Origin of the sequence: Acinetobacter sp. F-1, from assembly GCF_022869025.1 — a bacterium.
Lineage (GTDB): Bacteria > Pseudomonadota > Gammaproteobacteria > Pseudomonadales > Moraxellaceae > Acinetobacter > Acinetobacter pseudolwoffii.
In genome coordinates this window covers 1-57,671 of record NZ_JAJKFX010000017.1, presented here as the reverse complement: position 1 = coordinate 57,671, position 57,671 = coordinate 1, and the positions used below count along the sequence as shown (strand labels likewise).

At 41.5% G+C, this 57,671-nt stretch carries 50 protein-coding genes, 2 tRNA genes and 3 pseudogenes (1 of these 55 running past the window's edge); 25 read left to right on the top strand and 30 right to left on the bottom strand.

What is annotated here, in order from left to right:
* Together LOZ91_RS13295 and LOZ91_RS13290 are read left to right on the top strand one after the other, a co-directional pair.
* Positions 1-530 carry the 3' portion of a methionine aminotransferase gene (locus LOZ91_RS13295; protein WP_244783380.1) on the top strand. Its footprint begins 625 nt before the window's first position, so the window shows 530 of its 1,155 coding nt (coding positions 626-1,155); the start codon falls outside the window, past its left edge; the stop codon is at positions 528-530.
* Positions 531-658: 128 nt separating this feature from the next.
* Positions 659-2,023: an MATE family efflux transporter gene (locus LOZ91_RS13290; RefSeq protein ID WP_244783379.1), complete on the top strand. Its 1,365-nt coding sequence runs from the start codon at positions 659-661 to the stop codon at positions 2,021-2,023.
* 97 nt (positions 2,024-2,120) lie between these two features.
* On the opposite strand, the gene LOZ91_RS13285 is transcribed toward LOZ91_RS13290, so the two are convergent.
* Positions 2,121-2,969, bottom strand: a complete 849-nt coding sequence (locus LOZ91_RS13285) for an SDR family oxidoreductase (protein WP_074383703.1) — start codon at positions 2,967-2,969, stop codon at positions 2,121-2,123.
* A 223-nt stretch (positions 2,970-3,192) separates the two neighbouring features.
* Between LOZ91_RS13285 and LOZ91_RS13280 the strand changes: the two genes are divergently transcribed.
* The 3 genes from LOZ91_RS13280 to phoR all read left to right on the top strand — a co-directional run bounded on the left by LOZ91_RS13280 (position 3,193) and on the right by phoR (position 6,214).
* Entirely contained in the window at positions 3,193-3,870 is a 678-nt protein-coding gene (locus tag LOZ91_RS13280) for a TetR family transcriptional regulator (protein WP_005173788.1), read from the top strand.
* 249 nt (positions 3,871-4,119) lie between these two features.
* Entirely contained in the window at positions 4,120-4,830 is a 711-nt protein-coding gene (phoB, locus tag LOZ91_RS13275; protein ID WP_005094589.1) for a phosphate regulon transcriptional regulator PhoB, read from the top strand.
* A gap of 25 nt (positions 4,831-4,855) precedes the next feature.
* Positions 4,856-6,214, top strand: coding sequence for a phosphate regulon sensor histidine kinase PhoR (gene phoR, locus LOZ91_RS13270; protein WP_244783378.1), 1,359 nt, complete (start codon positions 4,856-4,858; stop codon positions 6,212-6,214).
* Between the two features lie 39 nt (positions 6,215-6,253).
* Here the strand turns inward: phoR and LOZ91_RS13265 are convergent, their stop codons facing one another.
* The gene (locus LOZ91_RS13265) at positions 6,254-6,904 is read right to left on the bottom strand and encodes a glutathione S-transferase (protein ID WP_005094592.1); all 651 of its coding nucleotides are present in this window, start codon (positions 6,902-6,904) and stop codon (positions 6,254-6,256) included.
* Between the two features lie 163 nt (positions 6,905-7,067).
* The gene (locus tag LOZ91_RS13260) at positions 7,068-8,015 is read right to left on the bottom strand and encodes a pirin family protein (protein ID WP_159138890.1); all 948 of its coding nucleotides are present in this window, start codon (positions 8,013-8,015) and stop codon (positions 7,068-7,070) included.
* Positions 8,016-8,525: 510 nt separating this feature from the next.
* On the opposite strand from LOZ91_RS13260, the gene LOZ91_RS13255 reads away from it, so the two are divergent.
* Positions 8,526-9,875, top strand: coding sequence for a GGDEF domain-containing protein (locus tag LOZ91_RS13255; protein WP_244783377.1), 1,350 nt, complete (start codon positions 8,526-8,528; stop codon positions 9,873-9,875).
* Positions 9,876-10,271: 396 nt separating this feature from the next.
* Here the strand turns inward: LOZ91_RS13255 and guaA are convergent, their stop codons facing one another.
* Complete coding sequence (guaA, locus tag LOZ91_RS13250) at positions 10,272-11,840, bottom strand: glutamine-hydrolyzing GMP synthase (protein WP_005094597.1); 1,569 nt, start codon at positions 11,838-11,840, stop codon at positions 10,272-10,274.
* Positions 11,841-12,031: 191 nt separating this feature from the next.
* Complete coding sequence (locus LOZ91_RS13245; protein WP_005173783.1) at positions 12,032-12,394, bottom strand: NirD/YgiW/YdeI family stress tolerance protein; 363 nt, start codon at positions 12,392-12,394, stop codon at positions 12,032-12,034.
* A 271-nt stretch (positions 12,395-12,665) separates the two neighbouring features.
* On the opposite strand from LOZ91_RS13245, the gene LOZ91_RS13240 reads away from it, so the two are divergent.
* On the top strand, positions 12,666-13,304 hold the full coding sequence (locus LOZ91_RS13240) for a DedA family protein (protein ID WP_074383709.1): 639 nt from the start codon (positions 12,666-12,668) through the stop codon (positions 13,302-13,304).
* Positions 13,305-13,325: 21 nt separating this feature from the next.
* On the opposite strand, the gene LOZ91_RS13235 is transcribed toward LOZ91_RS13240, so the two are convergent.
* The 5 genes from LOZ91_RS13235 to LOZ91_RS13215 all read right to left on the bottom strand — a co-directional run bounded on the left by LOZ91_RS13235 (position 13,326) and on the right by LOZ91_RS13215 (position 16,162).
* Positions 13,326-13,919, bottom strand: a complete 594-nt coding sequence (locus tag LOZ91_RS13235) for a hypothetical protein (protein ID WP_005094603.1) — start codon at positions 13,917-13,919, stop codon at positions 13,326-13,328.
* A gap of 194 nt (positions 13,920-14,113) precedes the next feature.
* A complete protein-coding gene (locus LOZ91_RS13230; RefSeq protein ID WP_100535336.1) occupies positions 14,114-14,506 on the bottom strand; it encodes a hypothetical protein in 393 nt (130 codons plus the stop codon).
* A gap of 13 nt (positions 14,507-14,519) precedes the next feature.
* Entirely contained in the window at positions 14,520-15,356 is an 837-nt protein-coding gene (locus tag LOZ91_RS13225; protein WP_100535337.1) for a ParA family protein, read from the bottom strand.
* 95 nt (positions 15,357-15,451) lie between these two features.
* Positions 15,452-15,844 carry a SirB2 family protein gene (locus tag LOZ91_RS13220; RefSeq protein ID WP_100535338.1) on the bottom strand — a complete coding sequence of 131 codons (393 nt, stop codon included), beginning with the start codon at positions 15,842-15,844 and terminating at the stop codon, positions 15,452-15,454.
* Positions 15,845-15,853: 9 nt separating this feature from the next.
* Positions 15,854-16,162, bottom strand: coding sequence for a BolA family protein (locus LOZ91_RS13215; protein WP_005094610.1), 309 nt, complete (start codon positions 16,160-16,162; stop codon positions 15,854-15,856).
* Positions 16,163-16,395: 233 nt separating this feature from the next.
* Here LOZ91_RS13215 and LOZ91_RS13210 point away from each other — a divergent pair.
* From LOZ91_RS13210 to LOZ91_RS13190, 5 genes and pseudogenes are all read left to right on the top strand, one after another.
* A tRNA-Gly gene (locus LOZ91_RS13210) sits at positions 16,396-16,468 on the top strand.
* 48 nt (positions 16,469-16,516) lie between these two features.
* Positions 16,517-16,592: transfer RNA gene (locus LOZ91_RS13205), tRNA-Gly, on the top strand.
* A 158-nt stretch (positions 16,593-16,750) separates the two neighbouring features.
* Positions 16,751-17,905, top strand: a pseudogene (locus tag LOZ91_RS13200) (site-specific integrase); the annotation flags it as partial.
* Between the two features lie 128 nt (positions 17,906-18,033).
* On the top strand, positions 18,034-18,396 hold the full coding sequence (locus LOZ91_RS13195; RefSeq protein WP_244783376.1) for an antitoxin Xre/MbcA/ParS toxin-binding domain-containing protein: 363 nt from the start codon (positions 18,034-18,036) through the stop codon (positions 18,394-18,396).
* Positions 18,356-18,618: pseudogene (locus LOZ91_RS13190) on the top strand (helix-turn-helix transcriptional regulator). Before LOZ91_RS13195 ends, LOZ91_RS13190 begins: the two are co-directional and overlap by 41 nt.
* Before the next feature lie 267 nt (positions 18,619-18,885).
* Here LOZ91_RS13190 and acnA read toward each other — a convergent pair.
* A complete protein-coding gene (acnA, locus tag LOZ91_RS13185) occupies positions 18,886-21,642 on the bottom strand; it encodes an aconitate hydratase AcnA (RefSeq protein ID WP_244783375.1) in 2,757 nt (918 codons plus the stop codon).
* Positions 21,643-21,996: 354 nt separating this feature from the next.
* On the opposite strand from acnA, the gene LOZ91_RS13180 reads away from it, so the two are divergent.
* Complete coding sequence (locus tag LOZ91_RS13180) at positions 21,997-22,305, top strand: helix-turn-helix transcriptional regulator (RefSeq protein ID WP_005173768.1); 309 nt, start codon at positions 21,997-21,999, stop codon at positions 22,303-22,305.
* A 48-nt stretch (positions 22,306-22,353) separates the two neighbouring features.
* Here the strand turns inward: LOZ91_RS13180 and LOZ91_RS13175 are convergent, their stop codons facing one another.
* Positions 22,354-23,445, bottom strand: a complete 1,092-nt coding sequence (locus tag LOZ91_RS13175; RefSeq protein WP_074383713.1) for an ATP-binding protein — start codon at positions 23,443-23,445, stop codon at positions 22,354-22,356.
* Positions 23,446-23,791: 346 nt separating this feature from the next.
* Here LOZ91_RS13175 and LOZ91_RS13170 point away from each other — a divergent pair.
* Both LOZ91_RS13170 and LOZ91_RS13165 read left to right on the top strand, forming a co-directional pair.
* Positions 23,792-23,981, top strand: a pseudogene (locus LOZ91_RS13170) (type II toxin-antitoxin system HipA family toxin); the annotation flags it as partial.
* A 115-nt stretch (positions 23,982-24,096) separates the two neighbouring features.
* Positions 24,097-24,333, top strand: coding sequence for a VF530 family protein (locus LOZ91_RS13165; RefSeq protein WP_005173763.1), 237 nt, complete (start codon positions 24,097-24,099; stop codon positions 24,331-24,333).
* A gap of 269 nt (positions 24,334-24,602) precedes the next feature.
* Here LOZ91_RS13165 and LOZ91_RS13160 read toward each other — a convergent pair whose 3' ends face one another.
* Positions 24,603-26,303 carry an NAD-dependent malic enzyme gene (locus LOZ91_RS13160; RefSeq protein ID WP_074383716.1) on the bottom strand — a complete coding sequence of 567 codons (1,701 nt, stop codon included), beginning with the start codon at positions 26,301-26,303 and terminating at the stop codon, positions 24,603-24,605.
* A 366-nt stretch (positions 26,304-26,669) separates the two neighbouring features.
* Between LOZ91_RS13160 and LOZ91_RS13155 the strand changes: the two genes are divergently transcribed.
* The 10 genes from LOZ91_RS13155 (at position 26,670) to LOZ91_RS13110 (ending at position 38,055) form a co-directional block, all read left to right on the top strand.
* Complete coding sequence (locus LOZ91_RS13155) at positions 26,670-27,632, top strand: alpha/beta hydrolase (RefSeq protein WP_159138732.1); 963 nt, start codon at positions 26,670-26,672, stop codon at positions 27,630-27,632.
* 347 nt (positions 27,633-27,979) lie between these two features.
* Positions 27,980-29,491, top strand: a complete 1,512-nt coding sequence (locus LOZ91_RS13150; protein WP_005094691.1) for an aldehyde dehydrogenase family protein — start codon at positions 27,980-27,982, stop codon at positions 29,489-29,491.
* A gap of 404 nt (positions 29,492-29,895) precedes the next feature.
* Positions 29,896-31,011: a bifunctional 3,4-dihydroxy-2-butanone-4-phosphate synthase/GTP cyclohydrolase II gene (ribBA, locus tag LOZ91_RS13145; RefSeq protein WP_004728811.1), complete on the top strand. Its 1,116-nt coding sequence runs from the start codon at positions 29,896-29,898 to the stop codon at positions 31,009-31,011.
* 18 nt (positions 31,012-31,029) lie between these two features.
* Positions 31,030-31,500, top strand: coding sequence for a 6,7-dimethyl-8-ribityllumazine synthase (gene ribE / locus LOZ91_RS13140; RefSeq protein ID WP_004280926.1), 471 nt, complete (start codon positions 31,030-31,032; stop codon positions 31,498-31,500).
* 4 nt (positions 31,501-31,504) lie between these two features.
* The gene (gene nusB / locus LOZ91_RS13135; protein ID WP_004728813.1) at positions 31,505-31,954 is read left to right on the top strand and encodes a transcription antitermination factor NusB; all 450 of its coding nucleotides are present in this window, start codon (positions 31,505-31,507) and stop codon (positions 31,952-31,954) included.
* An 18-nt stretch (positions 31,955-31,972) separates the two neighbouring features.
* On the top strand, positions 31,973-32,890 hold the full coding sequence (gene thiL, locus LOZ91_RS13130; protein WP_074383718.1) for a thiamine-phosphate kinase: 918 nt from the start codon (positions 31,973-31,975) through the stop codon (positions 32,888-32,890).
* Entirely contained in the window at positions 32,868-33,389 is a 522-nt protein-coding gene (locus tag LOZ91_RS13125; RefSeq protein WP_004728817.1) for a phosphatidylglycerophosphatase A, read from the top strand. The genes thiL and LOZ91_RS13125 overlap by 23 nt, the downstream gene beginning before the upstream one ends.
* A gap of 20 nt (positions 33,390-33,409) precedes the next feature.
* The gene (gene glmU, locus LOZ91_RS13120; protein WP_244783374.1) at positions 33,410-34,774 is read left to right on the top strand and encodes a bifunctional UDP-N-acetylglucosamine diphosphorylase/glucosamine-1-phosphate N-acetyltransferase GlmU; all 1,365 of its coding nucleotides are present in this window, start codon (positions 33,410-33,412) and stop codon (positions 34,772-34,774) included.
* A gap of 12 nt (positions 34,775-34,786) precedes the next feature.
* The gene (gene glmS / locus LOZ91_RS13115; protein WP_244783373.1) at positions 34,787-36,625 is read left to right on the top strand and encodes a glutamine--fructose-6-phosphate transaminase (isomerizing); all 1,839 of its coding nucleotides are present in this window, start codon (positions 34,787-34,789) and stop codon (positions 36,623-36,625) included.
* Positions 36,626-36,684: 59 nt separating this feature from the next.
* Complete coding sequence (locus LOZ91_RS13110) at positions 36,685-38,055, top strand: phosphomannomutase CpsG (protein WP_244783372.1); 1,371 nt, start codon at positions 36,685-36,687, stop codon at positions 38,053-38,055.
* Positions 38,056-38,127: 72 nt separating this feature from the next.
* Here the strand turns inward: LOZ91_RS13110 and galE are convergent, their stop codons facing one another.
* From galE to LOZ91_RS13025, 17 genes are all read right to left on the bottom strand, one after another.
* Positions 38,128-39,144 carry a UDP-glucose 4-epimerase GalE gene (gene galE / locus LOZ91_RS13105; RefSeq protein WP_244783371.1) on the bottom strand — a complete coding sequence of 339 codons (1,017 nt, stop codon included), beginning with the start codon at positions 39,142-39,144 and terminating at the stop codon, positions 38,128-38,130.
* Complete coding sequence (gene pgi, locus LOZ91_RS13100) at positions 39,137-40,804, bottom strand: glucose-6-phosphate isomerase (RefSeq protein ID WP_244783370.1); 1,668 nt, start codon at positions 40,802-40,804, stop codon at positions 39,137-39,139. Before pgi ends, galE begins: the two co-directional genes overlap by 8 nt.
* Complete coding sequence (locus LOZ91_RS13095) at positions 40,804-42,060, bottom strand: nucleotide sugar dehydrogenase (protein WP_244783369.1); 1,257 nt, start codon at positions 42,058-42,060, stop codon at positions 40,804-40,806. Before LOZ91_RS13095 ends, pgi begins: the two co-directional genes overlap by 1 nt.
* 25 nt (positions 42,061-42,085) lie before the next feature.
* Complete coding sequence (galU, locus tag LOZ91_RS13090) at positions 42,086-42,961, bottom strand: UTP--glucose-1-phosphate uridylyltransferase GalU (RefSeq protein WP_244783367.1); 876 nt, start codon at positions 42,959-42,961, stop codon at positions 42,086-42,088.
* Positions 42,962-42,974: 13 nt separating this feature from the next.
* Complete coding sequence (locus LOZ91_RS13085) at positions 42,975-44,849, bottom strand: nucleoside-diphosphate sugar epimerase/dehydratase (RefSeq protein WP_244783366.1); 1,875 nt, start codon at positions 44,847-44,849, stop codon at positions 42,975-42,977.
* A 130-nt stretch (positions 44,850-44,979) separates the two neighbouring features.
* The gene (locus tag LOZ91_RS13080; protein ID WP_244783364.1) at positions 44,980-46,149 is read right to left on the bottom strand and encodes a DegT/DnrJ/EryC1/StrS aminotransferase family protein; all 1,170 of its coding nucleotides are present in this window, start codon (positions 46,147-46,149) and stop codon (positions 44,980-44,982) included.
* A 17-nt stretch (positions 46,150-46,166) separates the two neighbouring features.
* Entirely contained in the window at positions 46,167-47,174 is a 1,008-nt protein-coding gene (locus tag LOZ91_RS13075) for an ATP-grasp domain-containing protein (RefSeq protein ID WP_244783363.1), read from the bottom strand.
* 8 nt (positions 47,175-47,182) lie between these two features.
* Positions 47,183-48,070, bottom strand: coding sequence for a pyridoxal-phosphate dependent enzyme (locus LOZ91_RS13070; protein WP_244783362.1), 888 nt, complete (start codon positions 48,068-48,070; stop codon positions 47,183-47,185).
* Complete coding sequence (locus tag LOZ91_RS13065; RefSeq protein WP_244783360.1) at positions 48,067-48,618, bottom strand: GNAT family protein; 552 nt, start codon at positions 48,616-48,618, stop codon at positions 48,067-48,069. Before LOZ91_RS13065 ends, LOZ91_RS13070 begins: the two co-directional genes overlap by 4 nt.
* On the bottom strand, positions 48,596-49,228 hold the full coding sequence (locus tag LOZ91_RS13060; protein ID WP_244783358.1) for a sugar transferase: 633 nt from the start codon (positions 49,226-49,228) through the stop codon (positions 48,596-48,598). Before LOZ91_RS13060 ends, LOZ91_RS13065 begins: the two co-directional genes overlap by 23 nt.
* A gap of 182 nt (positions 49,229-49,410) precedes the next feature.
* Entirely contained in the window at positions 49,411-50,661 is a 1,251-nt protein-coding gene (locus tag LOZ91_RS13055; RefSeq protein ID WP_244783357.1) for a glycosyltransferase family 4 protein, read from the bottom strand.
* A gap of 9 nt (positions 50,662-50,670) precedes the next feature.
* Complete coding sequence (locus LOZ91_RS13050) at positions 50,671-51,468, bottom strand: glycosyltransferase family 2 protein (RefSeq protein WP_244783356.1); 798 nt, start codon at positions 51,466-51,468, stop codon at positions 50,671-50,673.
* Positions 51,469-51,477: 9 nt separating this feature from the next.
* Positions 51,478-52,398 carry a glycosyltransferase family 2 protein gene (locus tag LOZ91_RS13045; protein WP_244783382.1) on the bottom strand — a complete coding sequence of 307 codons (921 nt, stop codon included), beginning with the start codon at positions 52,396-52,398 and terminating at the stop codon, positions 51,478-51,480.
* 5 nt (positions 52,399-52,403) lie between these two features.
* Positions 52,404-53,576: a hypothetical protein gene (locus LOZ91_RS13040; RefSeq protein ID WP_244783355.1), complete on the bottom strand. Its 1,173-nt coding sequence runs from the start codon at positions 53,574-53,576 to the stop codon at positions 52,404-52,406.
* Positions 53,577-54,063: 487 nt separating this feature from the next.
* Positions 54,064-55,248, bottom strand: coding sequence for a nucleotide sugar dehydrogenase (locus LOZ91_RS13035; RefSeq protein ID WP_244783354.1), 1,185 nt, complete (start codon positions 55,246-55,248; stop codon positions 54,064-54,066).
* The gene (locus LOZ91_RS13030) at positions 55,245-56,105 is read right to left on the bottom strand and encodes an ATP-grasp fold amidoligase family protein (RefSeq protein WP_244783352.1); all 861 of its coding nucleotides are present in this window, start codon (positions 56,103-56,105) and stop codon (positions 55,245-55,247) included. Before LOZ91_RS13030 ends, LOZ91_RS13035 begins: the two co-directional genes overlap by 4 nt.
* Positions 56,106-56,117: 12 nt before the next feature.
* Positions 56,118-57,401, bottom strand: a complete 1,284-nt coding sequence (locus LOZ91_RS13025) for an oligosaccharide flippase family protein (RefSeq protein ID WP_244783351.1) — start codon at positions 57,399-57,401, stop codon at positions 56,118-56,120.
* Between the last annotated feature and the right edge of the window lie 270 nt (positions 57,402-57,671).

The following is a 57,671-nucleotide window of genomic DNA, read 5'->3' as shown; positions in this document are numbered from 1 at the left end:
TTCAGCACCATTCAGCCTGGTCATTTCCTGAACTGCGCGAGCGTAGCTTCGTGATTGGTTCTTTTGGTAAAACCTTTCATGTCACCGGCTGGAAAACCGGTTTTTGTATTGCGGCACCGCCACTCATGAAAATGTTCAGACAGATTTATCAGTTTGCCAGCTTCTGTGGCGTGACTCCGATTCAGGTGGCTTTGGCGGAATACATGCAACAGCATCCTGAACATATACGCGAACTTTCACGGTTCTATCAAAACAAACGTGATCTATTTAATTCATCAATTGAAACATCACGTTTTAAATGGACGCCCTCTCAAGGAACTTATTTCCAGAATCTCGATTATTCGGCTATCCGGCCTGATTTAAATGATGTAGAGATGTGTCATTTTCTGGCAGAGCAACACGGGATCGTGGCAATTCCAGTCTCTGTGTTCTACCAGCAACCGCCTACCAATTTACGTCTGCTCAGGTTCTGTTTTGCAAAAAAAGAACAGACCCTGATTCAGGCAGGTCAAATTCTTTCAAAGGTTTAATTCAAATTTTAACTAAAATTCTTATAAAATAAATGCCTTAGTTACTTAAAAGCTAAGGCCTTTATTCCTGCTTTATTCAATAATAGCAACATAATTAAATAGATGAAAAATCAATAACAGGATAGGGCATGGCACAGCAATCACTGATCCAACAACAGAATTTATGGAAGGCCTTTCTGGTATTTCTGTTGCCATTAATTGCAACCAACATCCTGCAAAGCCTTTCAGGTACGATTAATACGGTTTTTGTCGGGCAAATGCTGGGAGTCAATGCTATTGCTGCGGTTGCGGTATTTTTCCCGATCCTGTTTTGTTTGATGGCTTTTGTCATTGGCTTATCTGCCGGTTCTACTGTACTTATTGGACAGGCCTGGGGCGCAAAAAATATCGAAAAAGTGCGCTGTGTGGTCGGTTCAACTTTATTTATGACCTTGATTAGCGGAAGCTTGATCGCGCTGTTTGGTGTGATTTTTGCCGAAAATATCCTCTTGGCGCTCGGTACAGATCCGGAGGTGATGCATTTATCCTTGCCCTATGTGCAATGGATGCTGGCAGGTAGTCCCCTAATTTTTATTTATATTATTTATACCTCTATCTTGCGCGGTGTAGGCGACAGCACCACACCGCTGTTTGCTTCCGCACTCACCATTGGCGTGGGCTTGGTAGTCACCCCGATATTAATTGCCGGATATTTTGGCTTTCCCCAAATGGGCATTATCTCGCCGGCAATTGCCACCATTTTGGGTAATCTGGCCGTATTGTTGTTTCTAGTCCTGTATTTAAATTATAAACAACATCCGCTCAGGCTCGACTGGGCATTATTAAAACATATCCGCCATCAGCCTAAATTAAGCAAAATTATTTTAAGTCTGGGCGTTCCGACTGGAATACAGATGATCACGACTTCTGTCGCAGGTCTGGTGATTGTCGGCTTGGTCAACCGCTATGGCGCAGAAGCAACGGCTGCCTATGGTGCGGTCAACCAGGTGTTAAATTATATCCAGTTTCCTGCTCTGTCGATTGCGATTGCAGCTTCTGTGTTTGGTGCACAAGCGATTGGTGCAGGAAAATCCGATTTGCTGAATAAAGTCACACGGACTGCACTCAGTATGAATATTCTGTTTACTGGCGGTTTGGTGGTTTTGGCCTATCTGTTCTCAAAATATTTAATGGCACTGTTTATTACTGATCCTCAGGTCGTGGTGCTGGGTCAGCAACTTTTATTCATTGTGCTTTGGTCTATTTTATTCTTTGGTGCCAGCGCCATTTTTGCGTCAATTATGCGTTCAAGTGGTACGGTAACTGCACCGATGCTGATCAATATTTTTGCAATTCTCTGTATTGAAGTTCCTGCCGCTTATCTGTTTAGCCGGTGGTGGGGGCTGGAAGGGATCTGGTATGCCTATGCATTGGCCTTTGTCAGCATGTGTATTTTGCAGGGACTGTATTATCAGTTGGTCTGGAAGAAAAAAACCATTAAAATATTGGTTTAGCTTCATTATTTTACATGCCTACAGCCTTACAGCAACTCACTCCTGATCTACAATAAAAGATTAAAAACCCGCTTTTGCGGGTTTAATATCCAATGATTTAAGCAGATTTTTTCTTCTTTTTGCCGAATTGGCTTGCCAGTGCAGTGACATGCTGATAGCCGCTTGGTAAGATCCGTTGAATCAAATCAACAGCTTTGGCATCGTTACCAATTAATAAACGGCGTTTGTCTTTCTGTACCGCCTCCAGAATCTGACGAGCGGCTTCTACTGGCGGGCAACGCAGCAGTTTATTAAAATTACGGGCGGCTTTTTCCGGATTCATGCCCAAGGTCAGCATACTGTCATTCATTTTCGCAGCATTGGCAATATTGGTACGGATTCCCCCCGGATGTACACAAAGTGCACTCACACCGCAATTTTGCAGATCCAGTTCCTGACGCAAGGATTCGGTAAAACCACGCACTGCAAACTTGGTCGCGTTATATGCCGACTGGGTCGGCTGCGCGGTTAAACCAAACAGACTGGAAATATTAATCACATGACCATCGCCGGTTTTCTTGATTAAAGGCAAAAATTCTTTGGTGCCATACACCACGCCCCAGAAATTAATGTCGACGATCCATTCCAGATCTTCATAGCTCGCACCTTCTACGGTGCAGCCAAGTGCCACGCCGGCATTGTTAAAGATCATGTTGACACTGCCATGATCCTGCTCCACCTGTGCTGCCCAGCTGCGTACCTCTTGTAGCTTGGCCACGTTGACTTTTTGAATCGTCACCCGAACATCACTGCCCTGCAACAATTCAACCGTTTGTGCAAGTCCCTGTTCATTAATATCACTTAGTGCCAGATGACAGCCTTGCTGTGCCAGCAAAACTGCCAGCTGCTGACCGATCCCTGAACCGGCACCGGTAATGGCAGCGACTTTATTCTTAAAATTTTTCATTGAATTTCCTTATGTAAATAACTGCTCTTCCATGACAGCAGGATCTTGTTCTGTTGTTTCAGGAGTTAGCACAGATCCTCAATATAATTTTGACAATATAGATTGTCAATAATTATCCGATATCCTTAGCGGCCAAATTTCTCTGCTGAATTTCGACATAGGTCAAAGCGTGATTTATTGCTAAGATATTCAAAATCTTCATGCAGATGAGTAGCCAGGCCTTATGACCGATTCAATCAATGCAGCAGCACCATCACGACCACCCAAAAGCAAGGAACGTCAGTTTAAAGGCCTGTCGATGGCTGAGCGACAGCAGGTACGTCGTGAAAAGCTGATTGAAGCCGGCATTGAAGCTTATGGCAGCCATGGCTTTTTTTCAGTAACCGTAAAAGATATCTGCAATGAAGCCAAACTGACCGAACGTTATTTTTATGAATCTTTTAAAAAAAGTGAGCACCTGTTTCAGACCATCTTTTTAAAACTGATTGATGAACTGCAACAGAATGTCATGCAGGCCATGATGCAGGCATCCACTGATCCGAAAAAAATGATTGAAGCGGGGCTAACCGCCTTGCTTAGCACCTTGCGTGACAATCCGCGTATGGCACGGATCATTTATATTGATGCCATGCTGGTGCAGGAGTTGCATAATCAGGCCACCATTCATGAAACCATGTCGCGCTTCGACCGCATGATTCATGCCTTTGTCATGTTAATGATGCCGCAGTTAAATCGTAGTGAGCAGGAAATTTCACTGGTGTCGACCGGGTTAAATGGCTATGTCACCCAAATTGCCATTCGCTGGGTCATGAGTGGATTCAAGCAGTCACTTGAGGAAGTTTTATCATCATGCAGTGTGGTATTTTTGGCATTATTGGAGTCATTTTCCGACAAAAAATAGCTGTTAAATCGAAGGTTTAATCAGATTTTCTGCATTCTAAAACAGGTTGCTAATTTCTGCTGAAGCACCGATAAAAGTAAAATTAATTTATGATTTTTTAACAAGTTTCTTTACTAAAATTGTCACAAATCTTTGCGAATTTCAACAGTTTTTCCCTTTCTGCAATGATACTGTCATAATTAGTCTTTGTAATAAGCCTGTCATAAATATAAAACGGTTCACCGTTTACATGAAATAGGGTATTGCGTTGTGAAAGATGACTACATATTAATCGTCGATGACGAACTCCCGATTCGGGAAATGATCCATACCTCTCTGGATATGGCCGGTTTTCAATGCTTACAGGCCGAAGATGCCAAGCAGGCGCATCAGATGATTGTGGATCAACGTCCGGCACTGATTTTGCTGGACTGGATGATGCCGGGCGGGATCAGCGGTGTAGATCTATGTCGTCGTCTGAAACGTGATGAAAGCCTGTCAGAAATTCCGGTGATCATGCTGACCGCACGCGGTGAAGAAGACCACAAAGTACAAGGTCTGGATGCCGGTGCCGATGATTACATGACCAAGCCGTTCTCGACCCGGGAACTGGTGTCACGCATTAAAGCTGTCCTGCGCCGTGCCAATGCACTCAGCGGTGAAAAAACCATTGATGCCAATGGCCTGATTCTGGATCCGGTCAGTCAGCGGGTTAATTTTGGCGATAAAATTCTGGAAATGGGGCCCACTGAATACCGTCTATTGGCGTTTTTTATGACCCATCCGGAACGTGCCTATACCCGTGCGCAATTACTGGATCAGGTTTGGGGCGGCAACGTCTATATTGAAGACCGTACTATTGACGTCCATATACGCCGTTTGCGCAAAGTGCTGGAACCTTATGGCGCAAACCGCTATGTACAAACCGTACGTGGAACCGGTTACCGTTTTTCAACCCGTGCAGATGTGGCTTTAGGTTAACGTCTTTTAAGGTAAATCTTGTTTTATGTATGAACCCTACCCTGTCCCCGAACTGGCACGTGAGCACAAAAGAATCCGTTACAGCAGTTTATGGGATTTTGCCAAACAGGATTTACGCTTACTGGCTTTTTTCCTGATCATCGCCAGCCTTATCGGTTTTGGGATTGGGTATTTCTGGATTTGTATCGTCATTGCCTTTGTGGCGTTCTTTAGTACCCAGATGCGCTCTTTATATCTGGTCAATGAATGGATTTCTAATCGCCCTTATGATGTTCCGCCGAATATCGGCGGGATTTGGGGCGCACTGTTATTTAATGTTTATCGCGCTCAGCGGCAGGAACGGATTGTGCAGGCAGAAATGGTGGAACTGATCGATCGAGCACAGTCTTCACTGGTGGCCTTGCAAGAAGCGGTGGTTTTAATTGATGAAAGCCAGCAGATTGAATGGTGGAATCCAGCCGCCGAACGTCTGCTCGGGATTTCCAGTGATGACCGTCGCCGTAATATTTTAACTTTGCTGCGCCAACCGAGTTTTATTGAATATTATCATCATATTGATGAGTCACCAGATGGCCTGAAAATGCGATCTTCGCTATTCGAAGATCATTATGTCCAGGTCAAAATGACCCGCTTTGGTGGAGAAAGCCGGGTACTGGTCGCCTATGATGTGACCCGGATGCACAATCTGGAACAGATGCGTAAAGATTTTGTCGATAATATTTCGCATGAGCTGCGCACGCCTTTGACCGTACTCAGTGGCTATATTGAAACCTTTACCGACCAGGAAGATATCAATCCGCGCTGGAAACGCGCCTTTGATCAGATGCAGTCGCAGACCCGACGCATGAACGCGCTGGTGAATGACCTGCTACTGCTGTCACGTCTGGAAAATGACAAAAATATTGCCAAAAACCAGATCATCGAAATGCCAAGCCTGATGAATCAGCTATTTGATGATGCACAGGCCTATAATATCGACTATGGGCATACCCTGAATCTGGACATTGACAGCCATTGCGATCTGATCGGTTCAGATATGGAACTGGCCAGCGCCTTTAGCAACCTGATCACCAATGCGATTAAATATACGCCTAAAGGTGGAATCATTACCATGGGTTGGCATGATGATGGTGAATCTGCCTATTTTGTAGTGGAAGATAACGGCATCGGAATTGATCCCAAACACTTGCCCCGTCTGACTGAACGTTTTTACCGGATCGATTCAGATCGTAGCCGGCGCACCGGTGGCACCGGTTTAGGATTGGCAATTGTTAAGCATGTCCTGATGCAACATCAGGCACATCTCGAAATTGAGTCCAAGGAAAACCAGGGTTCCACTTTTAAGGTAATTTTCCCTAAAGAGCGCCTCAGCTTTCCAGACTGATATCCCCCATTAAAAAAGCTGCCATCGGCAGCTTTTTTTTCAGGATGCTATCTGTTTTTCTTTGGCCAGTGCACGCGCATAGGCTGCACGTTGCGATACCCGTTTCAGATAAGCCTGAATCGCTGGATAACTTTGGCCAGTCCGGCTTTGCATGGCCTCCAAAGGAAAACTCATCTGAATATCGGCAAAACTGAAATGTCCGGCAAAATAATCATGTTCGCTCAAATAGCGTTCCAGAAACTGGATATGATCTTTTAAGCGGCTTTGTACAAACTGTTTCTTCACCCCCTCACAAATTTTCTTGGCTACTGGTCGAATCAGCAAAGGGGTATGTTTCGGTACAGTGGTCATCACCAGTTGCATCACCAGCAGTGGCATTAATGAACCTTCTGCATAATGCATCCAGTAACGGTACTGGGCCTTATCGGCAGGATCTTCTGGGCGAAACTGCTGCTGTTCATCATAGCTTTCCTGTAAATACTCCAGGATCGCCGCAGATTCCGCCAGTACCTGCTCCTGATCGGTCAGAATTGGCGCCTTACCCAAAGGATGAATCTGTTTTAAGGCCGGCGGCGCGGAAAGATTAGGCTGGCGCTGATAATATTGCACTTCATAATCCAGTCCTAACTCTTCCATGGCCCAGAGAATACGAAACGATCGTGATTGTTCGAGATGATGTAAAACACGCATATTAGACTCATGATTTTATTGTTCTTGCTTGCTGAGCATAGCAAAAAGCAGCGGAATGTAGCGCAATTTTTGATGACTGTAATGCTCTGTTCCCTAGGTTGCAGATTTGCCATTTTCAGTTCAAATCCGACAGGGTTCCATCCACCCCTGCAATTCTGATCGTTTATCTGGAAGCACGCATCCGGTCTGGAAATGCGGGAGCTTCTAAACGTGGTCCATCATAGGCCGGAATCGAACCGAAGCGTTCATGGCCTTCAATCCATTGTTGCCGCGCAATTTTAAGTTCCTCGGTGGTACGTCCGACCAAATTCCACCACAGTAAAATCGGGCTTTCAAATGGTTCACCACCAATGAGTAATACACGGCTCCCGGCATGAATATCAGCATTAACCTGCTCTAATCCCGGTTCAAGGATCAGCATGTTATCTTCCGTCAGTTCATGCCCATTAATGCTGGCCGTGCCCTCAAGTACCATAAAACCATATTCAAATTTTGGATTCAGGGCTAAGCTCGCACTGGTACTTTCTGCTGCATACAGGTCTACCCCGAGCAGTTCACTATGCACTTTTACCGGTGAAACGGTTTTTAAATATTCACCGACTAAGACGGTAAATTCGATGCCCTGATCATGCACTACCGGCAATTCAGGATAATGCTCAAAAGCCGGTGCCATATTGATCTTGTCATCCGGTAAGGCAATCCATAACTGCGCTGCATGCATATGCGTTTCGCTTTCTGGAGAAACTTCCGTATGTGAAATGCCATAGCCCGAGGTCATCAGATTGACCTGTTTGGGACGAATCAGCTGCTGAGTACCTAAACTGTCATTGTGCATCATGGTGCCTTGCAGCATCCAGGTAAAGGTCTGCAGACCAATATGGGGATGTGGCCCAACATCTAGGCCATCGCCTTGTGGAAAGCTGGCCGGACCGGCATGATCCAGAAAACACCAGGCACCAATCATGCGTTTATGTCGGCTGGGCAAGGCACGTTTGATTACGGTACCCTGTCCGATTTCGGCACGGCGTAAAGGGAATTCCTGAATAAACTGATTGACATATTTTTCACAATCATCCGAATTGGACAGTTCAATATCACTATTATTCGACATGGCTGAGCTCACCTCGGCATTTTCATTCTAAATCTTAAATTATATGAAACATTCTTCCCTTGGACTGCTGCAAGATGTCTCCCTATTCAGGACAATGTACAGGGTCTATTTGCAAAATCTATCTTTGGAAATATTTAGATACGTATAAAACCCTTAACATCGCTTGATCGATCTAACTCCTGTTCAAGCGATCAAACCTGAATTTCGCAGTGTAACAGCCTGAGTGGAAGTGGCTCAATGCTGATTAGGGTGCTCTCAAGCCTGCGCTAGAAGCCATTTCGACATTGCTGGCCCAATTACCCAATGTTTCACGTGAAACGAATGATTTTAATTTAAAAATTAAAGCAATTAAAAATTATTTTTATGGATTTCAATCACTTTTGTAGCTAAAAAATATAATTTTTGTTACGTTTAAAGTCAAATTTAAGTCAGATACCCAATTTTAGGGAGGTTATTTTTCATCCAATCACGGCATAATAGGCACCTATAAAAATAATACTGGACCAGGACATGTCTGCTCAGCATGAGAATATATATTCAACGGCGAATATATCTTTTCAAAACTCGATGACCGATAAATCACTGAAATTATCTGAATGTGATCTGCAAAACCGTCAGCTGATCGAACAGGCGCTGACAGATCCTCATGCCCGTATTCCTGCCGCGTTTCAGCAATATTTTCACGATTATGTCTATACGCATAGTCATACTAATTTACGTCAAATTAACTATCTGGCACAAATTGCCTTTTTGCTGTATTTCTTTGCCGATATTCTGGTTATTCCAGACATGTTTTTTATTTCTGGTCTGATACGCGTCATCTTGGTTCTAGGCGCTATGCTTTGCTGTTATTACTTGTTTAACACATATAAAAACATTCAGATTCTAGATAGAATCCTGCCGATCGCCACCACTGTGGCTGCAGCTGCATGGATTGGCCTGCTGGTGCTTTCAAGCAGCCCCCATGTTGCTACCTATATTTACGCCTCTGCGATCTTTATTCTCATCGCCAATCTGTGTATACAGACCCAATTTAAAGTTGCGGTCTATTGTTCCATCTTGATTGCCCTGTTTATCATGATTGGAGTGACCCAGTTAATGAGTGCATCTCAAGCCTTTATTTTTACTGTCGTGTTTAGTCCACTCTGGTTTTTTAGCATTTATATTAACTGGAATAACATTCTGAATGTACGGCGTTCCTTCCTGCGCTCTTTGCTGGACGAATGGAACTATCAAACCTTAAAAAATCTGGCACATACGGATGATTTGACCCAGTTATACAACCGCCGCCATTTTGTCGATATGGCTGAACGTTCTATTCATCAATGGCCCAAACATGCCAGCACCTGCCTGCTGATGTTTGATGTCGATCATTTTAAAAATATCAATGACAACTATGGGCATGACATCGGCGATCGCGTACTACAACTGATTGCTGAAGTCACCCGTAAAGAAATGCGCCATAGCGATGTACTTGCACGTTTTGGTGGTGAAGAGTTTATTGCTCTCTTGGAAGATACCCAGCTGCCAGACAGTCTGGTGATTGCAGAGCGAATTCGTTGTGCAATTCAGAAACAATTTGTTTATGCCAAACCGAACCAGCCCATTCGTTTTACCATTTCGATTGGTATAGCAGAACTGGAGTCGCCTACGCAAAAGCTGGAGGAGCTGATCAAGCAAGCCGATATCGCTTTATATCAGGCGAAAAAATCAGGCCGAAATCGGATTGAAGTTTATCATTCCAAAATGCTGGAAAAGCCCAAACCTGCTCCAGCCAATCCCTGGAATGCCTTTAAGCCCGTGACCCAGCAAGGTCATTCAAAGGCCAATCAAACCAAGCAGTTCTGGTCCGCCCTTTAAATAATGAAATCAGGAATATTAGTGAAAGCTTAAATTTTTATAAACTTTACATGGAAAAGTTGCATATTCTATCACGAAGAAAAAATCCTCATAAAAAAGAGCACCGAAGCGCTCTTTTTTATCGGGATATCTCCGATCAACCAGATATTTACCACGTGCATAGCGCTTGGCATCATTCAGGCAAGAAACCGTGCTTCGTGAAATCCCTCACTGCCGCGAGCATAGCCTTTGCCGTAATTTAGGCAAAAGCCGTACTCCTTGAAATCCTGATTGGCGCAACCATAGCCTTTGCCGTAATTTAGGCAAGAAGCCGTGCTTCGTGAAATCCCTCACTGCCGCGAGCATAGCTCTTGGCGTAAAATCGGCTAAAAGCTATCGCTTTTAGAAATCCCGATTTTACTCCCATTCAATAGTTGCAGGTGGCTTAGACGATACGTCATACACAACACGAGAAACATCTTTAATTTCATTCATGATACGAGTCGAGATTTTATCGACTAGATCATAAGGAAGATGCGCGAAACGAGCAGTCATAAAGTCCACAGTTTCTACTGCACGCAGTGCAATCACCCATGCATAACGGCGACCATCACCGACAACACCGACAGATTTCACCGGCTGGAATACCGCAAATGCTTGAGCAGTCTTGTCATACCAACCGCTGGCACGAAGTTCCTGCATGAAAATGTCATCAGCAAGACGTAAAATGTCTGCATATTCTTTTTTCACTTCACCCAAGATACGCACACCTAGACCTGGGCCTGGGAATGGATGACGGTAAATCATGCTGTGTGGCAAGCCCAAAGTGGTACCCAATTTACGTACTTCATCTTTAAACAAGTCACGTAATGGTTCAACCAGTTCAAAAGCCAAGTCTGCTGGTAAACCACCCACGTTGTGGTGCGATTTAATCACATGTGCCTTGCCCTGTTTGCTTGCAGCAGATTCAATCACGTCTGGATAAATCGTACCTTGAGCCAGGAATTTTACCCCATCTAATTTACGTGCTTCTTCAGCAAAGACTGCAATAAACTCACGGCCAATAATTTTACGTTTTGCTTCAGGATCAACTTCGCCTGCAAGTGCAGTCAAGAAACGCTCTTCTGCAGCAGCACGGATAACACGAATCCCCATATTGTCAGCAAACATTTGCATCACTTGATCACCTTCGTTCAAACGAAGCAGACCATTGTCGACAAACACACATGTCAGCTGATCACCAATCGCTTTATGCAACAGCGCTGCAACGACAGATGAATCCACACCACCTGAAAGACCAAGTAATACTTTTTCATCACCGATCTGTTGGCGAAGCTGTTCTACACGTAGATCAATAATGTGTTCTGGCGTCCATAGACCGCGGCAACCACAAATTTGATGAACGAAGTTCGACAGTAATTCTGCCCCTTTAGAGGTATGTGTCACTTCAGGATGGAACTGAATACCATAGAAACCACGAGTTTCGTCAGACACCATCGCAATTGGACAGCTTGGAGTTTGTGCAGTGATCTGGAAGCCTTCTGGAATACGGGCAACCTTGTCACCATGACTCATCCAGACATGCAACTGGTTTTCACGGTCCTGTAAATTACCGATCAGCTTGTCACGTACCACGATATCAACTTCTGCATAACCGAACTCATGCACAGTACCTGGCTCGACTTTACCGCCAAGCTGTTCGCACATGGTTTGCAGGCCATAACAAATACCCAATACCGGTACACCGAGCTCGAATACCACTTGTGGCGCACGCGGGCTGCCTTCAAGGTGAACGCTCTCAGGTCCACCAGACAAGATGATACCGTTTGGATTAAATGCACGAATGTCTTCTTCAGACATATCATAGGCATACATTTCAGAATATACACCAGCTTCACGGACACGGCGTGCAATGAGCTGACTATATTGAGAACCGAAATCCAGAATCAGGATACGATCTTCAGTAATTTGAGTATTGGTAGTCATGACGAACAACTATGAAAGGCAAACGAAAGATAAGCGCCGTATTCTAGCATTTTTCTTGTGTTTAAGCACACTATTCCAATTGGTTTAAATATTAAACAGTTAAGAAATTTCAGAAAATAATGCTCTCATTTTTGACTGGTTCACAGGAGAGCAGAGTTTCGCTGCTTTCCTGTTCCAGCCAAATGAATGGTTTATTTCACGCGTTCAATCTGAATCACTTCAATATCGGTGGGTTTGTTGCGGTGCGTATCGACCTCGCCCCAGACTTCTACCCGATCGCCTGCTTTGAGTTTTAATCTTTTCCAGTGGTCGTCATCCACATCAATCATGATGCTGCCGGTTTTATCTCTTAATTCAAATTCGTCACTTTGTGCTGCACGCTGTTTGACGATCTGCCCCCTTAAGGTCACGCCGGTTTCATCTTTCATTTTATGTGCCTGAGCAATACTGACTACATTCTGTTTTGCTTCCTCCAGAATAGCCTGATCTGATTTAGCCCAAAGTGCCGGACTGGCAGCTGCCAGAACCAGTGTCGCCAGAATATATTTTTTCATGTGTGTTGACCTGCCATTTTTATGATGATTCCATGATCTAAACAGAAAGCCGAAATAGATGCCGCAGACGTTGTGTAACACCATGATGAACTTGTGTCATCTGCTCAAAAAGCCCCAATAAAAATATGTTTATACGCTGATACATCTATTTTAAAAGTGAAGGGATTCGCCCGACAGCAGAAAAATAAGCCGCAAAATAGTCGACTTTTATTACTGACTTTATAGGTGATCGCTGTTAGGATTTGAGCACACTTTTGCTTGTACTGGGCTCATGGAACTGATTGATTTTATCTTGCATGTTGATGATCACTTGCTTGAATTTATCACCAATTACGGGATCTGGATTTATGCCATTCTTTTCCTGATTATCTTTGTGGAAACAGGTTTGGTGGTGATGCCATTCCTGCCCGGCGACAGCTTGCTATTTGCAGCAGGTGCTTTGGCAGCGTCTACAGGTGTGATGGATCCCTGGGTACTGATTCCGCTTTTATTTGTTGCGGCAGTATTGGGCGATACCCTGAATTACCATATTGGCAAATATATCGGGCCGCGGGTTTTCGAGATTGAATCGCGCTTTATCAATAAAAAACATTTATTGGCAACTCAGCAATTCTTTGCCAGACATGGTGGTAAAACCATTATTTTTGCGCGTTTTGTGCCTTTTGCTCGTACCTTTGCACCTTTTGTCGCTGGTGCTGGCAGCATGAATTACAAATATTTCCTGAGCTATAATGTAGTGGGTGGATTCATCTGGATCAGCTCATTTGTCATTCTGGGCTATATGTTCGGTAATATGCCGATCGTCAAAGATAACTTCACCTATTTGATTTTCGGTATTATTATTTTAAGTGTCTTGCCAGGTGTGATCGGCTTTATTCAACAAAGACTCAAAAAAAGTAAAACAGCTTAAGATTTTTTATAGCCTGTGCATTTAATCCCAAAGCTTGATCAGTAATGGGATCAGACAAAGCAGTACAAACAGAGCCGAGCCTTTATAAATAAGGCCGGCTTTTATTTTTTCAGAGTGACTGCTCAAAATTGCCTGACCAAAGACCATCCAGAAAATCCCTACTGGAACGGTACTCAAGCAAAAGGCAGCAAACACCAGAACAAAGTTGGTCGGACTTTGCCAAGTTTCCATGGGTAAGATCCCGGAGGCCAACAATGCTGCTTTAGGATTGCTTAAGGTGACAGTAAACATTTGCCAGGGACGAATCTGCGGATGATTTTTGCTATAGCGTTCTAACTGCTGGGCCTTATATAAATGCAGCGTCATCCAGCCCACACAGATGGTACTCAGGACATACAGCAAGCTTTTGAAGTTTGGCCAGATCGGTAAAGCCAGATGAATCAACAAAGCCCAGACATTAATCGCATAAAAATAGCCCATCAGAATGGCAGGAATATAAAGGCTGGTTTTGGCCTGACCCTGCTGATACGCAGAGCTGGCGACCAAGGCATTCGCCGGCCCAGGAATCATCAGAACGGCGATTAGCCCCAATACAAATAACCAATTTTCAATCATCGTGATGAACTATTCCGGGCCTAGCTTATAGCTTAATCAATATTCTCATGCCAGAACAGCTCTATAAATCTAGGATGCTGAGACGATACGCGCCATTTCAAGTGATATTAAGCGGAATATCAGCTCGGCTATTTTGAAAAAATCATAAAAAATGCTGACCCAAGATCAGCATTTATGAAGAGATCAGGAATTCGTTATTTAGCAATATTCTGACGAACCACAATCGGACAATTTTTGTAACGGGCGGCCTGAACAATCGCTTCCTGTTCACCTAAAAGCCGTGCCAGTTCGGTTCGCTTGGTATTGGATGACTGTCCCATATTGACGGAAACACTCGGACCAATCCCCCAACCACCGCGACTGCCCCAGCCACCACCCAGACCGACGCCCAGACCTACACCCGTACGTTTTGGTGCTTCCACGCCATTGTCGATATATTTCTGAATACGGTTATATTCGCCTTGTAGCTGCTGACAACCCAAGGTCTGATACTGGGTCGGGGACACATAGGTGGGTTTCACCGTTGTTGCACAAGCACTCAGCAATGCAAGTGCTGCAATACTCAGGCTTAATTTCACAAGTTTCATAGTTAACTCGATCTTAGTTCTGCTCTATCTCATTGAACAACGATTGATAGGCCTGAGTCAATTTATGATCAGTAGCCAAATGAATCAGGGGCTGATTTTTATGATGAGATTCTTTCATTAAGATGGAGGGCGGTAACATACTATTGAGTACGGGCAATCCTTCATCTTTCAGTTGCTGCACCACTTCACGCGGTAATCTGGCCTGTGCCTGAAACTGATTCACCACAATACCTTCAATTTCCAGTCTTTCATTATGGTCATCTTGGGTTTCAATGACATTTTCAATCAGGGTCTGTAAGGCGCGTTTAGAAAACACATCACAGTCAAATGGAATCAGCACGCGGTCTGCAGCAATCAAAGCCGACAGTGTAAAGAAATTAAATGCCGGCGGGGTATCAATAAACACCCGATCATATTGCCCGGACAATTGTTGTAAAGCATCTCGCAGTTTGTAGATTTTATGCTTGGACTCCAGTGCATGTGCCAAGGCGCCCAGTGTCGGGCTGGCTGGAATCACATCCAGATACTTAAAGGGAGACTGATGCACATAACTTTCCAGACCTTTGCTACGGCTTTTCAAAATCGAGCCAATTGCATTGCCGAGCAAGCCTTTACTTTGCTGATTGCCCAGCACATTTTCAAAATAGTTTTCAATATTCGGTTCTAATGCCGGCTTGTCACTTGAATAGGTCGCATCGTCACCTAATACGTATTGACTGGAATTGGCTTGTGGATCCAGATCAATGAGTAAAGTTTTTAAACCCTGATGTGCGCTGATCGCGGCCAGATTAACGGTAATACTGGACTTACCCACCCCACCTTTTTGATTAAATACCACACGTGTATTCATGTCCCCTCCTGTTATTTTTAACTACTTTTATCACACTTGTATTTTTTAATTATTCACATAGGCAGACTGCGCTTGAAGTCACAGCCTGCTTGCTTTTAGCCAAAATTCGGCTTGATCATCACCAAGATCAAAATAGAAACCAATGCAACTACCGCAATAAATAAGCCAGCCCGGCGTTGTGCCAGCAAGATTGAATCATCTTTTTTATAGGCTTTAGCTAAAGAGGATACCAGCACAAAAAATAAAATAACCTTGGCATAAAACCAGGGTTGCACATCAAAATCCTTGATCACCAATGACACAATACCTGTAAGCGCGATCACCGTAATGGCCAGATGCTGTAAAGCCACCAGCGCAATTCGTGCCTTTGGATTCGGTAGGTTGCCTTGTGTACCAATAAACAAAGTCAAGGCACGGGCAAGAATGGCGACAATCGCCAATCCTGCTGCTGACATATGAATAATTTTGACTAAAAGTTGAGTTTCCATCATTTCCTCTTAGTTTTTTGGTGCATGTGCACAAGCTGGACTGGTCGTGTCCTGCCCTGCCCATTCTTCAGGCAAAAATGCGTGGATTGCCAGCGCATGAATCTTGTCTTTGGCCAGTAAATCACCAGCAGCAGCATAGACTTTCTGATGACGCTGGACTGGACGTAAACCGGCAAAGGCCTGACTGACAATCACAGTTTTAAAATGAGACTCTTTTCCAGGGAAATAACCGCCATGACCCGAAGATTCATTCACCACGTCTAAATGGGTCGGAGATAATTGTGCTAAACGATCTTTCAGTTGTTGTTCTAAGCTCATGGCCTGACTCCAATCTTTGAAAATATAAAGTCAGTATACCTTGTTCTGCTGAGTATTTTGGTAATCTGTTACAGCGCAATCTGTTGATTGTGGCGAAGTTTCATGAATTCCCACATGAATATTGGTGATTTATTGTCTGGTCTAAAATATTTTGCTTTTATTTTATGCAATTGATACAAGATTTTTAACAAAGGTGTTGACCACATTTTTTCATGCTGTATTATACACGGCATGCGGGAATAGCTCAGTTGGTAGAGCATAACCTTGCCAAGGTTGGGGTCGGGAGTTCGAGTCTCCTTTCCCGCTCAAAATTTTTTCATTTAGTTTTTTCATTTAAAAAACTTTATAGACTCCGCGGGAATAGCTCAGTTGGTAGAGCATAACCTTGCCAAGGTTGGGGTCGGGAGTTCGAGTCTCCTTTCCCGCTCCAGATTCAAAAAGCCCTCATCGAAAGATGGGGGCTTTTTTATTGTTGATTTTATTATATTTTTAAAAATCCCCCTTCCTTTGTTATTCAATTTAATAAAAAATATTCTTAATGTAATTTATATTTTGTGACCAAGATGTGACCATGGCGTGCCCACGACCTTATCCGTTGTTCTGAACTGTAATTACGCTCCACTGGTCAAGAATGTGACGGATTATACCGAAGAAGAATATCAGCCCATTCGGACAGAGTTACTCCGTAATACGCATGGTCAAAATCATTGGTTTATGATTGCCCATTTACTGGGTCACATTGACCCTACAGAAACCTTTAAAAGCTATATTCATCTGAGCTACCTGATCGCTGGGCATAAAATACTGCAATATCATCCAGACATAGATACTCAATTAGTAAAGAAGATGATGGGCTACCTACCTTCTTTCAAATTTTTAAACACAGTAAAAGATACTGCTCCATTCAATTTTGAAAAGCATGCTATTCATTTAAGTCAGGAGTTACTCAACGACCAAACTGACTGGTTAAAAAGTAACATAGAAGACATTCTGGATGAGGTTTCATTTAACTCACAGCCTCATGATTTTTCTAAATATTTCGCAGGAACAAAGGAATCCAAAATCTCATTTGCATGGTTTTTTAAGTGCCTAAATTTACTGGAAATTCATCATGATCCAGATCAGGTCTCACAGGAAATGAGCTTACCTATAGAACTGGTTGAGTACTGGTATAAAAATGCCAAACAACTGGGCCAACTCAAGTCTCAAAAAAACAACCCAAGGTTATTTGATCTCAACAACACGAATCATCTTGATAAACCTTTAAAACCCGCCATGATTGATACCATTGAAGAGTGCACAGCAAGGAACTATTTCTTTGAAAATATTCAAAATATCTTTGAAAAAAAGCCAGATCAAATAAAAGCGGTGCTTGAGACATTTTTAAGTCGTGTTACGGTTTCGCATACTGGCATTCATTATCGATGGAATAAAATCGATCAATTGGAATCATTTTATTCCAAGGTAAAAGACCTGTTTCCCCATCAATTTTGGCATTTGCTTGGACAAGACTTGGTACAATTGCTAGATAAAAAGAAACAGCCTTTATTACTGAAGCTGGCTAAATCGAGCACAACAGAGCATCCTAAGACTCAAGAAGATTATGTTCGTCTCCAGCTTTACTCAACAAAAGATGCCAAAGCACTGGCCGCATTTAAATTCTGTTTACATTTAGCCTGTATCGGTAGACCACGATCTCTTGAACTTAAAGCTGAAGGTCTAAAAATAACTACATGCTGTTAAATAATTTAACCGTTGCTTCTTTATGTAAAGCCAAATTTAATATATTTAGTAAAAATTGAGTATCTGATCAACGATAATTAAATAGTATAAACTCTATGAATTAGCAGCGTCTGGAACAGGGATCGATCATGCATACAACATCAGAAAAAACTGCAAAACAGAAAATGATATTAGCTAAGGCAGTCTTAGCTGCTGCTGAACGACTTGGTCTTGCACAGGATCAACTAGCCTTAATACTCAGTATAGATTCGGTGAAAACTTTAACTTCTCTTGAATTAGATCCCACTTCAAAACAGGGAGAAATCGCCCTCACTTTAATCCGTATTACCACATCATTAGATGCTCTGACAGGTGGGGATACAGCCTGGATGCAGCATTTTATGAAATCACCCAATAAATTGATGAATGGCATTCCAATAGAACAGATTCAGAACCCTCAGGGATTGGCCTCTGTTTTACAATTGGCGGAAGGTCTTCGGGCTAAACTTTAAGATAAGCAAATTATTAGGCTATACACAGAAAAGTCTTTCAGAAAAGACTAAAGTGAATAAAACAACAATTTCAGAGATAGAGAATGGTCATTTTACAGGTTCATTTGACATATTTGAACGTGTGCTTGATGGCATGGGTTTACAATTCGAAGTGAATAAAAAAAGTTTAACTTGCCCCAATGGGATGAAATTGAAGAAATATTTGCGGAATATGATGAATAAATTAGATTAGATCTATGTTCACATTTGATATCTACACCTAATAATGTAGGCATAGTTCCAATGGTCAGCGCTCTCCATTAGATTATGAAAAGACCCATCAAAAGATTAATACCAGTCAGTTAAGGAAATTTGGATGAAAAAAAATCTAAATTTCCTTATATTTGAATTTAAATTGATCTAAATTTATGTCTTAATTGAGCATAATTTTAGTTTTTCAATTCTTAACTGACCGGCATTGTGGTAGGTATCGGGCTTTCATAATTCAATTTAGGAAGCGAGCAAATTGCGCAAGACATAGTGCAAGATACCACCGGCCTTAAAGTATTCCACCTCATTCAAGGTATCAATACGACACAACACTTGAAAATGGCTACACGTACCATCGGTATGTTGCACATCTACTTTCAGCATTTGATGCGGATGAATATCATCAGACAAGCCTAAAATTGACAGTGTTTCATGGCCCGTTAGGTTCAAGATCTGCCGGTTTTGACCCTCTACAAACTGTAAAGGTAACACCCCCATGCCAACCAGATTGGAACGGTGAATCCGCTCAAAACTTTCAGCAATCACCGCTTTCACCCCCAACAGGTTGGTGCCTTTGGCCGCCCAGTCACGTGAAGAACCGGTACCATATTCTTTCCCAGCAATCATTACGAGTGGGGTTTGTTCTGCCTGATAGCGCATTGCCGCATCATAAATCGAGAGTTTTTCTGCACTTGGAATATGCAGGGTATTGCCACCCTCCTCGCCACCCAGCATTTCGTTTTTGATGCGGATATTGGCAAAGGTACCTCGCATCATCACTTCATGGTTGCCACGGCGGGAACCATAAGAGTTAAAGTCTTTTACATCAACCCCCTGTTGCTGCAAATATCGGCCGGCCGGACTATCTTTTTTGATATTACCCGCCGGGGAAATATGGTCCGTCGTGACTGAATCGCCTAATATAGCTAAAATCCGTGCCTGTTTGATCGGCTGAATTGGTCGCACCGGCTGATCAATTTTTGCAAAAAAGGGAGGATGCCGGATATAGGTTGATTGTTCATCCCAAGCATAGGTTTGACTTTGTGGAATCTGGATCGCTTTCCACTTGGCATCGCCTTCAAACACTTCCGCATATTCTTTCTGGAACATCTCGGTATTCACGTTCTGTAGTGCGGCATCAATTTCCATCTGTGTCGGCCAGATATCTTTTAAATAAACTGCTTGGCCATCAAAACCTTCACCTATCGGCTCAGCAGTGAGATCAGTTCGAATATTCCCGACCAGACCATAGGCAACTACTAAGGGTGGCGAGGCGAGCCAGTTGGTTTTCACCAAAGGATGCACCCGTCCTTCAAAGTTACGGTTTCCGGAAAGCACTGAAGCTACATTCAAATCAAAACATTGCACAGCTTCTTCAATCACTTCAGGTAAAGGTCCCGAATTACCAATACAGGTAGTGCAACCATAACCCACCAGGTTATAACCCAGTTGATTCAAATAAGGCGTCAACCCTGCTGCATCAAGATAATCGCTGACCACTTTGGAACCTGGAGCCAGTGAACTTTTCACCCAAGGTTTCCGCTGCAAACCTTTTTCGATTGCTTTTTTGGCCAATAGGCCTGCTGCCAACATGACACTGGGATTCGAGGTATTGGTACAGGAGGTAATGGCTGAAATCACTACATCACCATGCTGCAACGGATATTTTTCACCATCAATCATACAAAAAGCATTTTCATGTGGCAGGTTGGCCTGTTTCGCTTCAACAGCCGTACCTCCCCCTCCTTCATTTTCCAGACGCTCTTTTTCTTCTTTGACCGGTTTCAAGGTCAGATCCATGAAGGCATGAAAGGTTTTTGGCACTTGCGACAATAGCACACGATCCTGCGGGCGTTTCGGGCCCGCCAGACTGGCTTCTACTGTCGACATATCTAAAGCCAGAGTGTCGGTAAAGACGGGTTCATCCCCCGGATTACGCCATAATCCTTGCAACTTGCTATAGGCCTCTACCAAGGCAATTCTTTCCGGCTGACGTCCGGTTAAACGTAAATAGGAAAGCGTTACCTCATCAACCGGGAAAAAGCCACAGGTAGCGCCATATTCGGGTGCCATATTGGCAATAGTGGCACGGTCAGCCAAGGGTAAATCGGCCAGACCATCGCCATAAAATTCGACAAATTTTCCAACTACGCCTTTTTGGCGAAGCATCTGGGTAATGGTCAGCACCAGATCAGTTGCTGTAATACCTTCTTTGAGTTTACCTATGAGCTTAAAGCCGATCACTTCTGGAATCAGCATGGAGATCGGTTGGCCCAGCATGGCCGCTTCCGCTTCGATGCCGCCTACTCCCCAACCTAACACGCCTAAGCCATTGATCATGGTGGTATGTGAATCGGTACCGACTAAGGTATCAGGAAAGGCAAAGCGCTGCCCATCGACCTCATTGCTCCAAACTACTTGTGCCAGATGTTCCAGATTAACCTGATGGCAAATCCCGGTTCCTGGCGGCACCACGCGAAACTGATTGAGCGCAGCCTGCCCCCAACGTAGAAACTGGTAGCGCTCGCCATTGCGTTGCATCTCAATGGCGACATTCTGCTCAAAAGCTTGCGGGCTGGCAAAGTAATCGACCATCACCGAGTGATCGATGACCAAATCCACCGGTGACAACGGATTAATTTTTTCCGGGTCACCACCGGCTTTGGCCACTGCTGCACGCATCGCGGCAAGATCAACCACTGCGGGAACACCGGTAAAATCCTGCATCAGCACCCGTGCCGGACGATACTGGATTTCCTGTTCTGAGGTTTGGTTGTTTAACCACCCTGCCAGCGCATGAATATGCTCGGTTTTCACCGTGAGCTGATCTTCAAAACGTAGTAAATTTTCCAGCAAGACTTTTAAAGATTTTGGCAGCCGGGACAGGTCGCCCAATTGCGCTTGCAATTTGGACAGGTTGAAAATCTGATAGTGTTCTGAACCGACGGTCAATGTTTCTAAGGTATTAAAACTATTGATATCACTATACTTGGCCATCTAGTTTACCTCCGGCTTGAGATGTTATTTTTATGATCACAGTCCACCACTTCTTTACTTACTGTATGCCAACTGCGCGGCGGGTTTGTTATTATTTATTATCGGATTGTGCTAGGCAGTTAAATGCAGGGCTGCCAGGAATTTTTGCCAGAGAGTTGTCGACAGTTCAGATCCGGCATCGACAATCTTTCTGCCAATTCCGTAAGGAGATAAGTTAAATTGAACCGCGTATTTTCAGAGTGATTTCAGATCACTACGTAGCTAGGGCTGTTTTACAGATCAAAATGATAAATTGCTTTAAAAAAGAAACTAATATATTTCTTATAGAACCTAAAAGAAATAAATGTGTCTACAATAAATGAATCTTTACTTCAGCAAATCAAAAAAAGACGAACCCTATTGGGCTTAAAGCAAGTTAATATGCAATCCCGTACAGGCATTTCAAGACAGCAGTACCAAAAACTGGAAAGTCAGGGTAATCCACGATTAGAGACCTTAGAAATTATCGCGGCAGGATTAAATGCTCAACTGATGCTCATTCCAGATGATAAAGTTCATTTAATCAGACAATTATTGAATGATGAAATTAAAATCACGATCGAAGATCAGGATGACTTAATGACCAACCCATGGAAGGGTCTTCTCGGAGATGAGGAATCATGAATCCTCTTAACGAGGTATTTTACCGGGTACTGACCATTATTAAAAAATTTATGCTTCATCCATAATCCATTCTTTAAAAAGAGCATCTTCGATTTCATAAGTACCATTTTCTGGTTTAAAAATAATTTGTTTTTTTGATAAAGAACGTAGGGCAGATTGAATACTCGATACTGCAATGCTGTCTACACCGATGGAGTCAGCAAGATGCTGTCTAAATTGAATACTGTAAAGTTCAACTTGTGATTCAGCTATGGCTTTTAAGAGCAGCTGTTCTAATAACTTAAACTCTCCCCATAATCCTGAAAAGTCACGGTGCCCCATTGTATCGGCTATAAGCTGTTCCTTTGCAAAATCTATAGCCAGCATTGGGTTTAATGCTAAACGCTCAACCAATGACCTCACCAGTTGAGGACTTTGCTTCATATCTAAAAAAGCACACCATAAAATTTCTTTATCCAAACTACGTCCTGTTGTTTGATTAAATACATCTGCCAGATGATCTGTAAATGCTTTTGTTAGATTTGGAAAAGGTAAATTCTGCCCATAATGAAAAAATGGAGCACTACTCACAGAAAACATTTGTCTCAAGCCCTCTCGACTTGAACCAGTAAAAATTACCTTTATCGTTTCTTTATGCATATCTAAAGCAGTACGCAAACTGGCAATAGTTGTTTTATATTTTGAACTAGCTAAAGCCTGAATCTCATCAAGTAGCAATAAAATAGGTTTACCCTGCTGAGCCAGTTTTGTAATACTAGATAAAATACTGGAATTCACTTGCCCTTGTGCAAGAGTCACTTCGGCTTTTACACCTGCCACCTCTGTACTTAAAGAGCCAATATTTTTAATCCAATGATTGGCTTTACCAATCAAGCCATTTTGCTGTGAAAACTCATCAAGAGCTTTTACAAACTGTCCTTCACTATGCAGGCCTGCATCTAAAAAACTGAAATAAAAAACGCGCCATCCAAGCTGTTCTGCTAAGGGCGTAATATCTTTTCGTAAAAATTCAGTTTTTCCCATCCGGCGTGGGGCAAAAAAAGTCAGAGAACTAGCTAGTCCAGTCTCAAACATGCCTAAAATTTGTTTAGCTAGTTCTGTACGTGGAAAATGCCAAGGGTCATTGGAGATGCTACTCATTTTAATTACTCAGCAATGATTCTTTATTGCTATAGATTGTATTAGATTCCATTAGATTGTAAATGTCTAATTAGACTTCTTTAATCTAATAGGACCTAATCATCCAATAAAGCACCTTTGCACCGATCAACCGACACATTTTATAACTCCATTATTTTGTGGCTTAATAGCCATATCTAAACATAAGACCCAATATTATGGATTTAAGATTCAGAAAAACCTGAAGAAGTTGTTGCGTTTTATGTGAGAGGCTTCGTAAAGAACGACTTTATCTGGAAATAAATCCACGCTCAAAAAACTTAATGCTTACTATAATTGATGGGGTGAATATTGGCTTTGGGGTACACTGGTCTCCTCAACAGCAATCACAGGTCGACCATTAATTGCCTTTGAATACAGTGCTGAAGCGATCCGTAAAGGTTTAGAACGCTCCTCGTACCTACTCCCATTAAGAAGGTGACCCATTAAGAAAAAACTTTCCTACACAGCACATGGGATTACCAAGTCATATATATGATGCCTCACCCGATTGCTGGGCGTGCTCCAGAATTTTGATGGTTATTCAGTCCATCATTACCTACATTCAAACGCTCTAGTTTTCCAATTAGCTCAGGTTATAATAATGGCCACCCAAAATACGATTGATCTATTATGAACACCCCCAATGACCCTTTACACGGCAAAAAACTTGCTGACATTTTGGATGAATTATTGGATTACTACGGTGGCTTTGAAGGTTTAAGTCGTAAAATTGAAATTAGATGTTTTTGCATAGACCCAAGTGTTAAATCATCATTGCGATTCTTGCGTACCACACCATGGGCACGTGAAAAAGTAGAAAGCTTATATTTGTACGTCTTACGCCAAAAGGCAAAACAGAAACCGTAGACCCAGGCCCCTCTCTCATCATCAAATTATACCAGTCAGTAAAATATTTTACATTAAATCATATATTTAAAATTAATATCATTTAATAAAATAAATCTCAGCGACTTTATCGAGATTGGAATCAGAGAGCTCGAGTCTCCTTTCCCGCTCCAGATTCAAAAAAGCCCTGATCGAAAGATCGGGGCTTTTTTTAGGCATTGCCTATTTTAACCAATAAACGCTGACCAGCCCAAAACGAGTGCTTAGTCAGAGTTTGTCTTCATTTAAAATTAGAAAGTGACCCGCTGATAATCACGATATTGCGGTGTCCAGAAATTATGCTCAATCGCTAACTGCAAGTCCTCAATACTTACTTTAGGCGCCACCCCATCCTCAATGGCTGCAAGGGCGACTTTCAACGCAATCTGCTTTGAAATAGACTGCAAATGATCGAGACTTGGCAATAAATCCGCTTGTGGGTCTTGCAACTTAGGCGAACAATCCGCCAAAGCATTACTAGAAGCCATCAGCATATTATCTGTAACACGCTTCGCACCCGAAGCAATCACCCCCAACCCAATTCCGGGGAAAATATAAGAATTATTGCACTGTGAAATATGATGGATTTTTTCCTGATAATTCACCGGTGCAAAGGGGCTACCTGTGGCAATCAGCGCTCTACCCTTAGTCCATTGCAAAATATCTGCCGGTACTGCTTCTACCTGTGAAGTCGGATTGGATAAAGGGAAAATAATTGGCTGCACGCTATTCTCAGCCATAGCTTCAACCACTTCCTGCGTGAATAATCCCGGTTGCCCCGAAACCCCAATCAGTACTGTTGGCTTAGCATGCTTCACGACATCTGTTAATGAAATCATGGCTTCAGCATCTGCCCAGCTTTCTACATGTTCAGCAGGCTGTGCCAATTTACGCTGAAAATTTAGTAAATTCGGCTGATTTTCAGTGATCAGACCAAAGCGGTCGACCATAAAGATTCGTGCACGTGCTTCGCTATCGCTCAAGCCTTCCGCAATCATTTGTTTAATGATCTGTTCCGCAATCCCGCAACCAGCTGAACCAGCCCCCAGAAATGCCACCACCTGATCTTTCAACTGCTTACCTGCTGCACGTGAAGCGGCAATTAAACTTCCGACCGAAACCGCAGCGGTTCCCTGAATATCATCATTAAAACAGCAAATGCGATCACGGTATTTTTCCAGCAAAGGCATGGCATTTTTCTGCGCAAAGTCTTCAAACTGAATCAATGCATCCGGCCAGCGCTGCTGAATGGCCTGAATTACCATTTCGACAAAAGCATAGTATTCATCGCCGCTGATCCGCGGTTCACGCCAACCCATATAAATCGGATCATTCAGCAATTGCTGATTATTGGTGCCGACATCGAGAGTGATCGGTAAGGTATACGCTGGGCTGATTCCACCACAGGCAGTATAGAGCGCCAATTTACCAATCGGAATCCCCATTCCGCCAATCCCCTGATCGCCTAAACCCAAAATGCGTTCGCCATCGGTAATCACAATCACTTTCACGTTCTTTTTATTAATATTGTGAATAATCTGCTCGATCTGATCGCGATCCGGATAGGAAATAAAGATCCCGCGATGACGGCGATAAATATCAGAAAAGCGCTGACATGCCTCCCCCACAGTCGGGGTGTAAATAATCGGCATCATCTCGCTAAGGTGATTTTCAATCAGGTGATAAAACAGGGTTTCATTGGTATCCTGAATATTACGCAAATAAATATGCTTGTTGATATCACTATTAAAAGCACAATATTGCTGATAAGAGCGCTGACTCTGTTCCTCAATGGTCTCGGTCACATGAGGAATTAAACCATGCAAATTAAAGCTTCTACGCTCTTCTTCAGTAAATGCAGAACCTTTATTGAGTAACGGGAGTTCTAATAAGGTGTTTCCAGCATACGGAATATATAAAGGGCGTTTACTGTTCAAATTTTCTCTGGGCATTATTTAACTCTTCTAATCAATCCTCGGCACTTCGCCGAAAACAATGACATCACTATCGTTATTTTATATAGCCTATCCTGATTTTAGCCTTTTGGGGTATTTAGTAAATTGATAATGCTTTTAGCAGGATTTTATAATCTGATAACGTAGCGTGATAGGAGAGATTTTGGTTAATTTTGTAATAAATTTCTTTTATCCATCAAAAATGCTTGTTCTATTTTAAAATCTCACTGATTTAAAATGGGTTATGGCCTATTTAAATAGTATTGATCTTTTTCATACTGCTAAGGCAGAAGATTGATTTGACAAAAAGTCAAAGCTCATCAAGGATAAAGTATAAATTCAATAATATAAATGAGTATAAAAATGAGTGAATTCCAGCCCCTTTATCAAGCTGATATTTTAGGCATCGGCTATGAGCAAGCCACCTTGAGCTTTCCAGATGACTATGAGGGCAAAGTTGTAGCAACCCTGATACGTAAAAAAGCAGCGCAGCCTACTCCTAAAGCAGTTTTGTATATTCACGGATTTATTGATTATTTCTTCCAGACTGAAATGGCGGAACGCTTTAATCAGCAAGGTTTTGATTTTTATGCGCTGGATTTAAGAAAATATGGCCGTTCGATTCTGCCGCATCAGAACTATTATAATGTGCATGAGCTGTCTGAATATGATGCAGAAATTAGCCAGGCACTGGATATTATCGCAAGCGAGGGCCATGATGCTGCCCTGCTCTGTGGTCATTCTACCGGCGGCCTCATCACGACATTGTTCGCGGCACATCACCCTAATCATCGGTTAATCAAAGCACTCTGGGTCAACAGTCCATTTTATAACTTTAATATGAATCCGATAAAACGTGCGCTCGGCATCCCGCAGTTAAGCAAACTGGCGAAAATTTTTCCCGACCTTAGATTTCCGAGTGAGTTAAATAAATGGTATGCCACCAGTCTGCACAAGGATTTAAAAGGTGAATGGGACTTCAGTCTGGACTGGAAAAAGACCCGCTACCCAAGGGTACGGATCAGTTTTATTCGTGCCATCTATGAAGCACAAAAAGAAATTCATCGCGGCATCGAACTCGATATTCCGGTTCTGGTCATGCATTCGCATCAGACTTTATATCCAAAAAAATGGGGCAAGGCAGCGCAAACTAGTGATGTGATTTTGGGAGTTAAAGACATTCAGAAATATGCCAAAAAAATTAAAGCTGATGTCACGGTTCAAAGCATTCAGAATGGTTTACACGATCTGGTGCTTTCAGACAAATCTGTACGTGAACAGGTTTATCAGCAGCTGTTTCAATGGCTCAACAGCAAAGGACTATAATGCCGGCAAACAGGAAAGATGATTTTAGGCTCCTGTTTTCTGTTAAGTGTTTTGATTGAATAAAATGGCCCTCTTGAATGTAATCCGCAACCATCAGAAATACATGAATCCTTCGATTTTTTAAGCGCCAGTTAAATGCTTATTTCTTAGGATAAGCTTCGATTAAATATAAAATTTAATTCCTATACTTCATATTCCAAATGTTGTCTTTTGTAGCAAGCGTGTAATCAAAGCACCACCTGTCTTTTTCCCTCTTTATAGTAGAGCTGACTGCTGAAACTGTAGCATTTTCAATTGAGAAAATAGGGTCAGCGTGTACCAATAACAATCATATAAAGGAATAGATTATGCGTTATGCAGACCCCAATACTGACGGTGCAAAAATTCAATTTAAAGCCCAATACGACAACTTCATTGGCGGCGAATGGGTCGCTCCAGTTAAAGGCGAATACTTTGACAATATCTCTCCGGTAGATGGCAAAGTCTTTACCAAAGTGCCGCGCTCTTCTGTAGAAGACATCGAATTGGCCCTAGATGCAGCGCACAAGGCCAAAGCACAGTGGAATACATCCTCAGCCACCACCCGTTCCAATATCCTGCTAAAAATTGCAGATCGTCTGGAACAAAATCTGGAACTGCTGGCGGTGGCAGAAACCTGGGACAACGGCAAGCCGATCCGTGAAACCTTAGCGGCCGATATTCCGCTATGTATTGATCATTTCCGTTATTTTGCCGGCTGTATCCGCGCACAAGAAGGCGGCATTTCCGAGATTGATGAAGATACCATTGCCTACCATTTCCATGAACCGTTGGGTGTGGTGGGTCAAATCATTCCGTGGAACTTCCCGATCCTGATGGCGGCCTGGAAACTCGCACCCGCCTTGGCAGCAGGCAACTGTATCGTGCTGAAACCTGCGGAACAGACCCCGGTCAGCATTTTAGTTTTAGCTGAACTGATTCAGGACATTTTGCCGCCGGGTGTACTGAATATTGTCAATGGTTATGGTATCGAAGTCGGTCGTCCACTCGCGACCAATCCGCGCATTGCCAAGATTGCCTTTACCGGTTCAACCGCAGTCGGTCAGCAAATCATGCAATACGCCACCGAGAATATTATTCCGGTAACACTGGAACTTGGCGGAAAGTCACCAAACCTGTTCTTTGCCGACATTATGGATCAGGAAGATGATTATCTGGACAAGGCACTGGAAGGCTTTGCCATGTTTGCCCTGAATCAGGGTGAAATCTGTACCTGTCCTTCTCGTGCCTTGGTGCAGGAAAGTATTGCCGATGAGTTTCTGGCGCGTGCGGTAGAACGGGTGCAACGCATTAAAACCGGTCATCCGCTCGACACCGACACCATGATTGGTGCGCAAGCCTCACAGGAACAGCAGGACAAGATTCTGGGCTGTATTGCCACTGGCCGCGAAGAGGGTGCGCAAATTCTGACCGGTGGTGAAGCACGTCAGGAAGTGGGACAAGGTTTTTATATTGAACCGACCATTTTCAAAGGCACCAATGACATGAAAACCTTTCAGGATGAAATCTTCGGGCCGGTGCTGGCGGTGGCGACATTTAAGGACTTTGATGATGCCATTAAAATCGCCAATGACACCATTTATGGTTTAGGAGCAGGTGTGTGGTCACGTTCAGCACACACCTCTTACCGTGCAGGACGCGCGATTCAAGCGGGTCGGGTCTGGACCAACTGTTATCATATTTATCCTGCACATGCGGCTTTCGGTGGCTATAAAAAATCAGGGATTGGCCGTGAGAATCACAGAATGATGCTGGATCATTATCAACAGACCAAAAACCTGCTGGTGAGTTATTCAACCAAACCGGCTGGTTTCTTCTAAGTATGAATTTTCTCAAAAGCGAACTGCGGTTCGCTTTTTTGTTTTATTCAAGTTTTTTAATATCTGGTAAATTTTTCTGCTCTTGATCGTTGACCAGCAAAATAAAAGTCTGAAAATCACAAAAACAGGAATAAAACTGTATAAAAAACAAATTAATACTTTAACTTAGAAGGACTTCGCCTAAGTTTTTCATTTTTTATGCATTTTAACTGTTCAAAAAACCTGCATAAAGCCCTGGCTTTCATTTAAAGTCGGCTTTTCATGATTCCCAAGACTGTGTATAACATTGAACCACTATAGGGAAACTAATAAGCATAGGCAAAATTGCTTAAAAAGCGTTAGACTATGTACCCAATAATGTCATGATTCGGTCTGATCAAGATCAAAAAAGAAGGTGAAGGTTGATGCCGCTCAATACTGTTGAAGAGCTTGTAGCAGATATCCGTGCAGGAAAAATGGTCATCCTGATGGATGATGAAGATCGTGAAAATGAAGGCGACTTAGTGATTGCTGCCACGCACGTACGTCCTGAAGACATCAACTTCATGATCACCCATGCACGTGGTCTGGTCTGCCTGACTTTAAGCAAAGAGCGTTGCCAGCAGTTGAATCTGCCTTTGATGGTCGATGCAAACGGTGCCCAGCATGGAACCAATTTTACCCTGTCAATTGAAGCAGCCAAAGGTATTTCTACCGGGATCTCACCGGCTGAACGTGCGCACACGATTCAAACTGCGGTGGCTGCTCATGCCAAACCGGCAGATATTGTACAGCCAGGACACATCTTCCCGCTGATGGCGCAGCCGGGTGGCGTATTGCACCGTGCCGGGCATACCGAGGCAGGTTGTGATCTTTCTCGTTTAGCAGGACTGGAACCGGCTTCGGTGATTTGTGAAATCATCAATGAAGATGGCACGATGGCGCGCCGTCCGGATCTTGAAGTTTTTGCTGAAAAGCATGGTTTGAAAATTGGCACCATTGCCGACCTGATTCATTACCGCATGACCAATGAGCAAACTGTTGAGCGTCTCGATCATCAAAAACTCGACACTGAATACGGCACATTTGATTTATATCGTTATCGTGAACTGGGCAACCCGGATATTCATTTGGCCCTGGTCAAAGGCGAGCCTAAACAAGGCGTGACCACCGTTCGTGTACATGGTTTTAATCCGACCCGTGATTTGCTCAAACTGAAAAAACAGGACGGCGAACCGGCCTGGAATTTAGACCGTGCACTAAAAGAAATTTCCAATAGTGATCGTGGTGTACTGGTCTGGATTGGCCAACGTCATTTACAGGATTTGGGTCCGGCTTTAGATACCTTAAATACACCAAAAAATGTAAAATCAAATTCTGCACTGTCTCAGCAGTATCAGACCATTGGTGTCGGTGCACAAATTTTGCGTGATCTAGGCGTTGAAAAAATGAAGCTGCTCAGCTCTCCATTGCGCTTCAATGCACTATCAGGCTTTAACTTAGAAGTGGTGGAATACATCACCGCACAACAAACATCTTAAGAAATCATCGAGGTTGCTATGGCAGTTCGCCGTATTGAAGGTATGTTACATCTCGCGAACGAAGACCGTTATGCGATTTTAGTTGGTCGTTTTAACAGCTTTGTGGTTGAACATCTGTTAGAAGGTGCCATTGATACATTGAAACGTCATGGTGTATCAGAGGATAATATCACTGTTGTTCATGCCCCTGGTGCCTGGGAACTTCCTGTAGTTGCGAAAAAACTGGCAGCTTCAGATCGTTTCGATGCCATCATCGCGCTTGGCGCCGTGATTCGTGGTAGCACGCCTCACTTCGATTTCGTTGCAGGCGAATGTGCCAAAGGTTTAGGCGTGGTTGGCCTGGACACTGGCTTACCTGTCATTAACGGTGTACTCACTACGGACAGTATTGAACAAGCGATTGAACGCTCTGGAACAAAAGCAGGCAATAAAGGTAGCGAAGCTGCCCTGACTGCGATTGAAATGGTTAACTTGTTAAAGGCTATTTAACGCTATGTCGCAAACACTTCAAGCAACTTATGCAGCAAAACGTAAAGCACGTCGCTTTGCTGTACAAGGAATTTATGAATGGCAAATGAGCCACAATCCGGTGCATGAGATTGAAGCACGTACGCGTGTGGAAAATGCCATGCATAAAGTGGATCTGAGCTATTATCATGAATTGTTGACTCAAGTGGTTGCCAATCATGAAGCATTGGATGCGCTCTTAATTCCGGTACTCGATCGTGAACTTTCAGCACTGGATGGTGTTGAACTCGCAACCTTGCGTCTAGGCGCGTATGAACTCAAAGAACATCTTGAGATTCCATATCGTGTGGTTCTAGACGAAGCGATCGAGTTGGCTAAACATTTTGGCGGTGCCGACAGCCACAAATACATCAACGGTGTATTGGATCGTTTAGCGACAACTTTACGTGCAGCAGAAAAGCAACAAGCCAACTAATTAAAGTCGAATTGTTGTATGGCTGAATTTTCGATTATCGACACCTATTTCAATCGCAAGAATACCCATTCTGTCGATTTAGGCGTCGGTGACGATTCAGCCTTGCTCACCCCTCCGCCTCAGCAACAACTGGTCATCTGTGCCGATACACTGGTTGCTGGACGACACTTTCCTCTCGATACAAATCCGCATGCCATTGGCTGGAAATCGGTTGCTGTTAATCTTTCCGATATTGCCGCGATGGGTGCAAAACCGCATAGTATTCTTCTGGCATTGAGCCTACCCCAAATTGATCATGACTGGCTCAAAGCCTTTAGTCAGGGTTTGTATGATTGCTGCGATCAATTTGGCGTAAGTTTAATCGGGGGTGATACCACCCAAAGTCCGCATCTCACTTTATCTGTGACAGCCTTAGGCTGGGTCGATATCGGCCAAGCGGTGCCACGCTCAGGTGCAAAACCAGGTGATCTGATCTGCGTCAGTGGAACTGTCGGCGATGCTGCTTTTGCCTTAAATCATTTAGGTCATCCGCTACAGAAACGTCTGGACTATCCGACGCCACGCTGTCAGCTCGGTGCCGCCTTAAAAGGTCTGGCGCATAGCATGATTGATGTCTCGGATGGTTTAGCCCAAGATCTTGGACATATTCTCAAAGCCTCGCAAGTCGGTGCCAAGCTACAACTGGAACACTTACCGATCAATCCTGCCCTGCAGGCCTTAAGTGAAGCACAAAAATGGCAATATGCACTGGCCGGTGGCGACGATTATGAATTATGTTTTACAATAAGCCCGCAAAATTACGAAAAATTATTGCAAAAACAACTTGATGTTTCGATTAGTATAGTCGGCACAATTCAGCAGCAGCACGGCTTAACTTTTGAAAAAGATGGCGTAGATCATTTGCTTCAATTTAATGGGTATCAACATTTTGCATAAACCTGCGATCAATTTTAAAGCCATGTCATGGACCGACCGACTGATTGTATTTAGTGGCGTTGGCTTCGGCTCAGGACTGGTGCCTAAAGCACCGGGGACCTTTGGTTCGGCTTTTGCACTGTTATTTATCCCGATTTGGCTGCATCTTGATTTTTTAAACAGTCTTTTTGCCATTGCCATCATGTCCCTGATTGGCATATATATCTGCGGGCATACTGCCAAGGTCATGGGCGTTCATGATGATGGCCGCATTGTCTGGGATGAATTCGCCGGACAATCCATCACATTTTTACCCCTGATCTATCTCGGCCAGATGAACTGGCTCTGGCTGCTGGTCGGTTTTGCGCTATTCAGATTATTTGATATCTGGAAACCGTGGCCGATTCGGGTCATTGACCGTCAGGTCGACGGCGGTTTTGGCATCATGCTGGATGACATCATTGCTGGCCTGTGGGCGGCTCTTTGTATTTTGATTTATTTTTACTTCACCGTGGCATAAGCCATATTTAGGATTAGAACATGTCAACGACTGTTATTATTCTTGCTGCAGGTAAAGGCACGCGCATGCGTTCAAGCTTACCGAAAGTATTACAACCGCTTGCAGGACGTCCTTTACTGGGTCATGTCATTGACACAGCAAAAAAATTAAACGCAGATAATATTATTACCATTTACGGGCACGGTGGCGAGCAGGTTCAAGCTGCTTTTACAGCGCAAAAAATTAAATGGGTTGAACAGAGCGAACAGCTGGGGACCGGTCATGCCGTACAAATGACTTTACCTGTCCTGCCCCAAGACGGCGTATCGTTGATTCTTTCTGGTGATGTACCCTGTATTAACCCGCTTACCTTGCAAAAATTACTCGATGCCACTGCAGAAACTGGCATTGGTCTGGTCACGCTCACCTTGCCAGATGCCAATGGTTATGGTCGCATCGTGCGTAAAAATGGTCAGATTCAGGCCATTGTTGAACATAAAGATGCAACGAATAAGCAACGTCAGATCCAAGAAATTAATACTGGCATTTATGCGGTCAGCAATGCCAAGTTGCATCAATGGCTGCCAAATTTAAGCAATGAGAATGTTCAGGGTGAATACTATCTGACCGATATTGTGGCGATGGCTCTGGCAGATGGTATGCAGGTTGCTTCGGTAGAACCTGAACAAGCCTTTGAAGTTGAAGGCGTAAATGACCGTGTGCAACTGGCAGCATTAGAACGTCAGTTTCAGGCATTTCAGGCCAAACAGCTGATGCAGCAAGGTGTACATCTGATTGATCCGAGCCGTTTTGATTTGCGTGGTAATTTAACTGTCGGTCAAGATGTACAGATTGATATCAACGTGATTATCGAAGGTGATTGCGAGCTGGGCGATCATGTTGAAATTGGCGCCGGCTGCATCATCAAAAATACCAAAATTGCAGCTGGGACTAAAGTGCAGCCTTATAGCATTTTTGACAATGCTATCGTTGGTGAAGATACCCAGATTGGCCCTTTTGCACGACTGCGTCCGGGTGCGAAGCTTGCTGCCGAGGTGCATATCGGTAACTTTGTAGAAGTGAAAAATACCACGATTGGCGTAGGCTCTAAAGCCAACCACTTCACCTATCTCGGTGATGCTGAAATCGGTGCCGGTTCTAATATTGGTGCAGGTACCATTACCTGCAATTATGATGGTGCGAATAAATTTAAAACCATCATTGGTGATCAGGCTTTCATTGGTTCGAACAGTTCATTGGTTGCACCTGTGAAAATTGGCAATGGTGCTACAGTGGGTGCAGGCTCGACGATTACTCGTGATGTGGAAGACAACAGTTTGGCGGTAGAACGTTCTAAGCAATTTGCCAAAGAAAACTATCCACGTCCGCAAAAAATCAAGAAATAAGGGGGAATAAATATGTGTGGTATCGTCGGTGGCATTGCAGAACGTAGCATTACCAATATTTTGATTGAAGGCTTAAAACGCCTGGAATACCGGGGTTATGATTCAGCAGGTTTGGCACTCATCAACAATAGCCAGGTCCTGCGTGAACGTCGTGTCGGCAAGGTCGCGAACCTTGAACAGGCCGTAAATGAATCACAGATCAGCGGCTCACTTGGCATTGCACATACACGCTGGGCAACCCATGGCAAACCGACTGAAGAAAATGCCCATCCGCATATTTCTGAAAATGTGGCAGTGGTCCATAACGGAATCATTGAGAACTATCAAGAACTTAAAGATGATCTTGAAGCTTTGGGTTATGTCTTTACTTCACAGACCGATACAGAAGTGGTTGCACATCTGATCAATGACGCCCTGAAATCTACCCCAAGCTTAATGGAAGCTGTGCGCCAGGTGGTACCACAACTCAAAGGTGCTTATGCCCTAGGTATCGTGCATACAGATCATCCGGATGAACTGATTACCGTACGTGAAGGTTCTCCACTCGTCATTGGTGTGGGGATTGGCGAGAACTTTATCAGTTCTGACCAGTTGGCGCTGCTCCCGATTACCAACCGTTTTATCTACCTGGAAGAAGGTGATATTGCGCGTTTGACCCGCAGCACGATTGAAGTTTTCGTCGATGGTCAACTGGTCGATCGTCCGGTCAAGGAACTGGATGCTGCGGTCAGCAATGCCTCTAAAGGTGAATATAAGCACTACATGCTCAAAGAAATTTATGAGCAGCCTGAAGCGATCAAACAGACCATTTCCCAGGCTTTAAATGGCAATGACCTGCGCAAAGACTTTCTTGCCAGTGCAGAACAGGACTTCGCAAAAATCCAGCAAATCCAGATTATTGCCTGTGGTACCAGCTATCATGCCGGCATGATCGCCAAATACTGGTTTGAACAGCTGATTGATCTGCCGTGTCAGGTCGAGATTGCCAGCGAGTTCCGTTATCGTACGCCAGTGATTGTGAATCACACACTCTATGTGTGTATTTCTCAATCTGGTGAAACTGCTGATACCTTGGCTGCATTACGTGATACACAGAAACGTGCGGCGGCCAAAGGGCTGGACATCACTACGATGACCATCTGTAATGTCGCTACATCATCGATGGTACGTGAGACCCAGCATAGTCTGTTGACACTGGCAGGCCCAGAAATTGGTGTGGCATCTACCAAAGCCTTTACCACCCAGCTTGCTGCTTTAATGCTGTTGGTATTGAAAATTGGTTCGGTCAAAAATAGCATTTCTACAGAACAGATGACGAAGATCAGCACAGAACTCTGGCATTTGCCTAAAGTGATTCTGGACACTTTACGTCATGATAATGAAATTTTAGGTCTGTCTGAGCTGTTTGTTGAAAAGCAGCATTGCCTGTTCCTGGGCCGTGGTACGCACTTCCCGATCGCACTGGAAGGTGCACTCAAGCTGAAAGAAATTTCCTATATTCATGCTGAAGGTTATGCTGCAGGTGAGCTAAAACATGGCCCATTGGCACTGGTCGACAATGACATGCCGGTGGTGATTCTGGCACCGCAAGATGACATGCTAGATAAGCTGAAATCCAATATGGAAGAAGTTCAGGCACGTGGTGGCGAACTGTTTGTCTTTGCCGATGAAAACAGCGGCATTAAAGCCAAAGAGCGTCAGCATGTGGTACATATTCCGGCAGTCAATGCAGTGCTGGCACCGATTGCATATAGCATCCCGGTGCAGTTACTGTCTTATCATGTGGCAGTGCTGCGTGGTACAGATGTCGATCAGCCACGCAATCTGGCAAAATCGGTTACGGTAGAATAATTAAAATTGAATCAGGGCTGGGGAACCGGCCTTTTTTCTTCTGAATGGAGAGCCTATAAATGACCAAACTGACTTGCTTCAAAGCCTATGACATTCGCGGCAAACTCGGCACCGAGCTCAATGAAGAGATTGCCTATAAAATTGGCCGTGCTTATGGACAGATTTATCAACCTAAAACGGTGGTCATTGGCTGTGACATCCGGCTCAGCAGTGAAGGTTTAAAACAGGCCACCATTCACGGTTTAAATGATGCGGGTGTCAATGTTCTGGATCTGGGCATGACCGGCACGGAAGAAGTTTATTTTGGCGCCTTCCATCTGGATGTTCAAGGTGGTATTGAAATCACGGCCAGCCATAATCCGATGGACTATAATGGCATGAAACTGGTACGTGAAAATGCCCGTCCAATCAGTGCCGATACTGGTCTTAAAGAGATTCAGGCTTTAGCAGAATTAGATGAATTTATTGAAGTCAGCAATAAAGGCAGTACTGAAAAATACAATATTCTGCCCGAATTTGTAAATCATCTGATGAGCTATATTGATCCGGCAAAAATCCGTCCGATGAAACTGGTGATGAATGCCGGTAATGGTGCAGCAGGTCATGTGGTCGATGCGATTGAACAAAAATTTCAACAACTCAATATTCCGGTTGAATTTATCAAAATTCATCATGAAGCTGACGGCACTTTCCCGAACGGGATTCCCAACCCGATTTTAACTGAGAACCGTGACAGCACCCGTGATGCGGTCATTCAGTATGGCGCAGATATGGGCATTGCCTGGGATGGTGACTTTGACCGCTGCTTCCTGTTCGATGAAAAAGGCCAGTTTATTGAAGGCTATTATATTGTCGGCCTTCTGGCTCAAGCCTTCTTGCTAAAGCAATCTGGCGAAAAAATTGTACATGATCCGCGTTTGGTCTGGAATACACTGGATATTGTAGAGCAATATCAAGGGATCACGGTTCAGTCCAAGTCAGGTCACGCCTTTATTAAAGATGTGATGCGTGAGCATAATGCGGCCTATGGCGGTGAAATGAGTGCACATCATTATTTCCGTGACTTTGCCTATTGCGATAGCGGCATGATTCCATGGTTACTGGCGATAGTAGTACTGTCTGAAACAGGAAAATCCTTATCTTCTCTGGTGGAGGAGATGATCGCCAAGTTCCCATGCAGTGGTGAAATCAACTTTAAAGTCGCCGATACCCAAGCAACCATCCAAAAACTTTTCGATCATTATGCCGATCAGCAGCCGGAGATCGATCAGACCGATGGGGTCAGCCTTAATTTTGGTGCATGGCGTTTTAATGTGCGGGCATCGAATACTGAACCGCTATTGCGTCTGAATATTGAAAGCCGTCGTGATCACAATCCCCGACCAATGCAGGACTATGTCGATGAATTGACTCAGCTGATCCAGAGTTAAGCTTTTGGTATCAAACACAATAAAAATGGGAGCAATGTTGCTCCCATTTTTATTTATATCGCTATAAAGATTTTAACGATAGCCATTCGGATTCTGCTTCTGCCAGTTCCAGCTATCAGCGAGCATGTCCTCTAAACCATACTGAGGTTGCCAGCTCAACTCTTGGACTGCACGGGTATTGTCTGCAAAACAGGTGGCCACATCGCCTTCACGACGAGGGGCTAATTCAAATGCAATCGCAACCCCATTCACTTGCTCAAAAGTATCTTTAACTTGTAGCACTGAAATGCCATTCCCTGTACCAATATTCCAGGCACGGCAACCTTGCGCAGTTAAACGATTATTGAGGGCACATAAGTGTGCATTGGCTAAGTCAACTACGTGTATATAATCGCGCACTCCGGTACCATCCACCGTGTCATAATCATGACCGAAAATAGATAGCTTTTCACGACGACCGACTGCCACTTGAGTCACAAAAGGCATCAGGTTATTGGGAATACCTTGTGGATCTTCGCCAATCTGGCCACTTTTATGCGCGCCGACCGGATTAAAATAACGTAATAAGGCAATCGACCAATGTTCATCCGCCACAGACAACTTTTCCAAGAGCTGCTCAACAATCAGCTTGGTATAGCCATAGTTATTGGTCGGCATTCCGGTAGGCATTTCTTCATTTAAAGGTGAAGGATTATTTTCGCCATAGACCGTGGCTGAGGAACTAAACACCAGTTTAAAAACCTGCGCGCGCTGCATCGCCTGAACCAGGCTGATTGAACCGGCAATATTATTGTCAAAATAAGCCAATGGTATTTGCTGGCTTTCACCGACGGCTTTAAGCCCGGCAAAATGAATCACGGCCTCAATCGAGTGTTGCTGAAATACCTGATCTAATAATTGAGCATCACGGATATCACCTTGTATAAATGTCAGGCTTTTTTGGGTCAACTGTTGCACCCGATTTAAAGACTCAGCAGCGCTATTGCACAGATTATCTAAAACCACCACCTCATGGCCGGCATTTAATAACTCAACACAAGTATGCGAACCAATATAGCCTGCCCCGCCCGTTACCAGAATTTTAGCCATGCTGCTTCCCTAATAAAATGTTAATTAAACCTTGAGTTGAACCATCCAGACCACCTAGCTCAGACTGTTCACCATTCAAAATAGGCAGCAACTGGTTGGCAATTTCCTTGCCTTTTTCCACGCCCCACTGGTCAAATGGGTTGATATTCCACAGCACCGATTGCACAAAAACTTTATGTTCATATAGAGCAATCAGCATACCCAGACTATAAGGATTCAGCTCTTGCATCAACAGCGTACTGCTCGGTTGGTTGCCTTCATACTGTTTATAGGCTGGCAAGCTCTCTAATTCTTTTGGGTCCAAAGCCTCATTACCAAAGGCCAATAAACGTGATTGCGCCAAGCAGTTAGACAGGGCCAAATGATGCTGTTCAATTAATGCTTCGGCACTGTCTGCATAGGTATATTGCTGACTGTTATAGCGCTTGACCGGCGCAATAAAGTCACAACTCACTGACTGCGTACCTTGATGGAGGAGCTGATAAAAAGCATGTTGCGCATTCGGTCCCACTTCGCCCCAAATAATCGGACAGGTATCCAGCTGAACTTTTTCACCATCACGTTGAATCGACTTACCGTTAGATTCCATTTCCAGCTGTTGCAAATAAGAAGCAAAGTATTTCAGTCGTCCATCATAAGGCAGGATGGCATGGGTCTGAATATCCAGAAAATTGTTATTCCATGCACCCAAGAGCCCCATCAACACCGGAATATTGCGCTCAAAAGGCTGATACTGAAAATGCTGATCGACCGCATAGGCACCGGCCAGCAGCTGCTTAAAACCTTCAATGCCGATACTCAGTGCAATCGGCAATCCGATACAGGACCACAGTGAATAACGACCGCCGACCCAATCCCATAATAAGAGCTGGTTTTCCGGAGCAATTCCCCAGGCCGTCATTTTCTCCGGCTTGGTAGAAACTCCAATAAAATGATGCTTCAGAATATAGGGATGCTGACCCAAGGCTTTTTCCAGCCACAGGCGTACTGTCTGGGCATTGGTCAGGGTATCAATCGTGCCAAATGATTTGGAGGAAATGATAAATAGCGTGGTTTCCGGACGCAGCTGATGCAACAACTCGGACAGCTGACTGCCATCCATGGTCGAGACAAAATGCACATTGAGTGGCTGGGCAGACTGGTATTTAAAATCCGATAAGGCATGGGTGACCATCAAGGGCCCAAGATCTGATCCGCCCACGCCAATATTGACCACATCCTGAATCACTTCCCCGGTGGCACCACGACGCTGCCCGGCATGAATTTGCTCGACCAAGGCATACATGCGCTCAAGTTGAGCATGCACATCAGCGGCCAGATCCGCATGCTGCTGATCCTGTGCTGGCAAGCGTAATGCCCAATGCATGGCAGCACGTTGCTCGGTATAATTAATATCCTGATTTGAAAATAAAGACCCGATCCAGGATCTTAAGTTTTGTGCATCTGCCCATTCAATCAGGTCCTCCATCACCGTGTTATCAATTCTGTGTTTACTATAATCGAAGACCAGCTGTTCAAACTGAATTGAATATTTGTTAAAACGCTGGGGGTCTGCGGCAAACAGTTCTCGTAGATGCACCGCATCAAGTTGTTCTTTGCTCGAGGCGAGTTTTTGACACACAGTTTCAGTATTTAGATCTGGTTTAAGCTGACTTAACATTAACGTCCCACCCCAATATAATTAAAACCACGCGCCTTGATATAGGCCGGATCATACAGATTACGCCCATCCAAAATCAGGGGATGCTGCATCAGTTTAATGAGGTGTGGATAATCTGGACTACCATACTGTTTCCAGGCAGTCATCAAACATAAGGCATCTGCCCCCTCAACTGCCTGATATTGATCTTCACACAGGATTAGATCCTGCCGTGTCCCATAGACTTTTTTAATATTGGCCAATGCTTGCGGATCATGCAGTTTGACCGTCACCCCTTGCGCCCATAATGCAGTGAGCATGGCATGCACTGGAGATTGCTGGATGCTTGGGGTATTTTCCTTAAAGGCTGCACCCCAGATCGCAATGACTTTACCCTTCAAGTCTCCACGGAAATAGTTCCAGAGTTTACGAAACAGTAATTCTTTTTGCTGTTCGTTAATGTCCCAGACCTGTTCCAGCAGCTGGTTTTTCACTCCTGAATCTGCTACTGCATGCGTTAAGGTGCGGATATCATGCGAGAAGTTCTCTCCACCAAAACCGACGCCCGGAAACAAATAGGCGGAACCAATCCGGTTATCCGCCGCCATGCCTTGGCGCACCTGTTCAATATCGATCCCGAGTTTTTCTGCCACGCTGGCCAGATCATTCATATAACTGATCCGGGTGGCCAGCATGCCGGAAATACTGAGTTTGGTAAATTCGGCATCCAGTACCGGCATAAACAGATACTGCTGCGCACGCGGAAACAAGGGGCGTAACAGCTCTCTGATTTTAGCCTGTGCATCTGCATGATCACAGCCCACGATCAGCTGGCTGGCCTGAACAAAACTACGCAGGGCATTACCTTCCTGAATAATATCGGGCAGATAAATCCAGTCATCATTCGGCAGCAGTTGTTGAAAACGTTGGGTGCCATGCAAGCCAAAGGTCGAAGCATTAATCATCAGTTTGGGATGGGCAAAACAGGCATGCCGAATGGTATCCAGCATCTGAAATGCCTGCTGCTCTTCGGTGGCGTTAAAACTAAAGAAAAAAACATCCTGATTAAAATCCAGATGCTGAAAATCACAACAGTTTAAAAAACCGGATTTTTCCTGTTTGTGCAGCAATGACTGCAAGGATTCATCCTGAAAATAAGTCCGGGCCGGCTCATCTGCACTGAAGCTGTTACACCACACCACCTGATGACCACATTCAGACAAAAGGGCCGAAATGACCCCAGAAAATAAGGTTTTCCCCAGTACTGCGACTTTCATAGTATTCCTTGGTTATTATTTTTTATTATAAAGCGAGTTCTTGGATCAACGCTTTAAACTCGTGACCGAGCTTGGGATGATCAACCCCATAATGTAATACAGCTTTAAGATAGCCGAGCTTGTTGCCACAGTCAAAAGTTTGACCTTTCATACGATAAGCCTCCACCGCTTCAGTCTGCTGTAACATGGCAATCGCATCGGTGAGCTGAATTTCATTGCCTGCCCCGCGTGGTGTCTGTTCCAGAAGCTGCATGATTTTTGCCGGCAGGACATAACGTCCAACCACAGACAGATTCGATGGTGCAGTGCCGACTGCCGGTTTTTCAACAATCCCTTGCATGACAATGCTTTCGCCTTCGGCCGGAGATGCGGCCACATCGACAATCCCATATTGATCCACCAGATGTTCAGGCACCGCTTCAACCATGATTTGTGCTGCTTGAGACGCGTCATAACGCTGAATCATGCGAGACAAATCATTTTCCGGATCCTGATCCTTGACCAGCACATCTGGTAATAATACTGCAAAATCTTCATCGCCAATCACGGCTTTGGCACAGAGTACCGCATGGCCCAAGCCCAAAGGCTGCGGTTGACGTACACTCATGATACTTACACCGCTAGGCAGAATTTCAGTAATTTCTTTGAGTAAATCGGTTTTGTTTTTTTGCTCAAGCGTGGTTTCAAGTTCAAAATTACGATCGAAGTAATTTTCAATCGATGCTTTTGAAGAATGTGTCACCAAAATAATTTGTTCAATTCCGGCGGCTACCGCTTCACGGACCACATATTCAATCGCCGGACGGTCGACCACCGTGACCATTTCTTTGGGAATCGATTTGCTGGCCGGTAAAAAACGTGTACCGAGGCCTGCCACAGGAAGAATTGCTTTCTTAATCATATCTATAAATAACCTAGTTCACTTGAATGTCATTACCACGGACATAACCATCGACATAGTATTCCAGCTGCGCCAATGCCCATTCAATATCGGATTGGGTCGCTGAAAGTTCATGCATCCGTTTAAAGACCTCCAGGATTTCTGCCAATGGATAATGCTTCTCGACTGATCTCAAAATACGCTTATGCGAGGTAATTTCTGTATTTTCTTCATCAATCAGCAGTTCTTCATACAGCTTTTCACCCGGACGTAAGCCGGTATATTGAATTTCAATATCGCCATTTGGATTTTTTTCTTCACGGACTTTGAGTCCACTGAGTGAAATCATTTGTCGTGCCAGATCCTGAATCCGTACCGGTTCGCCCATATCCAGCAAGAACACATCTCCGCCCGTACCGAGGGCACCAGCCTGAATCACCAGCTGCGAGGCTTCCGGAATGGTCATAAAGAAACGGGTCACTTCGGGATCGGTCACCGTGATTGGCCCACCCTTGGCAATCTGCTGTTTAAACAGCGGTACCACTGAGCCTGAAGAACCCAGTACATTACCAAAGCGTACAATACTGATCTGGGTCTGGTCCTGAGCTTCTGCCATGGCCTGGCAATAAAGCTCTGCCATCCGCTTGGTCGCACCCATCACGTTGGTCGGACGTACCGCTTTATCGGTTGAAATCAGTACAAAGGTTTCGACGCCTTTTTTCACCGCAGCATTGACACTAAATGCCGTTCCCACCGCGTTATTTTTCAGGCCTGCTAATGGGTTACACTCCACCAGGGGTACATGTTTATAAGCCGCTGCATGATAAACTGTTTGGATCTCATATTGTTCAATCACCCGCTCAAGCTTGCGTTCATCCAATACTGAGCCCAAGATTGGAATAATGTCACATGATGCTGTGAGACGTAATTCTTTATCAATACTATATAAAGCAAATTCTGTCAGTTCATAAATGATAATTTTGGCTGGCTGGTTTTTAATAATCTGGCGACAAAGCTCAGAACCAATTGAGCCACCTGCGCCTGTGACCATCACTACTTTATCTTGAATATTTTTGGCTAAAAGTTCTGCAACCGGAGGTACCGGATCGCGGCCCAGCAGGTCAATAATATCCACTTCCTGAATATCGGAAATTCGAATTTCACCATCGACCAGTTTAGTCAGGCCGGGAATCTCGGTAATTTTAAGATGCGCCGGTTCTAAAGATTTAACGATTTCACTTTTACGTATCCGCCCGACTGAGGGCAGTGCAATCAGAATTTCATCAATTTTGAGTTTTGTAAAACATTTCAAAGCAGTATGTGGTAAAAAAACTTGAATACCACCAATATTTTGGCCATTTAAAGACGGATTATCGTCAATAAATATAATCGGCACATGCTCATTGGAGCGATTTAAGGTGGCTGCCACCTGTTGCCCTGCATTGCCAGCGCCGTAAATCGCGATACGTTTTTTAGGCACTCCGGCCTGTAAATAAGAACGCACGATAAAACGGATAAAACCTCGGCTAAACCAGACCCAGGCAAACATCATAAAGCCAAACATCAACGGGATGGATGTCGGAATAAAGGCATGGGTGCTATAAGCCAATAAATACAGGCCAATCACGGATAAGATCGTTGCCAAACCCAGTTTAACAATAAAGAATTCATTGAAGGTACGAACAATAAAGCGATATACACCGCAGAGAAATAGAGCCAATACAGCAATAGCACTGACCCAAACCGTACCAAAAGGAATATTGGGTACAACTTCTGCGCCGAGGTCAAACTGGCGGATGGCATAACACAGCCAGATTAGAACAGGGAAAATACAAAAGTCTAAAATGACTAAAAATGCGAGTTTTGCTGAACGTGGAGATTCGACTAAAGGTAGGATGATGGACTTCACGTGATATGTCTTCTCAATAGTACTTATAAGTTTCAATCCAATTTAGGTATTAGAATGATTAAATTGAAACTTGGGTAAATTTATCAAATGCACCTATTGGTGCATTCTACGTGATTGAATCATGATTAGATTATATGCGACTAATGATCTGCTGGATGGCAGATTCAGTTGTTTGAATATTATTTTCTGTTAATGTCGGATGGACCAAGAACATCAAACTGGTTTCACCGAGTTTTTGCGCATTTTGCAAACGCTGTGCCGGTCGCCATGCTGTACCATCAAAAGCATGCTCCAAATACACCTCGGAACAAGATCCACTAAAACATGGCACACCCAAGGCATTCATCTCTGCCATAATCCGGTCACGTGACCAGCCTTCAGGCAACCGATCTGTATTGACCTGCACATAACATTTATATGCGGCATGGACATACTCATCGGATGGGCGATGCACGCTAAAATATGGACTGTCTGCAAATGCAGCATAAATTTTTTCCATATTGGCCATGCGTTTTGCAGTCCACTCCGGCATCATTTTAAGCTGAATACGGCCAATTACTGCTTGCATTTCCATCATGCGCCAGTTGGTCCCAAATGAATCATGCAACCAGCGGAATCCCGGTGGATGCTGCTTGTTATAGATGCTGTCAAAGTTCTTGCCATGGTCTTTATAAGACCACATTTTTTTCCACAGGGTTTCATCATTGGTGGTGACCATACCGCCTTCACCACCTGTGGTCATGATCTTGTCCTGACAAAACGACCAGGCTGCGATATGACCGATGGAACCGGCCGACTTGCCTTTATATTTCGCACCATGTGCCTGTGCACAGTCTTCAATCACATACAGGCCTTTTTCCTGTGCCAATTGCATGATCGGATCCATATCACACATCCAGCCAGCCAGATGCACACAAATAATCGCTTTGGTATTTGGGGTCAGTACTGCTTCGATGGTTTCAGCAGAAATATTCTGTGAATCCAGCTCAACATCAGCAAAAATAGGATTTGCTCCAGCCGTCACAATCGAACTGGCTGATGCCAGAAAGGTGCGTGAAGTGACAATTACATCATCCCCTGCGCCAATCCCTAAGGCTTTCAAAGCAACATCGAGTGCCACGGTTCCATTGGCTAAAGCCACTGCATACTGGGTTTCTGCGAACTGGGCAAATTCTTTTTCAAAGTCACGGCATTCTTGCCCTGTCCAGTAGTTGACTTTATTCGACAATAAAACCCGGGAAACCGCATCCGCTTCTTTCTGGGTAAAACTTGGCCATGGTTCAAATGCAGTATTTAGCATGTTGTATTCCCTAAAAATTAAATACGAATAAGACGATCACACTTAGAAAATACGAGATCAGCTTTATATTGATTAAAAGAACTCTCTAGTTTTTCACCAGCTAACCAAGCTAAATAGGCCTGAATAGTATTCATACCGGCTTCATGTGAAAAAGGATATCCACCACCGAAACGTGGATTCAACTCAAGCACATACAACTCACCATCCTGCTCGAACACATCACAATCTAAATTACCAATATGTTTTAAATTAGTTGATATTTTTTCGCCAATATCTGAAAAATGCTGGTCAATAACAGAAACTGCTTTATCTGTTTCGCCTGCTCGCATAGAAAGTTTTTTACGCACTACTGTCGTAAAATATTCTTGATCCAAGTCATTTACGATATCCATGCCATATTCTGGTCCATTCAATTTCTGTTGAATCAAGATGGCTGCATCTAATTCGTTCTTACTCGCCTCAAATAGAATTGTGTTCTTTAATTTAATCATTAGCAGCTTATAAGCTAATTCAAATTCTTCAAGACTTTCCGGAAATTCGATTCCAATTGAAGCACTTCCCCAACGTGGCTTTAATACCAGAGGAAAAGTTAGTTGCCCTGATTTAATTGCATCTAGCGCATCATTATAATTACTATAGGTTAAGGGTGTATTTAAGCCAATAGATAATAAAAAATCACGGGTTTTAATTTTATCAAAACAAATATCGATTACTAAGCTATCTGAAACAATTACTTGTACTCCCATTTCAGTAAATACTTGCTTATGATTAGATAAAATTGGCAACTCAAGATCATTTAAAGATATAATCGCATTGATATCATATTCTTTAACAATACTAAGTAAATTTGGAATATAGTCCTCACTATAAATAGAAGGAACAAGTAAGCTGATATCTGCATCAGACATTGCAGGAGCAAGCTTACTCATATCAGTAGCCAAGACTATACCTTGACCATTTAATGCTTGCTTACAATAATTAATGAGATAATTACGACGGCCAGCACATGTAAATAAAATATTCATAAGTTGATTTAAGCCAAAAAATTAAAAATTCCACCAGTATGCCAAAATACAATATTACCTTGCAGATTGTGCTTAAAGATGTACTGCTGCATACCCAAAAATGCTTTACCACTATATGTTGTATCTAAAGCAAAGCCATAATCACGAATTGAATCATCTGATAATTTTTTCAATTCATCATTATACTGCTCATAACCACCACACAGATAATCATCTAAGACAATAGTCTCATGTTGCCTTTGAATAGAAAAACTTTCACAAAGTTTATTATAAAAATTAGATACATGTTCTTGTGCAGATTGCTGATTTCTTGCAACAGATATACCAATGACTTTACAAGGCATATTTTTTTGCGATAAACCTGCCATTATTCCTGCTTGGGTAGATCCAGTACCACAAGCTACGAATAAGTAATCTATTAGTACTTCTGAATTTAATTGTTGAACAGCATCAATATAAGCTTTACCACCTTGAAGATTATGCCCACCTCCCCATAGATAATAAGGTTTTAAACCAATATCTTTATATTTACACATAGCCTGATCCATAGTGGGTCCAATATCTATGGGTTGGTCAACAAAAATAATATTAGCTCCTGACATACGCATAATTTTGGCATTGCCAGACTCTTTTAGAAACTTATCTTTATCACCATGTAAAACTAATGTACATTGCAAATGATGTTGCGCACAAAAAACGGCTGTTGCTCGACAATGGTTTGATTGAATACCACCTGTCGTTACTACAGCCTTATAGGAGTTATCTAATATTTCTTGACCAATACTATCAATTTTTCGACCTTTATTACCACCGCCTAAAGATGGATATAAATCATCACGGATAATAGTAATATTTTGGTTAAGTTGTGATTGATATATTTTTTGATAAATAATCATAAAAGTCTAATCTCTTTATAATCATAATTAACTTCATATTGAAATAAACTTTTATCTAGGTCATCTATGAAACAACCATAATAATAACGATCTATAAAACTATCTTCTCTTTTAGTTTCATTACGTAAGATTCCTTCTTTCTTAAAACCAATTTTTTCATATAGCTTTTGGGATGCAAAATTATCCGAGTCGATATAAGCATAAACTTTATTTATTTTTAGAATTTCAAAAGCATAAACACATTGTAAGAATAGTGTTTTTTTACCTAGGCCTTTTGCTTTGGTATCTGGATCAACAAAAATATAAGACTCCATTTTCAAGATATCAGTATCTAGTCCAGTTAAACCAGACATAGTTAACACTTCCCCATCTAATGTCTCTAAAACAAAATCTGCCCGTTTACTATTGTTTTTATTAATATTAAACCATTGGAGAGTATTTTCTAGTAAAATAGGTGGTTGGAAATGCATGGTACAATAAATCCGCGCATCATTCATCCATTGCACGCGCAAAGATAAATCGTTTTTATTTAGTAATCTTAGTTTCATTTTTAGCTCGCTCAATATCTAAAGGCTTTCCAATAGCTCCTGGAACTACGGCAATATCCTTCCTTGCTATAACATTTTTAACAGTCAATAACGCTATTTTTATATCATTCATGAAGCTAATATTTTCAACATATTGAGCATCTAATTCTAAGCGGCTATTCCAGTCTAAAAAATTCCTACCATTTACTTGAGCTAATCCTGTTATCCCAGGCCTTACAGTATGACGTAATGCTTCTCTATTAGTATAATAAGGCAAGTATCTTACAAATAAAGGACGAGGTCCAATTAATGACATATCCCCTTTAATAACATTAATTAATTGAGGCATTTCATCTAAAGATGTTTTTCGAATAAATGATCCAATTTTTGTAAGTCTTTCAGAATCAGGTAATAACTTTCCATTTGAATCCTTAGCATCGGTCATAGTTTTAAATTTAATAATCTTAAAGATTTTTTCATTTTTTCCAGGTCTACGTTGAAAAAAGAAAGGATTGCCTTTATTGGCAATTATTAAAGAAAACATGACAGTAATAAAAATTGGCAAGACTATAAGAAACACAACCAATGAAATAACCAAGTCCATCAGTCTTTTGAAACATGATTCATACATAATCTATAACACCCATGATATCCAACTTTTATCAGACCAAATTGTCTAAGCACACTTACACATATGATAATTTTTATTACACCATTTTTATATAGGTATAATTAAAACCAAAGATAATGCTCAAAAGAAGACATTCTTATTTACCAAGAACAAGGACTTTTGAGCATCATATTCAGAATGCCTTAATCATAATATTCTTCGGTAATACTTGCTATATTTTCTTTATCATTTATTACAGCATCGAAAACCAGACCCAATTGCTTTCCAAGTACATCTCTATGGAATTGCGAATTTGCTAGTTTCTTGGCGTTAATTGAAGCTTGAGTATAGACCCGTTTGTCATTTATAAAATTAGAGATCTTACTTGCAGCAGACTCAATATCCATTTTCCAAGTTACTAAACCACATTGGTGCTTATTAATTAAGTCCACCATCCAACCGCCATAATTAATCATAACGGGCGTACCTGAGGCTAATGCGTCAAAAAATTTATTTGCAGAATTTGAACGCATTTCAGGTTTATCAATAAATAAAGCTGAACACAGGGTAGCAGCATTTAAAATAATAGGAATCTGGTTTTTAGGCACTCGTTTCATCATGAATAAGTTTTGATCTAAAACATTTTTTTCAATTGCTCTATTTCTTACTTTTTCAAATTCAAAACCATCTCCAACAAGTAAAATACGAATTTCGGGATTAATATTTTTTAGTTTTTCTGCCAAGTCAACGAGATATCCCACCCCATTAATATGTCCAAATGTACCTGTATAAACGATAAGCGGACGATCTTTCAGCCAGTCGTGAGAATTTCGAAATTCAACAGCCAATTTTTCATCAATTGTAAATAAATCAATATCACAACTATTTGGAATCACCGCGATATTCTTTTTTGGGTAACCTGATTTTATAACACCTTCTTTCATTCCAGGTGAAAGTGCCACGATTGCCTTCGAGTTAAAATATGCCCAATGTTCTAGTCTATGAGCAACACTACGAAGAATTGGATTTTTTAAGGCTCCCATCGCAATTGGAAGCTCAGGCCATAAATCCCTAATTTCAAAAACCATCGGAGCTTTATTTTTTTTACAAGTTAATACAGCAGGAATAGAAATGGTTAATGGAGTACTTGTTGCAAAAACTAAATCCACATTTTTAAAACTTTTACCTTTTTTTGTTGCATGGTAAGCAAATCTTATAAAAGCTTTGATACGCTCAAAATAAGACATTTTATTATTATAAATATTTGGAAACCAATGGACGTGTATTCCTGCTTCTAATGTCATATACCAGTTATCGTTTTTAGCATCTTTACGCGAAGTAATCATATGTACTTCATGGCCAGCAGCAACTAAACGACGGGCCATTTCATAAGAACGAGTGCCACCTGACATTTCAGGTGTATTAAAATATTGATGGAAATATATAATTTTCATATACTTAAGCTACTTAAAAACTCTTTTAAAATGTTTCATGGATGCTACTATACGGCTTAGAATAAAGGGAATATTATAACCTTTAAATAACATACCAGAATATAAAATAATCAGATAACTAAGTCGCTTGAACTCATCAATAGGCTCAATTTTAGAGCGAGATGCGGAACCTTCACGAACATAGACATAATAACACGCACTTAAATCAGTTTTATTGACTGCTCTAACTCGTTTACTTATTTCCGCCATAAATAAAGAATCTTCACCTATTTTCAATTTAGTATTAAATCTATGGTCAGCTATCAAACCTCTATGAACCAATTTTGCACAAGGTGACGAAAAAAATTTACGCGTTTTAAATAATGAGGTTTCACGTTGATTCAGAGTAGTGAAACTTTTACCAATATAGTTTGGGTGTGAATCTTCAGGTATTTGAGAAAATAGACACATATTGCTTACAGAAATTTCAAAGGGTGTCACCTTTAATAAAAGCTGCTCAAGATAATTACAACTAAGCACATCATCATCATCAACAAAAGTAATATAATCTTCCACTGACGATTCAATCATAAGGTTTCGAGCATTCGATACGCCAGCCCGTGCAATATAAAAATACGCATACTCAAAACTATACTGCTTCAATAATCCAATAATTAGATCCTCATAATCTTTCTTAGGACCATTCAAAGCAATATAAACCTTAAAATATTTTTTATCTAAAGTTTGTTCTTCTATAGACTTTAAACAACGTTCAAAATACCAACCTGGTTTATATGTTGGTATTAACACTGAAATTTTTTTACTCATGGATAATCTCTATTTTCTATTAATTTCAGCACTTGTCGTATTATTTCTTTTAAAATATCGTAACCAACGAGATACATTAACTACTCTCAATAAGTTTAAATGCAAATCAGATCTTACCGATATCAGCAATGCTTTTAGAAAAACAACGGGCCCAAAAGAAAGTGACTGCGCAAGAAAACCAGATGCAGAACGGCTATGTGATATACCCAAACGATTCAATTCTGTTGCTACTTTTGCCGACACCTGTAATCTGCAAAGCAAACGTTCTGCAGTGAGTGTACTTGTGAGACTGTCTGTAAGTCTATACACTCTATATACAGCCTTATCCACTGCATAAATTTTATCAGCATGCACTGCATTGATAATATTAAAATAGATATCATTACTCACAGGAGTTTCATCAAATAATACCTGCGTCTGCTTTATAAATGCATTTTTGTACAATTTTGCCCAGGGTACACAGTGCCCTAACTTTAAATGAAGTGTATTTTCTTTATTCGGCGCACCTAAATATTCATCAATCAAGCCATTAAACACATCGGCTCGAACCGAATGCTCTCCCGTATTTTCAATTCTAGCATCGGCAAAAAAGTAATAAATATCGGCATCATGCATAATGGCTTCATCAAAGTATTCAAAAGTATGCTCCAAAAACTCATCATCTGCATCCGCAAATAAAACAAACTCCCCGATAGCATGCTGTAAGCCTATATTTCTTGCAGCACCAGCGCCCTGATTATTGGGTGTCGATAAAAAAGTTACTGTAGGAAATAGCTGTTTGATCTGCGCTAGACCAGTTTGGTCGGGACTACAATCATCAACAACGATCACTTGTAGGTCCCCTCTACATAGAGGTATAGATACTAACAGGCGATTCAATCGCTTAGATTCGTTATAGTGTGGGATGACTATACTAAACTTACTCTTCATATTCATTACACGCTTAAAGTTTGTTTCTTCACTTGACTCCAACAAAACAAATATGTATTAGACATCAAGAATATTACCAACACTGGAAGACCTGCACCATAAAAAACATCTTGCTGCAAAGAAATAAAACATATTATATATATAATAAAAATAGACTTATACTCATCATTCATTTTAAATGGACTACGCTTTAAACCCAAAAGGCTAAATATTACAAATGATATAAAAACAGACCAACCACCAAATTTTGATAAATCAAGATAAATATTGTGTATTAAATTATTAGCACCTACACTTGGATCAATTTGATAAATTCCAATCGGAGTAGTTAATAATTCTTCTAAGCCAGACATATATCTTTCTACGCGCTGTGTTTCAAATCCTTTTTCTTCAAATCGATTAAATATTAAGTCAAAACTTATAATACCCATAGTTTGCATATAATCTAATAAAAAATTAAATACTACTATCAATGCAAATAATAAAATAATCCCTGCAATTATATTTTTCCAGCTACGTAGAGCCAATACCATCAACAACCCTGCTAACAATAATACGTAAGAGGCTCTAGAAGCTAAAAAAGAAAGTAAAACAACACATAAAACCACAACAAAAATTGCATATATTTTTTTATTTATACTATTTTTTTCCTTGTATACAAACATATAACATAAACAAAGAATAGGATATAAAACTATACTATTGGCATAACCTGGAGTATTCAACACACTTCCTGTAAATAAATTATAAACCCCACCATAACCACAAGTTGAATTACTAAAATTATATATACAAGCATTAAATAAAATTATTGAATAAAAGAAAAATGATCCAAATAAAAATGCATATATATATGAAATAGTTTTATTGGGATTATCCGTACTCACCAATAATATTACTGCAAAAAATAATGCAAAAAGATATATCGAATACACCAAGCTTTCGCCAAAATTACTATCAAACAAACCAACAAATAAAGACAAGCCTATTGATGAAAAAAACAATACCAGAATTGTCAAACTCCTCTTATTAATCTTCAACCACTTTTTATAAACCAGCAAATACATATAAATTATTACTAATGCAGGGATAGTCAAGTAATAAATACTACTCGCTAGAAAAAAAACTAGCAATGTTATGAATCTATGACCAAGTTCATTAGACTTAACCACTAACATAATCATCACCAATATAGTTTATACTAATATAGCTCAACACTCATCTCACTTTAAAAAAGAAACCTGACTCAAAATTACAAGACTAACTTGAATTGTTTCTTTCTAATTAACCACTGCTGCATAGCATTGAAAAACATTGCAACTGGATAAGACAAGGCAGCAATAGGCATAACAATAGCTAAAACAGCGACAAAAGCACCTAGCAACCCAAAAGCTTCAGGTCCATACAATTTAGTAATTATTGGTAAAATGCCATAGTAATAGCTCGTGCGCCAGCAGTACCACTAGCAACTAAAATGACATTACGAACAAACTTACTTTGAAAAAATCTTATCAATGACTTTTGCATTCTAATATAGCGCCCCAGCACAATCACCAATAACTTTCATGTTCGCTATATAGACTAGAATACTATTTAGACTTTTAAAGAAAATCTAGTAATACACAAAAGCCAATAATATATCGAATACTACCGCGTTAGTTTATATTAACTATCGCTTTGAAACAAATCACGTGTATAAACTTTTTCAGCCACATCTTTCAAGCTATCGTCTAAACGATTTGCAACTATGATAGTACTGGCTTGTTTAAACTCATCTAGCGAAATCACAATACGTGAGTTATAGAATTGGCTCTCTTTTAGTACAGGCTCATATACAATCACTTCGATACCCTTGGCTTTGATACGTTTCATAATGCCTTGAATTGCTGAAGCACGGAAATTATCACTGCCTTCTTTCATAATCAAACGATAAATACCCACTATCTGATTACCACCTTGTGCACGTAATTTCCCTACAACCTGATCTGCGATAAAATCTTTACGAGTACGATTTGCCTCCACAATAGCACCTATAATATTATTAGGCACTTCATTGTAGTTAGCCAATAATTGCTTGGTATCTTTAGGTAAACAATAACCACCATAGCCAAAACTTGGATTATTGTAATGATTACCTATGCGTGGATCCAAGCCAACTCCATCAATAATTTGTTTGGTATCTAAGCCCTTTACAGCACAGTAGCTATCAAGCTCATTAAAATAAGCCACTCGCATAGCAAGATAAGTATTAGAAAATAATTTTACAGCCTCTGCTTCAGTCGCATTCATGCATAGCGTTGGGGCACTTTTCTCAACTGTTGCATCGAGATAAAGCTGAGCAACGCTTTTACCCCGCTCGGATTTCTCCCCTACGATGATTCGTGAAGGATATAAGTTATCATAAAGAGCTTTACCTTCCCGTAAAAACTCTGGAGCAAATATTATTTGTTCCGTTTTAAATTTGGATTTGACCTGAGCTGTGTAACCGACAGGTATAGTCGATTTTATAATAATAGTTGCAGTGCTATTCAGTGGGAGGATCTCTGAAATAACAATTTCTATTGAAGATGTATCGAAATAATTGGTCTCGGAATCATAATTAGTAGGTGTAGCAATAATAATATAATCTGCTTGCTCATACGCCTGAACTTTATCAAGCGTAGCTTTCAGATTTAAATTATCTTCTTTAAATGCTCGCTCAATATAGTCATCCGAAATAGGTGATATTTTTTGATTAATTAAAGCAACACGGTTTTCATCAATATCTAAACTCGTTACTTTATGCTGACGCGCAAATAACACAGCGTTAGATAAACCAACATAACCAGTACCTACAACAGTAATTTTCACACTATATCTCCAAAAATAATTTTTGAGGCTTTTTTCTCAGCACTTAAAGGCACAAAATTTTGCGAAGCAGCAGCATGACAATTAGTAATTTCACCCACTAAACAGCTTTCACCATCTGAATATAAATCAATTCTAACAAAGTCAAATTCACTAGATAATTTTTCAGCAACCATAATCATTTCATCTAGATTTTTAGGTTTTTCTAACTCACCTTCATAAAGGGGGTATTTTAAAGAAAAATCTTGTTTCACCCAGTCTGTTGTATAAAAAATGCGCTGATAACCTGTAAATTTACCTATATCTATACAAATTAACTTCGCCTTTCCATTAAAACAGTAAATACGGTAATCCATTAAGTTTGTGCTATTAAAAATCAAAGGCTCTACAATTACTTTAGGTTTCAGATATTTATAGTTTCTTTCCCGTGTTTTTTTATAATAATTCAATTCGAACCACTTTTCCGTCTCATTAATATTTATAGGTTCATTATTTTTTCTTAAAATAACAGCTTGACTAGCTTGAGTCGGTTTAATACAACAATTTTCTGGAAATTCATAATCTTTTAAATCTTGATAGTTATTAAAAATTGCAAGTGTTGGAACATTATATTGCTCCCCCACTTTTGCACGCACATAATCTTTTACTAAATATTTATCACTTACAAACTGTCGAATAGGATTTAATATTTCATCTGTATTCTTTATTTTGAACAAATAATCATTAAAATAAAAACGATCTTTAGGAAGCCTTTTGTGACTTATAAGAAAACTTAAATAGTTTAAAAAACTATCACTGATATCATTGAAAGGAAGAATCCTATGTAAAAATAAACGAAACAGCAAAATCAACTTATACATTGTATAATTACCTTAACCCTTATCTTTATTACTAAAACTTAATACATTAATATGCATTTTTAAAATACAACCATTTTTAAAAAAATAGTTTGCAATAGTGAGAGAAAAAAACTCTACTAGTATAAAACAATACGCTGCCCCTAAAACACCATACTTCTGAATAAAAAAGTAAGAAATTGGTATACTTAACAAACTAACTATTAACATTTTAACGGATAAGTACTTATAACCATTAAATTTCATTATATAACGGTAACTAATTGTGCCTAATGCTGAAAGCATAGTTGCAAAGACTATAAAAGGAAGTAGTTTTATAGAATAAATAAATTCAACTCCGTATAAAATATTAACAACCCATGATCCTATTAGAAACATACCTATCATCACAAAGAGTGTAATAATTATTACTAACCAATGTATTTGTTTTAAGTATTGCAACTCTATAGAGATATTATTTTCCGCATATATCTTTGAAAAATAACTTGTAATTAAAGCAATATTAATAAAACCCCAAGCAGAGCCTAAGGTCAAAGCGACATTATAAATGCCTAAATTAGTAAATGAGGTATATTTGGCTAAAAATATATTTGAAACTTGAGTGTACAAAACAATCGAAAGTGTAGATAAAACTAAACTCCCTCCTGTCATAAACATATAATTATTATATTTTTTATTATATTTTTTGTTTTGAATCTTTTTATATTTTTTATAAAAATAAGTTTTTCTCAAAAAAAATGGGATCATCGCCATAATAATGATAGGAAAAATCATTGTGTAAGCATCTGCTTCAAAAAGAACTAAAACAAATCGCAGAGTTAATGCTAAAAAAAGACCTATTATATTTGTTAAAGCATTTACAATAGAAATAAGCTGACTATTATTATGTATAGAAAAAAAATCATTCACTAAAAAGTAACTGGCAATAAAATTACCTACTCCAAATACAAATGTTAATGTATCACTACTAAACCACAAATATATAAGTGCAAAAATTGATATTATAAAATAAATGCTATTTCGCATCAATTGAGTAGAAATCGCCAAACGAATTCCAGATTGAATATTCTCACTAAAACGTTTAAATAATATATTTTGAGCACCAAACCAAGATAAAGTTTGAACAAAAATAAAAATTGAAGTCGTAAAAGCTAATTTTCCAAAATTTTCTGGACCGATATATTTAGCCATATATGAGTTTACAAAGATAAGCCCAAATATGCCTAAAAACTTTTCTAACATCATCCAAAGTGAATTAGAAAATATTTTTTTCTCAAAAAACATATTTATAACCGGCATCTAATTTTCTAATATTTAAGTTTAGACCATATGAATTATGGTTATACTTATTTAACACATACATCGTATTTACTCTTATATCTTTAAAGTAACATGTGTAAAAAAACCAAAAAGCTCCACAATAATTTATCAATCATTCAATTGACGGTAGCTAAGCCACTATGGGATTTTTTCCTGATCTTTAAAAATCCAAATACCTAACTTTAAATTAAAGCCAATCAAGCCAATCAAGCCAATCAAGCCAATCAAGCCAATCAAGCCAATCAAGCC

Excerpts from the sequence above, each read along its gene's own strand:
- LOZ91_RS13065 (WP_244783360.1), bottom strand. The coding sequence starts at position 48,618 with ATGAAACTAAGATTACTAAATAAAAACGATTTATCTTTGCGCGTGCAA.
- LOZ91_RS13150 (WP_005094691.1), top strand. The coding sequence starts at position 27,980 with ATGCGTTATGCAGACCCCAATACTGACGGTGCAAAAATTCAATTTAAA.
- LOZ91_RS13165 (WP_005173763.1), top strand. The coding sequence starts at position 24,097 with ATGAACACCCCCAATGACCCTTTACACGGCAAAAAACTTGCTGACATT.
- LOZ91_RS13070 (WP_244783362.1), bottom strand. The coding sequence starts at position 48,070 with ATGATTATTTATCAAAAAATATATCAATCACAACTTAACCAAAATATT.
- LOZ91_RS13265 (WP_005094592.1), bottom strand. The coding sequence starts at position 6,904 with ATGCGTGTTTTACATCATCTCGAACAATCACGATCGTTTCGTATTCTC.
- LOZ91_RS13290 (WP_244783379.1), top strand. The coding sequence starts at position 659 with ATGGCACAGCAATCACTGATCCAACAACAGAATTTATGGAAGGCCTTT.
- LOZ91_RS13125 (WP_004728817.1), top strand. The coding sequence starts at position 32,868 with ATGGGTATCAACATTTTGCATAAACCTGCGATCAATTTTAAAGCCATG.
- LOZ91_RS13095 (WP_244783369.1), bottom strand. The coding sequence starts at position 42,060 with ATGAAAGTCGCAGTACTGGGGAAAACCTTATTTTCTGGGGTCATTTCG.
- LOZ91_RS13030 (WP_244783352.1), bottom strand. The coding sequence starts at position 56,105 with ATGTATAAGTTGATTTTGCTGTTTCGTTTATTTTTACATAGGATTCTT.
- glmS (WP_244783373.1), top strand. The coding sequence starts at position 34,787 with ATGTGTGGTATCGTCGGTGGCATTGCAGAACGTAGCATTACCAATATT.
- LOZ91_RS13110 (WP_244783372.1), top strand. The coding sequence starts at position 36,685 with ATGACCAAACTGACTTGCTTCAAAGCCTATGACATTCGCGGCAAACTC.
- LOZ91_RS13040 (WP_244783355.1), bottom strand. The coding sequence starts at position 53,576 with ATGTTAGTGGTTAAGTCTAATGAACTTGGTCATAGATTCATAACATTG.
- phoR (WP_244783378.1), top strand. The coding sequence starts at position 4,856 with ATGTATGAACCCTACCCTGTCCCCGAACTGGCACGTGAGCACAAAAGA.
- acnA (WP_244783375.1), bottom strand. The coding sequence starts at position 21,642 with ATGGCCAAGTATAGTGATATCAATAGTTTTAATACCTTAGAAACATTG.
- LOZ91_RS13195 (WP_244783376.1), top strand. The coding sequence starts at position 18,034 with ATGCATACAACATCAGAAAAAACTGCAAAACAGAAAATGATATTAGCT.
- LOZ91_RS13285 (WP_074383703.1), bottom strand. The coding sequence starts at position 2,969 with ATGAAAAATTTTAAGAATAAAGTCGCTGCCATTACCGGTGCCGGTTCA.
- pgi (WP_244783370.1), bottom strand. The coding sequence starts at position 40,804 with ATGTTAAGTCAGCTTAAACCAGATCTAAATACTGAAACTGTGTGTCAA.
- LOZ91_RS13025 (WP_244783351.1), bottom strand. The coding sequence starts at position 57,401 with ATGCCGGTTATAAATATGTTTTTTGAGAAAAAAATATTTTCTAATTCA.
- LOZ91_RS13245 (WP_005173783.1), bottom strand. The coding sequence starts at position 12,394 with ATGAAAAAATATATTCTGGCGACACTGGTTCTGGCAGCTGCCAGTCCG.
- LOZ91_RS13055 (WP_244783357.1), bottom strand. The coding sequence starts at position 50,661 with ATGAAAATTATATATTTCCATCAATATTTTAATACACCTGAAATGTCA.
- LOZ91_RS13175 (WP_074383713.1), bottom strand. The coding sequence starts at position 23,445 with ATGAGTAGCATCTCCAATGACCCTTGGCATTTTCCACGTACAGAACTA.
- LOZ91_RS13260 (WP_159138890.1), bottom strand. The coding sequence starts at position 8,015 with ATGTCGAATAATAGTGATATTGAACTGTCCAATTCGGATGATTGTGAA.
- LOZ91_RS13230 (WP_100535336.1), bottom strand. The coding sequence starts at position 14,506 with ATGAAACTTGTGAAATTAAGCCTGAGTATTGCAGCACTTGCATTGCTG.
- LOZ91_RS13045 (WP_244783382.1), bottom strand. The coding sequence starts at position 52,398 with ATGAAGAGTAAGTTTAGTATAGTCATCCCACACTATAACGAATCTAAG.
- LOZ91_RS13240 (WP_074383709.1), top strand. The coding sequence starts at position 12,666 with ATGGAACTGATTGATTTTATCTTGCATGTTGATGATCACTTGCTTGAA.
- LOZ91_RS13280 (WP_005173788.1), top strand. The coding sequence starts at position 3,193 with ATGACCGATTCAATCAATGCAGCAGCACCATCACGACCACCCAAAAGC.
- galU (WP_244783367.1), bottom strand. The coding sequence starts at position 42,961 with ATGATTAAGAAAGCAATTCTTCCTGTGGCAGGCCTCGGTACACGTTTT.
- LOZ91_RS13255 (WP_244783377.1), top strand. The coding sequence starts at position 8,526 with ATGTCTGCTCAGCATGAGAATATATATTCAACGGCGAATATATCTTTT.
- glmU (WP_244783374.1), top strand. The coding sequence starts at position 33,410 with ATGTCAACGACTGTTATTATTCTTGCTGCAGGTAAAGGCACGCGCATG.
- ribE (WP_004280926.1), top strand. The coding sequence starts at position 31,030 with ATGGCAGTTCGCCGTATTGAAGGTATGTTACATCTCGCGAACGAAGAC.
- ribBA (WP_004728811.1), top strand. The coding sequence starts at position 29,896 with ATGCCGCTCAATACTGTTGAAGAGCTTGTAGCAGATATCCGTGCAGGA.
- nusB (WP_004728813.1), top strand. The coding sequence starts at position 31,505 with ATGTCGCAAACACTTCAAGCAACTTATGCAGCAAAACGTAAAGCACGT.
- LOZ91_RS13155 (WP_159138732.1), top strand. The coding sequence starts at position 26,670 with ATGAGTGAATTCCAGCCCCTTTATCAAGCTGATATTTTAGGCATCGGC.
- LOZ91_RS13160 (WP_074383716.1), bottom strand. The coding sequence starts at position 26,303 with ATGCCCAGAGAAAATTTGAACAGTAAACGCCCTTTATATATTCCGTAT.
- LOZ91_RS13220 (WP_100535338.1), bottom strand. The coding sequence starts at position 15,844 with ATGGAAACTCAACTTTTAGTCAAAATTATTCATATGTCAGCAGCAGGA.
- LOZ91_RS13075 (WP_244783363.1), bottom strand. The coding sequence starts at position 47,174 with ATGAATATTTTATTTACATGTGCTGGCCGTCGTAATTATCTCATTAAT.
- LOZ91_RS13225 (WP_100535337.1), bottom strand. The coding sequence starts at position 15,356 with ATGAATACACGTGTGGTATTTAATCAAAAAGGTGGGGTGGGTAAGTCC.
- LOZ91_RS13235 (WP_005094603.1), bottom strand. The coding sequence starts at position 13,919 with ATGATTGAAAATTGGTTATTTGTATTGGGGCTAATCGCCGTTCTGATG.
- LOZ91_RS13080 (WP_244783364.1), bottom strand. The coding sequence starts at position 46,149 with ATGCTAAATACTGCATTTGAACCATGGCCAAGTTTTACCCAGAAAGAA.
- LOZ91_RS13060 (WP_244783358.1), bottom strand. The coding sequence starts at position 49,228 with ATGTATGAATCATGTTTCAAAAGACTGATGGACTTGGTTATTTCATTG.
- galE (WP_244783371.1), bottom strand. The coding sequence starts at position 39,144 with ATGGCTAAAATTCTGGTAACGGGCGGGGCAGGCTATATTGGTTCGCAT.
- LOZ91_RS13050 (WP_244783356.1), bottom strand. The coding sequence starts at position 51,468 with ATGAGTAAAAAAATTTCAGTGTTAATACCAACATATAAACCAGGTTGG.
- thiL (WP_074383718.1), top strand. The coding sequence starts at position 31,973 with ATGGCTGAATTTTCGATTATCGACACCTATTTCAATCGCAAGAATACC.
- LOZ91_RS13215 (WP_005094610.1), bottom strand. The coding sequence starts at position 16,162 with ATGAGCTTAGAACAACAACTGAAAGATCGTTTAGCACAATTATCTCCG.
- guaA (WP_005094597.1), bottom strand. The coding sequence starts at position 11,840 with ATGACTACCAATACTCAAATTACTGAAGATCGTATCCTGATTCTGGAT.